This is a genomic window from Streptomyces sp. NPDC034037 (assembly GCF_055575715.1).
This window is the reverse complement of sequence record NZ_JBVISC010000010.1, coordinates 56,912-114,241: the sequence shown is the minus strand read 5'-3', so window position 1 is coordinate 114,241 and position 57,330 is coordinate 56,912. Positions and strand designations below refer to the sequence as shown.

Genomic DNA, 57,330 nt, shown 5'->3' with positions numbered 1-57,330 from the left:
AGGGCGACTACCTGCTGCACGTGCTGCCCGGACTGGTGATCAGCGGCATCGGCCAGGGCCTCAACTTCCCCTCGATGACCTCCGCGGGACTGTCCGGCGTCGAGCCGGAGCGGCACGCGGTCGCCGGAGCGGTGAACGTCGTGGCGCAGCAGATCGGCGCCAGCGTCGGAGTGGCGGTCCTGGTCCTGATCGCGGCGACCGCCGACGACCGCCTCGCCGGCTACCACCTCGCCTACCTCGCGGCGGGCGTCGTCTGCGCCCTCGGCGCGCTGGCCGTCGCCCTCGGCGGCCGACGGGAGAAGCAGGCCTGAACGGCGGGTGAGAGGACGAACGGCTGAGCGGAAATTCCGGGGTGTGCCCGTGCCGTTCGCTGTACGTTGTGGGGGCGCGCCGCAGGTGAGGGCGCCGCGTGGACGGGCGACCGTGGCGCGGCGTGCGCACGGCTTCCGGGGCCGGGTACGGCCCGGAGCCGCGAGCACCGAAGCGCGCTTTCCCCTTGCCGTGGGGACCACCGGCGCGCGGCGCCCGCGCATGTGACGTGCACTGTGACGTGACGTGCGGGGACCCGCGCCCGGTGCCGCCACGGCTCAGACCCCGTTTCGAGGCCGACCCGTGTTCCTGACGATCACTACCACCGGTACCCCCGAACGCCCGGCGACCGACCTCGGGTTCCTGCTGCACAAGCATCCCGACAGCGCCCAGACGTTCTCTACCTCCTACGGTCCCGCGCATGTCCTCTACCCCGAGGCGAGCGCGGAGCGCTGCACGGCCGCGCTGCTCCTGGAGGTCGATCCCGTCGCGCTCGTGCGGCGCGGCAAGGGCAAGGGGCGGGGCGGCGCGCCCGACGCGGCACTGGCGCAGTACGTCAACGACCGCCCCTACGCCGCCTCGTCGCTGCTCGCCGTCGCGCTCAGTGCGGTGTTCTCCAGCGCGATGCGCGGCGTGTGCAGGGCGCTGCCCGAGCGGGTGGGACAGCCGCTGCCGCTGCGGATCGAGGTGCCCGCGCTGCCCGCGCGCGGCGGCGCGGAGCTGGTGCGGGCGCTGTTCGAGCCGCTGGGCTGGACGGTGACGGCGACACCCGTCCCGCTGGACGAGCGGTTCCCCGAGTGGGGCGCTTCGCGCTACGTCGGCCTCGTGCTCGACGTGCCCGACGGGAAGCTGACCCTCGGCGAGGCGCTGCGGCACCTGTACGTGCTGCTGCCCGTCCTGGACGACGCCAAGCACTACTGGGTCTCGGCGGACGAGGTCGACAAGCTGCTGCGGGCCGGTGAGGGCTGGCTCGCCGACCACCCCGAGCAGCAGGTCATCACCAGCCGCTACCTCGCGCGCCGCCGCTCCCTGACCCGTCAGGCGCAGGAGCGGCTCGAACTGGTCCGGCTCGCCGACGCCGACGACACGGACATCGAGGAGATCGACAACGCCGTGACGGAGGAGTCCGCCGACCCCGTGGCCGACGAGGGCGCGGACGCGTCGGAGGGCAGGCCGGTGCCGCTGGCCGTGCGCCGCCGTGAGGCGATCCTCGCGGCGCTCACCGCGGCCGGTGCGGCGCGCGTGCTCGACCTCGGCTGCGGCCAGGGCCAGTTGGTGCAGGCGCTGCTCAAGGACGCCCGGTTCACGGAGATCGTCGGTGTCGACGTGTCGATGCGCGCGCTGACCCTCGCCTCGCGGCGGCTGAAGCTGGACTGCCTGGGCGAGCGGCAGGCCCAGCGCGTCCAGCTCCTCCAGGGCTCGCTCGCGTACACCGACAGCCGGCTCAAAGGGTACGACGCGGCGGTGCTCTGCGAGGTGATCGAGCACCTCGACGTGGAGCGGCTGCCCGCCCTGGAATACGCCGTGTTCGGCTCGGCCAGACCCCGCACGGTCCTGGTGACGACGCCGAACGTCGAGTACAACGTCCGCTGGGAGACCCTCGCGGCCGGCCACCGGCGCCACGGCGACCACCGCTTCGAGTGGACGCGCGAGGAGTTCCGGATCTGGGCCCGCCAGGTCGCGGAGCGGCACGCGTACACGGTGGAGTTCGTGCCGGTCGGCGACGACGACCCGGAGGTCGGGCCGCCCACCCAGATGGCGGTCTTCACACAGGCGGAGAAGAACACGAAGGAGGTGCGGGCGGCATGACCGACAGCACCAGCGACACCGACAGCCGTGACGACACCGTCGACACCGGGACCGTGACGCCCGGGACGCACCGCCGGCTTCCCGTCACCGACCTGTCCCTCGTCGTGCTCGTCGGCGCCACCGGTTCCGGCAAGTCCACCTTCGCCCACCGGCACTTCAAGGCCACCGAGGTGATCTCCAGCGACTTCTGCCGCGGCCTCGTCGCCGACGACGAGAACGACCAGAGCGCCAGCCGCGACGCCTTCGACGTGCTGCACTACATCGCGGGCAAGCGCCTGGCCGCCGGCCGGCGCACCGTCGTCGACGCCACCAACGTGCAGAGCGAGAGCCGCAAGCAGCTGATCGAACTGGCCAGGCGGTACGACGTGCTGCCCATCGCCATCGTGCTCGACGTGCCCGAGGAGGTCTGCGCCGCGCGCAACGCCGGGCGCCCCGACCGGGCCGGCGTCCACCGCCGCGTCATCCAGCGCCACCAGCGCGAACTGCGCCGCTCCCTGCGGCACTTGGAGCGTGAGGGCTTCCGCAAGGTGCACGTCCTGCGGGGCGTCGCGGAGGTCGAGGGCGCCTCGATCGTCACCGAGAAGCGCTACAACGACCTCTCCCACCTCACCGGCCCCTTCGACATCATCGGGGACGTCCACGGCTGCGCCGCCGAGCTGGAGACGCTGCTGGGCAAGCTCGGCTACGTCGACGGCGCGCACCCCGAAGGGCGTACGGCCGTGTTCGTCGGCGACCTGGTCGACCGCGGCCCGGACACCCCGGGCGTGCTGCGCCGCGTCATGGCGATGGTGGCCACGGGCACCGCGCTGTGCGTGCCCGGCAACCACGAGAACAAGCTCAACCGCCACCTCAGGGGCCGCGGCGTCCGGCTCACCCACGGGCTGGCGGAGACGGTCGACCAGCTGGGCCGGGAGAGCGAGGAGTTCCGCGTCCGGGTGCGGGAGTTCCTGGACGGTCTCGTCTCGCACTACGTCCTGGACGGCGGCGACCTCGTCGTCTGCCACGCCGGGCTCCCCGAGAAGTACCACGGGCGCACGTCCGGCAGGGTCCGCTCGCACGCCCTGTACGGCGACACCACCGGCGAGACCGACGAGTTCGGGCTGCCGGTGCGCTACCCGTGGGCGGAGGAGTACCGCGGCCGGGCCGCCGTCGTCTACGGCCACACACCCGTGCCCACCGCGACCTGGTTGAACAACACCATCTGCCTGGACACCGGCGCCGTCTTCGGGGGCAAGCTGACCGCGCTGCGCTGGCCGGAGCGGGAGCTCGTCGACGTACCCGCCGAGCGCGTCTGGTACGAGCCCGTCAAGCCGCTGCGCTCCGAGGCGCCGGGCGGCCACGACGGACGCCCGCTCGACCTGAACGACGTGCACGGCCGCCGCGTCGTGGAGACCCGGCACGCCGGCCGGGTCGCCGTCCGCGAGGAGAACGCGGCGGCGGCCCTGGAGGTCATGAGCCGCTTCGCCGTCGACCCGCGCCTGCTGCCCTACCTGCCGCCGACGATGGCGCCCACCGCCACCTCCCGGCGGGACGGCTACCTGGAGCACCCGGCGGAGGCCTTCGCCTCGTACGCGCGGGAGGGCGTCGCCCGGGTGGTGTGCGAGGAGAAGCACATGGGCTCGCGCGCGGTGGCCCTGGTCTGCCGTGACGCGGACGCGGCCCGGGACCGGTTCGGCGTCGAGGGCGGCCCGACCGGCTCCCTCTACACCCGCACCGGCCGCCCCTTCTTCAACGACGCGTCCGTCACCGAGGAGATACTCGCCCGGCTGCGCGCCGCCGCCGGGGACGCCGGCCTGTGGGAGGAGCTGGAGACGGACTGGCTGCTGCTCGACGCCGAGCTGATGCCGTGGTCCCTGAAGGCGTCCGGTCTGCTGCGCACGCAGTACGCCGCCGTCGGCGCCGCGTCGGCGGCCGTCTTCCCCGGCGCGCTGGCCGCCCTCCGGGCCGCGACGGCGCGTGGCGTGGACGCGGGCGACCTGCTGGCCCGCCAGCGGGAACGCGCCGCGGACGCCGCCGCGTTCACGGACGCCTACCGCCGCTACTGCTGGCCGACCGACGGCCTGGAGGGCGTGCGCCTCGCGCCGTTCCAGATCCTCGCCGTCCAGGGCCGCAGCCTCGCCGCGCTCCCGCACGACGCCCAACTGGCCCTGCTGGACCGCATGGTGGAGCACGACGGGAGTGGGCTGCTCCAGACGACCCGCCGCCTGTACGTCGACACCGGCGACGCGTCGTCCGTCGGGGCGGGCATCGACTGGTGGCTGGAGATGACCGGCCGCGGCGGCGAGGGCATGGTCGTCAAGCCCGTCGGGGCCCTGGTCAGGAACGCCGAGGGGCGGTTGGTGCAGCCCGGCGTCAAGTGCCGGGGCCGGGAGTACCTGCGGATCATCTACGGTCCGGAGTACACGCGCCCGGAGAACCTGGCCAAGCTGCGGGACCGCTCCCTCGGCCACAAGCGCTCGCTGGCCGTGCGGGAGTACGCGCTCGGCCTGGAGGCGCTGGACCGGCTCGCGGAGGGCGAGCCGCTGTGGCGCGTCCACGAGCCGGTGTTCGCGGTCCTCGCCCTGGAGTCGGAGCCGGTCGACCCGAGGCTCTGACCACCACCAGGTGGCGCGTTGTCCGCGCGTGAGCCGTCCGGCCGGGGAAAGATGGACCCCATGGGATTCCATGTCGACTCCGAGGCCGGGCGGCTGCGCCGCGTCATACTGCACCGCCCCGATCTGGAGCTCAAGCGGCTTACTCCGAGCAACAAGGACGCCCTCCTCTTCGACGACGTCCTGTGGGTGCGCAGGGCCCGCCAGGAGCACGACGGGTTCGCGGACGTGCTGCGCGACCGGGGGGTGACGGTCCACCTCTTCGGTGATCTGCTGACCGAGACCCTGGACGTGCCCGAGGCCCGCCTGCTCGTCCTGGACCGCGTCTTCGACGAGAAGGAGTACGGCCCGCTGGCCACCGACCACCTGCGGGCCGCGTTCGAGACGATGCCCTCGACGGAGCTGGCCGAGGCGCTGGTGGGCGGCATGACCAAGCGGGAGTTCCTGGAGGCGCACGCCGAGCCGGCCTCCGTGCGCTTCCACTGCATGGACCTGGACGACTTCCTGCTCGGCCCGCTGCCCAACCACCTCTTCACCCGCGACACCTCGGCATGGATCTACGACGGCGTGTCCATCAACGCCATGCGGTGGCCCGCCCGGCAGCGCGAGACCGTGCACTTCGAGGCGATCTACCGCCACCACCCGCTGTTCCGGTCCGAGGACTTCCACGTGTGGTCGCAGGGCCAGGCCGACTACCCCTCGACCATCGAGGGCGGCGACGTCCTGGTCATCGGCAAGGGAGCCGTGCTGATCGGCATGAGCGAGCGCACCACGCCGCAGGCTGTCGAGATGCTCGCCCACAAGCTGTTCGCGGCGGGCTCGGCGCAGACGATCGTGGCGCTCGACATGCCGAAGCGACGTGCGTTCATGCACCTCGACACGGTCATGACCATGGTCGACGGCGACACCTTCACGCAGTACGCGGGGCTCGGCATGCTCCGCTCGTACACCATCGAACCGGGCGCGGGGGACAAGGAGTTGAAGGTCACCGACCATCCGCCGGAGAACATGCACCGGGCGATCGCCGCCGCGCTCGGCCTGGACGCGATCCGGGTGCTCACGGCCACCCAGGACGTGCACGCGGCGGAGCGGGAGCAGTGGGACGACGGCTGCAACGTCCTCGCGGTCGAGCCGGGTGTGGTGATCGCCTACGAGAGGAACGCGACGACCAACACGTTCCTGCGCAAGCAGGGCATCGAGGTGATCGAGATCCGCGGGAGCGAGCTGGGGCGCGGCCGGGGCGGTCCCCGCTGCATGAGCTGTCCGATCCAGCGGGACGCGGTGCCGGGGGCCTGACGGGCGGGCGCCCGGCCCGGCGGATGCCGTTGTCCACGCCGATCTGCATACTAATGTAAAGGATCGTATATAGTTTCAGCTTTCCGGTTCCCGTCCCCGCGCCCAAGGAGCATCGTCATGGCCACAGACCTCACCGGCCGCCACTTCGTCAAGGAGTCGGACTTCACCGCCGAGGAGTTCCGCGGCCTGGTCGACCTGGCCGCGGAGCTGAAGGCGGCGAAGCGGGCGGGGACCGAGATCCGGCGGCTGACCGGCAAGAACATCGCCCTGATCTTCGAGAAGAACTCCACGAGGACGCGCTGCTCCTTCGAGGTCGCCGCCGCCGATCAAGGTGCCGCGACGACGTACATCGACCCGTCCGGCTCGCACATCGGCAAGAAGGAGTCCATCAAGGACACCGCCCGCGTGCTCGGCCGCATGTTCGACGCCATCGAGTTCCGCGGGGACGCCCAGGAGGCCGTGGAGACCCTCGCCGCGCACGCCGGTGTGCCCGTCTACAACGGCCTGACCGACGAGTGGCACCCCACCCAGATGCTCGCCGACGTCCTCACGATGACGGAGCACACGGCCAAGCCCCTCACCGACGTCGCCTTCGCCTACCTCGGCGACGCCCGTCTCAACATGGGCAACTCCTACCTCGTCACCGGCGCCCTGCTCGGCATGGACGTCCGCATCGTGGCGCCCAAGGCCTACTGGCCGGCCGAGGAGGTCATCGCCCAGGCCCGCGCGCTCGCCGCCGGGAGCGGTGCCAGGATCACGCTCACCGAGGCGGTCGAGGAGGGCGTGCGGGGCGCCGACTTCGTGGCCACCGACGTGTGGGTCTCCATGGGCGAGCCCAAGGAGGTCTGGGACGAGCGCATCACCGCCCTCGCGCCGTACGCGGTGACGATGGACGTGCTGCGCGCCACCGGCAACGCGGACGTGAAGTTCCTGCACTGCCTGCCGGCCTTCCACGACCTCGGCACCCAGGTCGCCCGCGAGATCCACGAGAGCCACGGTCTGACCTCCCTGGAAGTCACCGACGAGGTCTTCGAGTCGGCGCACTCCGTCGTCTTCGACGAGGCCGAGAACCGCCTGCACACGATCAAGGCGGTCCTGGTCGCGACCCTCGCCTGACCGGCCGGCGGCTCCCCGCTAGGGCCGCGTCGGGAGCGTGAACCAGACCGCCTTGCCGGAGGCGGTGGGGCGGTGCCCGCACGACGAGCTGAGGGTGCGGATCAGGAGCAGGCCGCGCCCGTGCTCCTGCCAGGGGTCGGGTGGGCCGGGCGGCTCGGACGCGCTGAGGTTCCCGGGCGGCAGCGGGCTGGAGTCGTGCACCTCGACCTGGCAGCCGGTGGGCAGCAGCTCGATCACCAGCTCTATGGGGCTCTGCCCCACCGTGTGCTCGACGGCGTTGGCGACCAGCTCCGCGGTGAGCAGCTCCGCGGTGTCGGTGTCGGGCGACGCCTCGATGTCGGTGAGGGCGGTGCGGACCAGGGCGCGAGCGACGGGCACGGCTGCCGCGCTGTGCGGCAGCGTGATGCGCCAGGAGGCGGGGGCTGGGGGCTGGGGCAAGAGGGGTCCGTTCAAGGCAGCAGGCGGCGGTCCTGCTTTCAACCGTACAAATCCTAAGCGCTATGTCGACAGAGGCCGCGGTCGGGCACGGCGCGGGACGTCCGGCCCTGCTCCCTCGGCGGACTCCCATGCCCTGTATCGCGCACTCGTGACGACGGTCACGGATCGGTGATAGCTTCGACAGGAGCCGCACCGCGTGCCCCCACCGGGCACCGCGCCGCGGCCGGCGAACTCCAGCCCCCAGGCCGAGGAGGCCGCACCTCATGAGTCCCTTCACCGGCTCCGCGACCCGCACCCCCGACTGGCGGCACCTGCGCCTCGCCGTCGACGACGGGGTCGCCACCGTCACCCTCGCCCGCCCCGACAAGCTCAACGCGCTCACCTTCGGCGCCTACGCCGACCTGCGCGACCTCCTCGCCGAGCTGTCCCGCGACAAGTCCGTGCGCGCCCTCGTGCTGGGCGGCGAGGGGCGCGGCTTCTGCTCGGGCGGCGACGTGGAGGAGATCATCGGCGCGACGCTCGCCATGGACACCGCCCAGCTCCTCGACTTCAACCGCATGACCGGCCAGGTCGTCCGGGCCGTCCGGGAGTGCCCCTTCCCGGTGATCGCCGCCGTGCACGGGGTCGCCGCCGGCGCCGGCGCGGTGCTCGCCCTCGCCGCGGACTTCCGCGTCGCGGACCCCAGCGCCCGCTTCTCCTTCCTCTTCACCCGCGTCGGCCTCTCCGGCGGCGACATGGGCGCCGCCTACCTGCTGCCCCGCGTCGTCGGCCTCGGCCACGCCACCCGGCTGCTGATGCTCGGCGACGCGGTGCGCGCCCCCGAGGCCGAACGGATCGGCCTGATCAGCGAGTTGACGGACGAGGGCAAGGCGGCGGAGGCCGCGGCGGCCCTGGCACGCCGCCTCGCGGACGGCCCGGCCCTCGCGTACGCCCAGACCAAGGCGCTGCTCACCAGCGAACTGGACATGCCGCTCGCCGCCTCCGTGGAGCTGGACGCGGCGACCCAGGCGCTGCTCATGAACGGCGAGGACTACGCGGAGTTCCACGCCTCGTTCACCGAGAAGCGCCCGCCGAAGTGGCGGGGCCGATGAACGCGGGCGCCCACCGCGTGGCCGTCATCGGCGGCGGCCCGGGCGGCCTGTACGCCGCGGCGCTGCTCAAGCGCCTCGACCCGGCCCGCGAGGTCACCGTCTGGGAGCGCAACGCCCCCGACGACACCTTCGGCTTCGGCGTCGTCCTCTCCGACGAGACCCTCGGCGGCATCGAACACGCCGACCCGGAGGTCTACGCCGCCCTCCAGGCGGAGTTCGTGCGCTGGGACGACATCGACATCGTGCACCGCGACCGGCGGCACACCTCCGGCGGTCACGGCTTCGCGGCGCTCGGACGGCGCCGCCTCCTCGCCGTCCTGCACGCCCGCTGCCGCGCACTCGGCGTCGAACTCCACTTCCGCGCCGAGGCGCCGCCCGCCGCCGCCCTCGCGGCCGCGTACGACCTGGTCGTCGCGGCCGACGGCGTCCACAGCCGCACGCGCGAGACGCACGCCGAGGCCTTCGGCCCGAGCATCACCACCCACCGCTGCCGCTACATCTGGCTGGCCGCCGACTTCGCCTTCGACGCCTTCCGCTTCGAGATCGCCGAGACCGAGCACGGCGTCATGCAGCTGCACGGCTACCCCTACTCCGCGGCCGGCACCGGCGCCTCCACCGTCATCGTCGAGATGCGCGAGGAGGTCTGGGCGGCGGCGGGCTTCGACCGGCTCGACGAGCGCGAGTCCACCGAGCGCTGCGCCAAGATCTTCGCGGCGGCGCTCGGCGGCCGCCCCCTGCGCGGCAACCACTCCTCCTGGACCAACTTCCGTACGGTAGGCAACTCCCGCTGGTCGCACGGGAACACGGTGCTGCTGGGCGACGCCGCGCACACCGCGCACTTCTCCATCGGCTCCGGCACCAAGCTCGCCGTCGAGGACGCCCTGGCCCTCGCCGCCTGCCTGCGGGAACAGCCCGACATCCCGCGCGCCCTCCAGGCGTACGAGAGCGAGCGCCGCCCCGTCGTCGCCTCGACGCAGCGGGCCGCCCGCGCCAGCCTGGAGTGGTTCGAGCGCCTGCCCGACCATCTCGACCAGCCCCCACGGCAGTTCGCGTTCAACCTCCTGACCCGCAGCCGCCGCGTCACCCACGACAACCTCCGGCTGCGCGACGCCGGCTTCACCCGCGCCGTGGAGCGCGAGTTCGGCTGTCCCGAGGGCACACCCCCCATGTTCACGCCCTTCACCCTGCGCGACCTCACCCTGCGCAACCGCGTCGTGGTCTCCCCGATGGACATGTACCGCGCCGTGGACGGCGTCCCCGGCGACTTCCACCTCGTCCACCTGGGCGCCCGGGCCCTGGGGGGTGCGGGCCTGGTCATGACCGAGATGGTCTGCGTCAGCGAGCGCGGCCGCATCACACCGGGCTGCGCCGGGCTCTACACCGCCGAACAGACCCGGGCCTGGCGCCGCGTCACCGACTTCGCGCACGCCCAGGCGCCCGGCACGGCGATCGGCGTCCAGCTCGGCCACTCGGGCCGCAAAGGCTCCACGAAACGCATGTGGGAAGGCATCGACGACCCGTTGCCCGACGGCAACTGGCCGCTGGACGCCGCCTCCCCGCTGCCGTACAAGCCGGGTGGTCAGGCGCCGCGCGAACTGTCCCGGCCGGGTCTGACGCGCATCCGCGAACAGTTCGTCGCGGCGGCCACGCGCGCCGAGGAAGCGGGCTTCGACCTCCTCGAACTGCACTGCGCCCACGGCTACTTGCTCTCCGGGTTCCTCTCACCCCTCACCAACCGGCGCACGGACGCCTACGGCGGCTCCCTGTCCGGACGGCTGCGCTTCCCCCTCGAAGTCTTCGACGCCGTGCGCGAGGTGTGGCCGGCCGGCAAACCGATGACGGTCCGCGTCTCGGCCACCGACTGGGCCGAGGGCGGCACCACCGCCGAGGACGCCGTGGAGATCGCCCGCGCCTTCGCGGCGCACGGCGCCGACGCGATCGACGTCTCGACGGGCCAGGTCGTCGCCGACGAACGCCCCGACTACGGCCGCTCCTACCAGACGCCCTACGCCGACCGCATCCGCAACGAGACCGGCGTCCCGGTGATCACCGTGGGCGCCATCTCCTCCTGGGACGACGTCAACTCCCTGGTCCTGGCGGGCCGCGCCGACCTCTGCGCCCTCGCCCGTCCCCACCTCTACGACCCCCACTGGACCCTGCACGCGGCGGCCGAGCAGGGGTACGAGGGAGCCGGGGTGACCTGGCCTCTGCCGTACCGCGCGGGCAGCCGCAGACCGCAGACGGGCCGCACCGACGCCCCGAAACCCCGCCTGTCGCTCGGCGGTTGACGAGGCATCAGCCGGTGTCAGCGGGCGTCGGGCGGTGACACGAACCGCGCCCCCGCCTCCCGGAGCAGCGTGTCCAGCGCCGTGAACACCTCCGCCGACCGGACGCCCGGCCAGTCGCGGGGCAGCAGCGCCGGCGGCAGGCCCGGGTCGGCGTACGGCAGTCGACGCCAGGAGTCGAGCGCGAGGAGGTAGTCGCGGTAGGCCTCCTCGGGCGGCGGGGGAGCGTCGCCGCGGGCCTGCCAGGAGCGCAGCACCGGCTCATGGCGGTCCAGGAACGCCTCGTGCTGCTTGGCCAGGGCCGCGAGGTCCCACCAGCGCGCCACCGCCTCCGCCGTCGCGGCGAAGCCCAGATGCTCGCCCCGGAACAGGTCGACGTACGGAGCGAGTTGGAGGCGCTCCAGGGTGTGCCGGGTCTCCTCGCGCAGATGCGCCGGAGCGATCCAGACACCCGGCGCCGCCGTGCCGAAGCCGAGGCCCGCGAGCCGGGAGCGCAGCACGTGCCGCTTGTGCCGCTCGGCCTCGGGCACGGAGAAGACCGCGAGGACCCAGCCGTCCTCCCGCGCCCCGGCCGCCCCGCCGTAGATGCGGCGGTCACCGTCGTCCAGGAGCTGACGGGCCTCCGGGGAGAGCGCGTAACCCGCGGCGCCCGCCTGCGTGCGCGCCGGAACCAGCAGGCCGCGCCGCTTGAGCCGCGACACCGACGAGCGCACCGACGGCGCGTCGACGCCGAGCGGCGCGAGGAGGCGCACCAGCTCGGCCACCGGGACCGGGCCGGGCGCCCCCCGGCCGTAGGCGCCGTAGAAGGTGACGATCAGGGACCGTGGAGTGTGCTGCTCGGACACGTGATCACTCTACGGGCCCCGGAGCGGCCGAGGACTCCGCCGCCCGCCGGGCCGACGGCGCCGCCCGCAGCCGGAACCGCTGCAGCTTGCCCGTCGCCGTCCTCGGCAGGGCGTCCAGGAACACGATCTCGCGCGGGCACTTGTAGGGGACCAGCTCCGTGCGCACGAACTCCCGCAGCTTCTCCGCGTCCCGTGGCGCGCCCTCGCGCGGCACCACGTACGCCACCACGACGTGCCCGCGCAGTTCGTCCGGCCGCCCCACCACCGCCGTCTCCGCGACGTCGGGGTGGCGCAGCAGCGCCTCCTCCACCTCGGGGCCCGCGATGTTGTAGCCGGCTGAGATGATCATGTCGTCGGCGCGGGCGACGTAGCGGAAGTAGCCGTCGGCGTCCCGGATGTAGGTGTCGCCGGTGACGTTCCAGCCGTGGCGCACGTACTGGAGCTGGCGTTCGTCGGCGAGGTAGCGGCAGCCGACCGGGCCGCGCACCGCGAGCAGGCCCGGCTCGCCGTCGGGCACCGGCGCCCCGGACTCGTCCACCACGCGCGCGTGCCAGCCCGGAACGGGGCGCCCCGTCGTGCCCGGTCTGATCGCGTCGTCGGCGGCGGAGATGAAGATGTGCAGCAGTTCCGTCGCGCCGATGCCGTTGATGATGCGGTGCCCGGTGCGCTCGTGCCAGGCGCGCCAGGTGGCCGCCGGGAGGTTCTCGCCGGCCGAGACGCAGCGGCGCAGCGAGGAGATGTCGTACCCGTCGAGCGTCTCCAGCATCGTGCGGTAGGCGGTCGGCGCGGTGAACACCACCGTGATGCCGTGGCGCCCGATGGCGGGCAGGAGTTGTCTGGGCGCCGCCTGTTCGAGCAGGACCGAGGAGGCGCCGAAGCGCAGCGGGAAGACGACGAGCCCGCCGAGGCCGAAGGTGAAGCCGAGCGGCGGGCTGCCCGCGAACACGTCGTCGGGGACGGGCCGGAGGATGTGCCGCGCGAACGTGTCGGCGATGGCGAGCACGTCGCGGTGGAAGTGCATGCACCCCTTGGGGCGGCCGGTCGTGCCGGACGTGAACGCGATGAGCGCGACGTCGTCGGCGGCCGTGTCCACCGCCGCGTAGGGCCCGGGGCGTCGGGCCGCGCGCGCCAGCAGGTCGTCGGGGCCCGCGCCGCCGTACGTGGTGACGCCCAGGCCCGGCACCCCGGCCTTGACCAGGTCGTCGACCGACCGTACGTCGCACAGCGCGTGCCGCACCCGGGCGATCTCGCACATGACGGCCAGCTCCGGCGCCCGCTGCTGGGCGAGCACCGTGACGGCTACCGCGCCCGCCTTCATCACCGCCAGCCAGCAGGCCGCGAGCCAGGGCGTGGTGGGCCCGCGCAGCAGCACCCGCTCCCCGGGCCGCACACCCAGCTCGGCGCTCAGCACCCGGGCGATCCGGTCGACGTGGCCGAGCAGGTCGCCGTACGTCCAGGTCCCGCCGGACGCGGAGTGGAACGCGGGCCGGGCGGGGCCGAGCCGCTCCACCGTCCGGTCCAGGAGCTCCGTACCGCAGTTGAGCCGGTCCGGGTAGCGCAGCTCGGGGAGGTCGTGGACGAGGGCGGGCCACTGGTCGCGCGGCGGGAGGTGGTCGCGGGCGAAGGTGTCGGTGTGGCCGGACGGTGTCAGCCCCGGTATGCCGGTGGGATCCATGGCGGCTCTGCCCCCTTGCCTGCGGGTCGGGCGCTGTGGTGGGCTCGCCCCACGAGCGTATCGTGATGGTGACGACAGTCAACGGTGCGCGATAAAGGAGGGGTCGGGGTGACGGCATTCTCGCTCAATCCTGAACAAACCGCCTGGTGTGCGGAGCTGTGCGCCCTCGCCGCCGAGCGCCTGCGGCCCCTCGCGGAGCAGGGGCGACCGGGTCACGTGAACCGGCCCCTGGTCGAGGAGCTCGGCGAACTGGGTCTGCTGGCGCGGCTGTTCGAGGACGGCACCGGATCGGGGGCCGGTGCCCTCGACCTCTGCCTGATGCGCGAATCGCTCGCCTACGCCTGCACGGAGGCGGAGACCGCCCTGGCGCTCCAGGGCCTCGGCGCCCACCCCGTCCACGCGCACGGCACGCCCGCGCAGCGGGAACGCTGGCTGCCGCCCGTCCGCGCGGGGCGCGCCGTCGCCGCCTTCGCGCTCTCCGAGCCGGGCGCGGGCTCGGACGCGGCGGCCCTGTCCCTAGCGGCGGCCCCGGACGGCCCCGCGGGCTGGCGCCTCACCGGCGAGAAGTGCTGGATCTCCAACGCCCCCGAGGCCGACTTCTACACCGTCTTCGCCCGGACCTCCCCGGGCGCGGGCTCCCGGGGCGTCACCGCCTTCCTGGTCCCCGCCGACCGCACGGGCCTGACCGGCGCCCCCCTCGACATGCTCTCCCCGCACCCGATCGGCACGCTCGCCTTCGACGGCGTCCAGGTGGGCCGCAAGGACGTCCTGGGCGAGGTCGACCGCGGCTTCCGCGTCGCGATGACCACCCTGAACAGGTTCCGGCCGAGCGTCGGCGCGTTCGCCGTCGGCATGGCGGCGGCGGCACTGGACGCGAGCCTCGCGCACACCGCCGCCCGGGACGCGTTCGGCGGCAAGCTGAAGGACCTCCAGTCCGTCGCCCACCAGATCGCCGAGATGGCCACGCGCACGGAGGCGGCGCGCCTGATGGTGTACGCGGCAGCGGCGGCGTACGACCGGGAAGGGCCGCACGGCCCCGGCATCGCCCGGCGCGCGGCGATGGCGAAACTGCTCGCCACGGAGAGCGCGCAGTACGTGGTCGACGCCGCCGTCCAACTGCACGGCGCCCGCGCCCTGCACCGCGGCCACCTGCTCGAACACCTCTACCGTGAGGTGCGGGCGCCGCGCGTCTACGAGGGGGCGAGCGAGGTCCAGCGCGGGATCATCGCCAAGGAGCTGTACGGATGAGCCCGCCGGCGGGCGGGCCGTGCATCCCTCGGCGCCGGGCTGTGCATCGGCCGGCGGGCGGACGGCGAACCCCTCGGTGCCGGGCTGTGCATCCGTCGGTGAGCGGAGCGCGAATCCCTCGGTGCCGGGCTGTGCATCCGCCGGTGGGCCGGACCGTGCATCCCCCGGTGTCGCACCGCGAATCCCCCGGTGCCGCACCGCGAATCCCTCGATGTCGGACGCGAATCCCTCGGCGGGTGGACCGTGAGCCCGGGGGCGGTCGGACCATGAGCCCGCGGGTGGCCGGACCGAGCCGTGGTCGGCCACGCGGGGTCCACCCCGCCCCCGCCGGGGTGCCGCCGTGCCGCACGCCCCCGTCACCGACCCGGAGAACCAGGAGGCCCGCCCCATGACCCTGCGCCGCGTCAACCCGGCCGAACTCTCCCCGCCCACCGGCTTCTCGCACGCCGTCACCGCGACCGGCTCCCGGCTCGTCTTCCTCGCCGGGCAGACCGCGCTGGACGGGGCGGGCAAGGTCGTCGGAACCACCCTGCCCGCGCAGTTCGAGGTGGCGCTCACCAACCTCCTCACCGCCCTGCGCCACGCCGGCGGCACCCCCGCCGACCTCGCCCGCGTCACCGTCTACGCCACGGACGTCGCCGACTACCGCGCCCACGCCGCCGAACTGGGCCGCCTCTGGCGGCGGTTGGCGGGGCGCGACTACCCCGCGATGGCGGTGCTCGGCGCGGTCCGGCTGTGGGACGATCAAGCGTTGGTGGAGCTTGACGGGGTGGCCGTTCTCGACTGAGCGGCCCGAAGGGGCGAGCCGCCGCACCGACGGTCTTCGGACTCCCTACGGACCGTCAAGTCCCCTGCGTCACCGATTGATTCGCGGGTAGGCGGAGTCAGCCGCGGCCGCCAGGGTCCGGTGATGAGGAGGGGTGAGCACGTGCGTGCGAGCAAGGTTACGGGTGTCATCGGGATCGTCGGGCTGTCGGCCGTTCTGCTGACGGGGTGTGGGGACAGTGATGACGGCGCCGACAAGCCGTTCGCCAAGGACAGTGCCGACCAGATCGCGGCCAAGGCGGTGGCGGCCACCAAGAAGGCCGACTCGATGCGCCTGAAGGGCGACATGCGGCAGGCCGGCGGCAAGTCGGTGAGCGTGGACCTCGCGGTGGACCAGGAGAAGAACTGCGAGGGGACCATCGACGCCGAGGGCGCCAAGGCCGAACTGCGGCACACGAACGCCGCGCTGTACGTGCGCGGCAACGAGCAGTACTGGAAGAACGCGCTGAAGAACCAGGCCGGTTCGGACAAGGTGCTGGACAAGGTCGTCGACAAGTGGGTCAAGACGCCGGCCGACGACGCCGCGACGTCCGGCCTGTGCGACAAGCAGGGCCTGATCGCCTCCATGGACGAGGACAAGTCGAGCCGCAAGGGCATGAAGAAGGGCGACACCACGTCCATCGACGGCAAGGAGGCCATCGCGCTGACGAAGAAGGCCTCCGGCGGCGAGACCCACACGATGTACGTGGCCACGGAGGGCAAGCCCTACATCCTGCGCGCCACCGTGAAGGGCGGCGACAAGCCCAACGAGGCGACCTTCACCGACTACAACAAGCCCGTGAGCCCGAAGGCGCCGGCCAAGGGCGAGACGGTCGACCTCAAGGAACTCGCCGCCTCGGGCGGCTGACCCGGGCCACCTGCCCGCCGGCCCCGTGCGGCGTTCACCCACGCGGCGCCGGCGGGCAGGTGTGACGTCCCGGTCAGATGTCCCGGAACGTCTCGATCTGGGCCCCGACGGAGTTCAGGCGCTCCGCCAAGTCCTCGTAGCCGCGGTTGATGACGTAGACGTTGCGCAGCACCGAGGTGCCCTCGGCCGCCATCATGGCGAGGAGGACGACGACCGCGGGGCGCAGGGCCGGGGGGCACATCATCTCGGCGGCGCGCCAGCGGGTGGGGCCCTCGACCAGGACGCGGTGCGGGTCGAGGAGCTGGAGGCGGCCGCCGAGGCGGTTGAGGTCCGTGAGGTAGATCGCGCGGTTGTCGTAGACCCAGTCGTGGATCAGCGTCTTGCCCTGCGCCGCCGCCGCGATGGCCGCGAAGAAGGGGACGTTGTCGATGTTCAGGCCCGGGAACGGCATCGGGTGGATCTTGTCGATCGGCGCCTCCAGCTTGGAGGGGCGGACCGTGAGGTCGATCAGACGGGTGCGGCCGTTGTCGGCGGAGTACTCCGCCGTGCGGTCGTGGTCGAGGCCCATCTCCTCGAGGACCGCCAGCTCGATCTCCAGGAACTCGATCGGCACCCGGCGCACCGTCAGCTCGGACTCCGTGACGACGGCGGCGGCGAGCAGGCTCATCGCCTCGACCGGGTCCTCGGAGGGGGAGTAGTCGACGTCCACGTCGATGGTCGGCACGCCGTGCACGGTCAGCGTCGTCGTGCCGATGCCCTCGACCTCGACGCCGAGGGCCTCCAGGAAGAAGCACAGGTCCTGGACCATGTAGTTCGACGAGGCGTTGCGGATGACGGTCGTGCCGGCGCTGCGGGCCGCGGCCAGCAGGGCGTTCTCGGTGACGGTGTCCCCGCGCTCGGTCAGCACGATGGGGCGGTCGGGGCAGACGTCGCGGGCCACCTCCGCGTGGTACAGCCCCTCGGTCGCGGCGATGTCCAGACCGAAGCGGCGCAGCGCGATCATGTGGGGCTCGATCGTGCGGGTGCCCAGGTCGCAACCGCCCGCGTACGGCAGTTTGAAGCGGTCCATGCGGTGCAGCAACGGACCGAGGAACATGATGATCGAGCGGGTGCGGCGCGCGGCCTCCGCGTCGATGGCGTCCATCTCCAGCTTGGCGGGCGGCACGATCTCCAGGTCGACGCCGTCGTTGATCCAACGGGTGCGTACGCCGATGGAGTTGAGCACCTCCAGGAGGCGGTAGACCTCCTCGATGCGGGCGACGCGGCGCAGCACCGTGCGCCCCTTGTTGAGCAGGGACGCGCAGAGCAGCGCCACGCACGCGTTCTTGCTCGTCTTGACGTCGATGGCACCGGAGAGCCGGCGGCCGCCGACCACCCGCAGGTGCATGGGCCCGGCGTAGCCGAGCGACACGATCTCGCTGTCGAGCGCCTCGCCGATGCGGGCGATCATCTCAAGGCTGATGTTCTGGTTGCCCCGCTCGATGCGGTTCACGGCGCTCTGGCTGGTGCTGAGCGCTTCGGCGAGCTGCGTCTGTGTCCAGCCCCTGTGCTGCCGGGCGTCACGGATGAGCTTGCCGATGCGTACGAGGTAGTCGTCTGCCATGTGTGGCAGGTTATCTCAGATATGAGATGAACTGCGCGCTGGGGTGGGCCATCCGGGGAGCGGCCTTCCGGGCGACCTTTCCCCGTAGGGGAGTTCACCCGACCGCGCGAGCCGACCGCCGACGACCCCACCGTGAGCGCCGACGAGCCCACCGTGGGCGCCGGGGCAGGGCCACGCGTCATGCACCACTGTGCCTCCGGTGAGCGCGGGGCGCACTTCGGCGGGACTGATCTCGGCCACCGACACCGCGTCACATCGCGGTCGAGCAGCACGAGATCGCCCGCCCCGCCCCGCTATCCGGTACCGATGACAGGGGCGGCACGGCATCGGCGTACCACCCCCGAGACGTACGTGAGCAGGGACGACGTATGCCTGAGACCTTCCGCGCGCTGGGCGGCCACCGTCGCCGCCCCGACTCGCGCGGTCGATCGCGGTACGTGTCGCACGTGCCCCGGAGAGAACCGACTGACTAGTCCAAGCCACCCGCACACCGCGCCGCCCGCCCCGACTCCTACGCCGCCTCCCGTACGACCCCCGAGAGCACCCCGGCCACGACCTTGTGCACGGCGTCGGCGTCCGGCGCGACGCCCTCCAGGCCGGCGAAGAGCAGATGGCCGGCGCCGATGAGCGTGAGCGCGAGGGTGTCCGTGTCGGCGTCGTCCGCGAGGCGGCCCAGCTCGCGCTCCGCGTCCAAGTAGGCGGCGAGCATGGCCCCGGCCTCCGTAAGCAGGGGCACGCCGGCCGGCGAGGTCGCGCGCAACCGGGCGCGCAGGACGTCCCGGGAGGCGATGAGGCCGACGACCGCGAGGGCGACCGACCCGAACAGGTCACTGAGCGCCTCGCGGACGTTCCCGGCGACACCGCCCGCCCCCGCCCCGCACCGCCACCGGCACCTGGCCGAGTCCTTCGGCTCGGACGCTGACCGCTACGACCGGGCCCGACCCCGTTACCCCGAGGCCCTGGTCTCCCGCCTGGCCGCCGCAGGACCGGACGTCCTGGACGTCGGCTGCGGCACCGGCATCGCCGCCCGCCAGTTCGCCGCGGCCGGCTGCACCGTGCTGGGGGTGGAGCCCGACGCGCGGACGGCGCAGCGGCTCGGGACCGAGGTCGACATCGCCGCCTTCGAGGCCTGGGAGCCGGCCGGCCGGGAGTTCGACGCGGTCGTCGCGGGCCAGGCCTGGCACTGGATCGACCCGGTCGCGGGCGCGGCCAAGGCGGCCCCGGTGCTGCGGCCCGGCGGGCGCTTGGCCGCCTTCACCGCCCGCTACACCACGATCACGGTCACCGCCCGCCGCACCCGGCCCGCGTGAGCGGCCCCGACGTCAACGCCCGTACCCGACCGGCGGAACCCGTCCGCGTCCCTCGGATAGCATGCTCGGACTCACCGCTGACGTCTAACAAATCGGCCAAACAATTGATATCTAGAGCACCGCGGGCGTTTTCGCGAACAAAGTCCCCAGATCAGGTCCCCGCCTGGCGTCGGCCACGGGTGATCCTTTGGGCCACGGCGGGTGTGGTGGCCCTCGGTTTCCTCATCGCGCTGGAGATCGCCGCACGCGGCTACGGTGTGTCGGGGCCGATCACCAACCAGGCCCGCGAGGTCGTCTTCGCACCCAAGTCGGGGCCGCTGCTCTACGCCGGCATGGCGTTGATGATGGTGGTGCTCACCTGGCGTCAGCGGCTCATCGCGATGGGCGCGGCGATCGGCATCGACATCGTCTTCTTCCTGGTGCGGTGGGCGGTCGACGCCAAGATGATGTTCGGCAACGGCGCCCTGTGGGTGCTCCTGGCCTACGGGGTCATCGCCCTCACGCGCCGCACCGGCAAGGAACGGCTGCTGCTGCTCAAGGGCGTCGGCCTCGGCCTGCTGCTGGTGGCCGGCCGCAAGACCGGCGACATCTGGCTGCTGATCACCTGGAAGACCCGCCCCACGGTGCTCGACCAGTACGTGGCGACCGCCGACCACGCGCTCGGCAATCCGTCGTGGGTGGTGGGCCGGATGGTCCGGGCCACCGGCACCGTCGGCGAGCACGTGCTCGACTACGTCTACATCCAGCTCGCGGTGGCCGCCGTCATCGTCGCCCTGTACCAGCTGCGCAACGTGTCGACCGAGCGCCGCTTCCCGGGCCACCACCTGGTGCGCACGTTCCTGGTCATCGGGCTGCTCGGGCCGGGCATCTACATGATCTATCCGGTGGTCGGCCCGATCTTCGCCTACGGCGCCGACGGCGGGCAGTACGCGGTGGCGCACCTGTGGCCGAACACCCCGACCCCGCTCGTCACCCCGCAGCACATGCCCTTCGACGAGGTCACCCCCCGCAACTGCATGCCCAGTCTGCACACGGCGTGGGCCACGACGATCTTCATCCACTCCCGCAGGGGACCGAGGCTGCTGCGCTACGCGGGCACCTTCTGGCTGATCGCCACCCTCGGCGCCACGCTGGGCTTCGGCTACCACTACGGCGCGGACATCATCGCCGGTGTGGTCTTCGCGTTCACCATCGACGCGGCGCTGCGCGCGTTCGACCGGGGCTGGGACCGCCGGGCCGTCCAGCTGGTCGCCTACGGCACGGTGGTCTTCACGGCGCTCCTGACGTCGTACCGCTATCTGCCGATGGAGATGGCCCGCTACCCGTGGGTATTCGGTCCGCTGCTCGTCCTGGCGATGGCCTCGGTCGTCTACGGCTATCAGCGCACCACCCGGCTGTGGGAGCCCAAGCCCGTACCGGCGAAGCCCCTGGAGCCCCAGCCCGAACCGGTCTGAGGCCCCGGGCGGCCCCCACGCCGGTACGGGGGTCACTTCGGGTCGCGGTTGAAGGTGGAGGTCGACCAGAGGTAACCGAGCGCCGTGAGGGCCAGGCACCAGCCGAGGGTGAGCCATCCGTTGTGGCCGATCCCGCTGCCGAGCAGCAGGCCCCGCAGGGTCTCGATGGCGGGGGTGAACGGCTGGTACTCGGCGATCGGCTGGAACCACCCCGGCATCGCGTCGACCGGGGTGAAGGCGCTGGACAGGAGCGGCAGCAGGATCAGCGGCATCGCGTTGTTGCCGGCCGCCTCGGCGTTCGGGCTGACCAGGCCCATGCCGACCGCGATCCAGGTGAGCGCCGTGGAGAAGAGCACGAGCAGCCCGAACGCCGCGAGCCACTCCAGCGCCGTCGCGTCCGTCGAGCGGAAGCCGATGGCCACGCCGACCGCGCCCACCAGGATCACGGCCATGACCGACTGCAGGACGCTGCCCACGACGTGCCCTATCAGCACCGAGGGGCGGTGGATCGCCATCGTCCGGAACCGGGCGATGATGCCCTCGGTCATGTCGTTGCAGACGGACACCGCGGTGCCGACGACGGTGCTGCCGACGGTCATCAGCAGCAGGCCCGGCACGACGTAGGCGATGTACGCGGAGCGGTCGGGGCCGCCGCTGCCGAGGGTCGAACTCATCGCGTCGCCGAAGATGTAGACGAAGAGCAGCAACAGCATGATCGGCGTCAGCAGCAGGTTCAGCGTGAGGGACGGATAGCGCCGGGCGTGCAGGAGGTTGCGGCGCAGCATGGTCGTCGAGTCGCGCACGGCGAGGGGCAGGGAGCTCATCGGGCCATCTCCTGGGACGTGTCGGTGGCGGTGCCGGTGCCGGTGCCGGTGCCGGTGCCGGTGGCGGTGTCGGTTTCGGTGCTGGTGAGGGCGAAGAAGACGTCGTCGAGGTCGGGGGTGTGGACGGTCAGCTCGTCGGCCTCGATGCCCGCCGCGTCCAGGCGGTCGAGGAGGGCGCGCAGCCGGCGCTGGCTGCCGTCGCCGGGGACCTGGAGGGCGAGCGCCTCGTCGTCGCGGACGCTGTCGTCCAGGGCGCGCGCGGCCGTGTGGTAGACGGCGGGGTCGGTGAAGCGCAGGCGCACGTGCCCGCCCGGGACGAGCCGCTTGAGTTCCTCGGCGGTGCCCTGCGCGGCGATCCTGCCGTCGTGCAGGACGGCGATGCGGTCGGCCAGCTCGTCGGCCTCCTCCAGGTACTGCGTGGTGAGGAAGACGGTGACGCCGCCGGTGACGAGGTCGCGGATGATCTGCCACATGGTGTGCCGGCTGCGCGGGTCGAGTCCGGTGGTGGGCTCGTCGAGGAAGATGATCCGCGGGTCGCCGACGAGGGTCATGGCGATGTCCAGGCGCCGCTTCATGCCGCCGGAGTAGGTGGAGGCGGGCTTCTTGGCGGCCTCGTGCAGATCGAAGCGGCGCAGGAGCTCGGCGGCGGTGCGCCGGCCTTCCTCGCGGGGGAGGTGGTGCAGGTCCGCCATGAGGAGCATGTTCTCCTCACCGGTGATCAGACCGTCGACGGCGGAGAACTGGCCGGTGACACCGATCGCGCCGCGGACGGCCTGGGGGTCGGTGGCGAGATCGTGGCCGCCGACGTGGAGGGTGCCGGCGTCGGCGGAGACGAGGGTGGAGAGGATCTTGACGGCGGTGGTCTTGCCCGCGCCGTTCGGTCCGAGCAGGGCGAAGACCGTTCCTTCGGGGACGGTCAGGTCGATGCCGTCGAGCACCGTCTTGTCGCCGTAGGACTTGCGCAGTCCGCTTGCCGCGATGGCCGGATTCGTCATGACGGGGGCTCCTCAGAGGCTGCGGGCGACGATGTCGCCGTAGGCGGTGGTGGCGTGGAGGTGCAGGTCGACGGCGCCGCCCGCGTTCTGGAGGGCGTTGTGGACCCGGCCGTAGGCGGTGCCGGCGTCCAGCGAGGCGCGGGCTCCGCGGGTGGCGCCGACGGAGATCTCGCCGGCCTCGGTGCGCAGCGTGACCGTGCCGCGCACGGCCTCGGCGATCCGGATGTCGCCCTTCTGGGTGCGGATCTCGGCGGAGTCGTTCAGCCGGCCGACCGTGATGTCTCCGGCGGCGAGGGTGAGGCGGGCGCCCGCGGCCTCGTCCAGCTTGACCGAGGCCTGAGCGCACTCGAAGGTGACGTCGCCGAGCCGTCCGACGCCCCGGAAGTCGGCGCTCGCCGCCTTCGCCTCGACGCGGGAGCCGGCCGGCAGCTGGACGGTCACCTCGAGGGAACCGGCGGCGCCGAGCACCCGGTTCTTCACCGGCGCGGTCTCGATCCGCAGGACCCCGTCGGCGTACACGACGGAGGTCTGCTCGGCCACCGTCACGTCGCGGCTCTTCGAGGCGTCCGCCGGCAGCACCTCGACGGTGGCGTCGGCCCGGTCGGCGGCGATGAACCGGATGAGTCCGGCGGGGATGTCGACAAGGGCGGAGACCGGGGCGGCGGTGGCGAACTTCTGCATGGTGTGCTCCTTGGGCTCGCGGTTTCTGATGTCGTGAACGCTACGTTGCATTCACGTACTTGGCAACAAGCAAGTTGCATCCCAAGCTCATTTACGCAGCTCAGATGAGCTCAATCATTGCAATGGAGGAAAACCTAACGCAATGGCAAGCTGGGTCCGCGTTGCAATGGCGACGACTGAACGCTATGCTGGCGGCGGTGGTGGCGACCGGGCACACGACATGCATGCGGCAATACGTAAGGGAGATCGCGATGCCGGGAGGCAGGCTCACGCAGCAGGAGCGTCAACAGATCGCGCTGGGGCTGGCCGACGGGCTCGCGTACGCGGAGATCGCCCGACGCCTGGACCGCCCCACCTCGACGGTCACGCGCGAGGTCATGCGCAACGGCGGCCCCACCGGCTACCGCGCGGACCTGGCCCACCGTGCCACCGAGCGCCGCGCCCACCGGCGCGCGCAGTCCGCGCCGGGGACACCGCAGGCGGCCCCGCGAGGCGAGGGGCGCGACGAAGGGGCCGTGCTCGCCTACGAGGAGGCGTTCACGACGCTCCTCATGCAGTCCGGTCTGCCCAAGATGATGGCCCGGGTGCTGACCTGCCTCTACACGACCGACGAGGGAAGCATGACCGCGTCCGAACTCGTCCGGCGCCTCCAGGTCAGCGCGGCGTCCGTCTCCAAGGCGGTCGGGTTCCTGGAGAGGCAGGGCCTCATCCGCCGGGATCGCGAGGAGGGCCGTCGCGAGCGCTATGTCGTCGACAACGACGTCTGGTACCAGGGCATGGTCGCCGCCGCCGCGTCGCACGCCCGCTTCGCCGAGACCGCGCGCGAAGGCGCCAACCTGCTCGGCCCCCAGGCGCCGGCGGCCGTCCGCCTGGAGAACATCGCGCGCTTCATGGACTTCGTGGGCGAGAGCATGACGCGCGCCGCCGAACAGGCGCGCGAGATCCTCTCCGACAGGCAGGGGTAAGGGTAGGGCGCAGGCCCGCACCCCGCTCCCTGCGGCGCGGCGTCGCCGTCCGGGTCATCGCGTGACCCGGTGTCGACGCGGCGGCCGTACCCCCGCCCGCCCGGTGCGCGCGGCACAGGCGCCCGTACGCGGGCCGTACGCACGTCGTGGCGGCCGGAGCCAACTCACCGCACCGAACCGTCCCTCACGACGCGTCCCTCACGACGCGTTCGAGCGCGGCCCGGCCCGCGGGCCCCCAGTGCGCCTTGCCGCCGGGAAGGCCCCGGTCTCCGTTCCGGCCCATCAGCATGAGGAACAGGCCTTTCAGCGCGGCGAGCCCCCGGGCACGGTGAATGGTGGCCTCGTCGGCGTGCCCGTACGCGTCGAAGAAGTGGGAGGCGGCGCCTTCGGGCAGGACCACCCACGCGGCCGCGAGGTCCCACGCCGGATCGCCGGCGAACACGGCACCGAAGTCGATCACGCCTGAGAGCGTCCCGTCCGACACGACGACGTTCGCGGGATGCAGGTCGCCGTGCACCCACAGGGGCGGCCCCGCCCACTCCGGCGCCGCGACGGCGTCGTCCCAGACGGCCCGGACGCCGTCGGCGAGGTCGTCGGGCACGACAGCGCGGAAGAAGTGGTCGAAGCCGTCCGCGCACACCTTGGGGTGCTCGCCCCGGTCCTCACTGGCCGGCGCGTCGGTGGGGGCCGCCGCATGGAGCGCCCTGAGGAAGCCCGCGAGAGTGCGGGCCGCGTGCTCGGAGCGGCTGATCGAGGTGAGGTCCAGCGGCTCACCCGGAACCCACGTCATGACGGCCCAAGGCTTCGGGAAACGCGCCGACGGTTCCCCGATCCGCACGAGATCCGAGACCGGAAGCGGCAGGCGCGGAGCCAGAACGGGCAGCCACCGGCACTCCTTGCGCAGAAGATCGGGAGCACGGTCGGTACGGGGCATCCGCACGGCCAACTCGTCCCCGAGGCGCCACACATGGTTGTCCCACCCACCCGCCACCTCGCGGAGGCCCGGCCCCACCAGATCCGGATGCTGCTCCCGCACCAGGTCGCGGACCAACTCCGCCGTGATCTCACTCGCGCCTTCGGTCATGCGAAGCCACGGTAGTGGGGGAGCGGCTCCACTCCCCGGCACGAGGTCCGAACAGCCGCTGGGCCTTCGGCGCTGATATCGCTCGGACGCCTGCCTGAGCTTCCCCTTTCGGTCACGCTTCCGGGCGTGCGCTAGGTTGCCGGGCATGACCGAGTGGGGCTCCACTGCCTGGCCACCTCCCCCGACAGGGACCGAAAGGCTCGTGCTCCGCGAGTCCGAGGCCCGGGACCGTGCGGCGTTCATCGAGTTGTTCGCATCGCCCGAGGTGGGCACCTACCTCGGCGGCCCCCGTCCGCGTGCTGAGCTCGACGGGGAGATGCCCGAGGTGCCTGGGCGGCGTCCTGGTCTTTTCGTCGTCGCTCTCGACGGATCGATGATCGGCATGATCACGCTGGATCGACGGGACCCCGAGCGGCCGGGCCACGTCCGCCCGGAGGCGGGGGAGGCCGAACTCGGTTACATGTTCCTGCCGGAGGCGTGGGGACGCGGGTATGCGGCCGAGGCATGCGCGGCGGTGCTCGGCTGGTTCGCCGACGCGCTTCCCGGAGAACCGGTGGTGCTGTGCACCCAGACGGCCAACGCCCGAGCGATCCGCCTCGCGGCGAAGTTGGGGTTCACCGAGGTACGCCGGTTCGAGGAGTGGGGCGCCGAGCAGTGGTTCGGTGTGTGGTGCCGGGGCGCGGGGCCCGGCTGAGACGGAACTGCTCGCCGGCGGTCTGCGCACTGGAAGTACAAGGTCAAACCGTGTGCAGCAGCCGGAAGCGCTGGGCCACTACCTGGGTGTCGTCACTGACGGTGAAATCGGGGTCGCCCAGTTCCTCGCGCATCTCTGCGGGTACGGATGAACACGCAGAGCAAGTGGCCGCCGATTGGTGCTCATTGCCGCGCGCGATGATGGGGCGGTGGATCTTCGTTACTTCAATCAGACCGGCTGGACCGCCATCTTCAACGGGACCGAATCCGAGACCGGCCGCATGGTGCGGGTGGAGGCATGGGACCCGGCAACGGGAACCGCGCTTGTCGTCGACCCCAAGAGAGGCGCCATGCGTCCCGTCACGGACTACGAGGACTTCTCCCACCTCGAGAAAGCCGACCAGGTCGTGGCCGCAGTTCCTGGTGGTGGGTGGCGGGCGCACTGGAAAGACGAAGGCCCGGGGAACACTCCGCTCACGGAACAGGTGCTCGCGTGGTTGATCACCTCCCAGGGCCGGGCAACGGCCATCACAGTGGACGCTCACGGGCATGTTGACGATGCCGACAGCGCCGACGCCTTCATCCCGCCGGGCCAGGAACTGGGCCCGGCTTGAGCCTCCGGATCAGGCGACTTCCGCCTCGCGTTCGATGCCCGTGAGGCGGTTCTTCAGCCGGTAACTGGGACCGTTGCTGGCGACGACTTCACAGTGGTGCAGAAGGCGTCACTTCGGCGAAGGGCGCATTGGCCAGGGCTCTGATTTCGCGCGGGTCGAACTCGGGTTGGAACGAGAAGTCGGACAAAGGTGGTGCGGGGAATGTCGGGTGATCGCGTCGGGGGCGTCGCACGATGAGGGCATGGATGACGCGACCTTGGTAGCCCGGTTTCTCCGTGACGGCTACGTGAAGTTGGAGGGTGCCGTCGCGCCGCGCGTGGCCGCGGACTGCGCGCGGCTGCTGTGGCGAGAGACGGGCTGCGACCCGGACGATCCGGCGACGTGGACGCGGCCCGTGCACTGGGTGGGCGGCATGGCTCAGGGGCCGTTCGCCGCCGCGCCCAACTCCCCTTCGCTGCACCACGCGTACGACCTGATCGTCGGCCCGGGACGCTGGGAGCCGCGCTACTCGCTGGGCACGTTCCCGCTGCGCTTCCCGCACGGGGAGGAGCCGGGCGACGCGGGCTGGCACATCGAGGGAAGCTATCTGCCGGAGGGGGAGAGCTGGTACTTCACCAATCTGCGCTCCCGGGGCCGGGCGCTGCTGATGCTGTTCCTGTTCAGCGAGGTCGGTGAGCAGGACGCCCCGACCCGGATCCGGGTCGGCTCACACCTCGACGTGCCGAAGGTGCTGGCGCGGTACGGGGAGGACGGGGCGAGCGGGCTGACCCTCGCGCCCGAGCTGGTGGCGGCGTCCGATCACCGGCCCCTCGCCCTTGCCACCGGGTCCCCGGGCGATGTCTTCCTGTGCCATCCGTTCCTGGTGCACGCGGCGCAACCGCACCATGGGTCGCGGCCGCGCTTCATGGCGCAGCCACCGCTGATGCCGGCGGCACCGTACGAACTGGAGCGGGCGGACGGCGCGTACTCACCCGTGGAGACAGCGATCCGGCGGGGCCTGGGACACGACACCCCCGGTCCGGAGGGGGACGGCACCTGCCGTGCGGGCCGTCACGCAGCCCAGCAGGCACGGCGTAGTTAATCGGTTGCGATGCCCTGAGCTTGAACGACTAGGTTCGATCGCAAACGATCGCTCTCCCGCGATATGCCCGCCTCTGTGGATCGAGGTCGACCATGCACGATGACCAAGTGGACGTGACCACCGACGTCGTGGCGACCTTGGTCCAGGAACAGTTCCCTCAGTGGAGCGGCGAGCCGATCCGGCGCCTGGCGTCGACCGGGACGGTCCACGCCATCTTCCGTATCGGCGACGACCTCTCCGCGCGTTTCCCGCTGCGTCCGACCGACCCCGCCGAGGCGCTGGCGGTGCTGGAACGGGAGGCCCGGGCGAGCGCGGAGCTGGCACAGGTGTCCCCGTTTCCCGTCCCGGAACCCGTCGCCCTGGGAAAGCCGGGAGCGGGCTACCCCATGCCGTGGTCGGTCCAGACGTGGCTGCCGGGAACGGTCGCCTCCGATGCCGACCCGAGCGGGTCGGACGCCTTCGCCGAGGATCTTGCGGCCTTCATCGCGGCCCTGCGGAAAGCCGGGACGCGCGGTCGGGTCTTCAGTGGTGACCATCGCGGCGGCGTCCTCGCCGACCACGACGCCTGGATGGAGAAGTGCTTCGAGGAGAGCCGGGAACTGCTCGACGTGTCCCGGCTGCGCCGCCTGTGGAGCCACTTCCGCGAGCTGCCGCGCGCGAGCGCCGACGTGATGAGCCACGGCGACCTCATTCCCGGCAACGTACTCGTCGCGGGAGACCGGCTCGGCGGCGTCCTCGACACCGGCGGATTCGGACCGGCCGACCCCGCGCTGGATCTGGTCGGCGCCTGGCACCTCCTGCGGCCGGGCCCACGGGACGTGCTCCGGCGCGCACTGGGCTGTGACGACCTGGAGTGGGAGCGCGGCAAGGCATGGGCGTTCGAACAGGCGATGGGCCTCGTCTGGTACTACGTCGAGAGCAATCCGACGATGAGCCGAACGGGGCGCCGGACACTCGACCGCATTCTGGAGTCGACAGCCGACGAAGTGACGTCGCCCTGATCGTCGGCCGGGCCGGAGAGGACGGCTCAGGCGCAGGCGCCGCCGACACGCACGCCTCCGTACGCCGCCCGCCCGCCGTCATCCGATCGAGGCGTTTGACAGCGAACCGAGCGTGCCTCGTCGTCACGGCAGGGCATGTACTAGAGTTATCTCGACATCGAGATATCTGCCGAGGCGCACCAGAAGCCACCAGCCGGTAAGGGTTACCTAACTAAGCCTTACCTTAGCGGATCGACGAGGAGTCGTGGCGGCAGGATGTGCTGGAACGCGCACAAAAATTGAAGGAGACTGTCGTGTCGGCGAACAGCTTCGACGCCCGCAGCACGCTGCGCGTGGGCGACGAGTCGTACGAGATCTTCAAGCTGGACAAGGTCGAGGGCTCCGCACGGCTCCCTTACAGCCTGAAGGTCCTCCTTGAGAACCTGCTCCGCACCGAGGACGGCGCGAACATCACCGCCGACCACATCCGTGCGCTCGGCAGCTGGGACTCCCAGGCGCAGCCGTCGCAGGAGATCCAGTTCACGCCGGCCCGCGTGATCATGCAGGACTTCACCGGCGTCCCGTGCGTGGTGGACCTCGCCACGATGCGTGAGGCCGTGAAGGAGCTCGGCGGCGACCCGGCGAAGATCAACCCGCTGGCCCCGGCCGAGCTGGTCATCGACCACTCCGTGATCGCCGACAAGTTCGGCACGGCGGAGGCCTTCGGCCAGAACGTGGAGCTGGAGTACGGCCGCAACAAGGAGCGCTACCAGTTCCTGCGCTGGGGCCAGACCGCCTTCGACGAGTTCAAGGTCGTCCCCCCGGGCACCGGCATCGTCCACCAGGTCAACATCGAGCACCTGGCCCGCACGGTCATGGTCCGAAACGGCCAGGCGTACCCCGACACGCTCGTCGGCACCGACTCGCACACCACGATGGTCAACGGCCTGGGCGTCCTCGGCTGGGGCGTCGGCGGCATCGAGGCCGAGGCCGCGATGCTGGGCCAGCCCGTCTCGATGCTCATCCCGCGTGTCGTCGGCTTCAAGCTGACCGGTGAGCTGAAGCCGGGCACCACCGCCACGGACCTCGTCCTCACCATCACCGAGATGCTGCGCAAGCATGGCGTCGTCGGCAAGTTCGTCGAGTTCTACGGTGAGGGCGTCGCCGCCACCTCCCTCGCGAACCGCGCCACCATCGGCAACATGTCGCCGGAGTTCGGCTCCACCGCCGCGATCTTCCCGATCGACGACGAGACGCTGAAGTACCTGAAGCTGACGGGCCGCGACGAGCAGCAGGTCGCGCTTGTCGAGGCGTACGCCAAGGAGCAGGGCCTCTGGCTGGACCCGGCCGCCGAGCCTGACTTCTCCGAGAAGCTGGAGCTGGACCTCTCCACGGTCGTCCCCTCCATCGCCGGCCCCAAGCGCCCGCAGGACCGCATCGTCCTCGCGAACGCCGCCGAGCAGTTCAAGAGCGACGTGCGCAACTACGTCGACGGCGTGGACGAGGCGGGCAAGGAGTCCTTCCCGGCCTCCGACGCCCCGGCCACCACGAACGGCGTCCCGTCGAACCCGGTCCTCGTGACCGCCCCCGACGGCTCGACGTACGAGCTGGACCACGGCGCCGTCACCGTCGCCGCGATCACCTCCTGCACCAACACCTCGAACCCGTACGTGATGGTCGCCGCCGCGCTCGTCGCGAAGAAGGCCGTCGAGAAGGGCCTGACCCGCAAGCCGTGGGTCAAGACCACCCTCGCGCCCGGTTCGAAGGTCGTCACCGACTACTTCGACAAGGCGGGGCTCACCCCCTACCTCGACAAGGTCGGCTTCAACCTCGTCGGCTACGGCTGCACCACCTGCATCGGCAACTCGGGCCCGCTGCCCGACGAGGTCTCCAAGGCGATCAACGACCACGACCTGGCCGTGACGTCCGTCCTCTCCGGCAACCGGAACTTCGAGGGCCGCATCAACCCCGACGTCAAGATGAACTACCTGGCGTCCCCGCCGCTGGTCGTCGCCTACGCCCTGGCCGGCTCGATGAAGATCGACATCACGACCGAGGCCCTGGGCGCCGACCAGGACGGCAACCCGGTCTACCTCAAGGACATCTGGCCCTCCGAGGCCGAGGTCAACGACGTCGTCGCCAACTCCATCGGCGAGGACATGTTCAACAAGTCCTACCAGGACGTCTTCGCGGGCGACGCCCAGTGGCAGGCGCTGTCGATCCCGACCGGCAACACCTTCGAGTGGGACACCGAGTCGACGTACGTCCGCAAGCCCCCGTACTTCGAGGGCATGACGATGGAGACCACCCCGGTCTCCGACATCACGGGCGCCCGCGTCCTGGCCAAGCTGGGCGACTCGGTCACCACCGACCACATCTCCCCGGCCGGTGCGATCAAGGCCGACACCCCGGCCGGCAAGTACCTCACGGAGCACGGCGTGCAGCGCCGCGACTTCAACTCCTACGGCTCGCGCCGAGGCAACCACGAGGTCATGATCCGCGGCACGTTCGCCAACATCCGCCTGCGCAACCAGATCGCGCCGGGCACCGAGGGCGGCTTCACGCGTGACTTCACGCAGGAGGACGCGCCGGTCTCGTTCATCTACGACGCCTCGCGCAACTACATCGAGCAGGGCATCCCGCTCGTCGTCCTCGCGGGCAAGGAGTACGGCTCCGGCTCGTCCCGCGACTGGGCCGCCAAGGGCACCGCGCTCCTCGGCGTCAAGGCCGTCATCGCCGAGTCCTACGAGCGCATCCACCGCTCGAACCTCATCGGCATGGGCGTCCTGCCGCTCCAGTACCCGGAGGGCCAGTCGGCCTCCTCCCTCGGCCTGACCGGCGAGGAGACCTTCTCCTTCTCCGGCGTCACCGAGCTGAACAACGGCACGACCCCCCGCACGGTCAAGGTCACCACCGACACCGGTGTCGAGTTCGACGCGGTCGTCCGCATCGACACGCCCGGCGAGGCGGACTACTACCGCAACGGCGGCATCATGCAGTACGTGCTCCGCAGCCTGATCCGCAAGTAGGTCAGCGCGAGGAGCAAACGAGGGCCGCACCCCGCCTTGTGCGCGGGGTGCGGCCCTCGGGCTTCGCGGGGCGGCTAGCCGCCGTACGGGACCGTGATCAGTTCCATGGCATGACCCGCCGGGTCGAGGAAGTAGACCCCTTTGCCGCCGTCATTGCGGTTGATCTCGCCCGGCTGCTTCTGGTGCGGGTCGGCCCAGTGCGGTACGCCGCGCGCGGCGATCTTCTCGTACGCGGCGTCGAACTCCGCATCGGAGACGAGGAACGCGTAGTGCTGCGGTGCGATGTGCTCGGCGGGGACGGCGGCGAAGTCCAGGGTGACTCCGTTGCCCAGGGCCACCGCGACGAACGGGCCCCATTCCGCGGTGATCTCAAGGCCCAGCAGGTCCGCGAGGAACTCGGCGGACTCCCGGTTGTCCCGGGCGTGGACGATCGTGTGGTTCAGCTCGACCGACAAGGAATGCCTCCAACAGGCATCTCCTGACACCTCCATGCCTCACCCGGCCGGTGACCGACACGCGATGTCGCCGTGGATCTTAGGCACGGGGGCCCCGCGCTGTCGAGAGCGGCCTCCCGCGGCCCGGCACCGGCATCGATGCGGACGCCGACGCGGACACGGACACGGTCAGGTGGCGTCCGTCAGGTCGTCGGGGAAGCCCTCGCCGAGCGGCCCCGCGAAAGCGGCCACGGCACGGGTGAACCAGCTCTCCGCCAGCTCCCGGTAGGCACGGCCGTCGGCAGGGCACCGCAGATTGATCTCGGCCCGGAGGGACGAATTCATCCGGATGTCCGGCTCCGCCGCCACGTCGTACTCCTCGAAGGCGCCGGCGGGTGTCACGGCCGGGCCTTGACGCGCGCGAGTTCCTTGAGGGCCACTCGGGCGGCCGGCGTTCCCTCCGGTGTCTCCCAGTACGGGTGGGCGGCGATCAGCCGGGACAGGCGCAGCAGCCGTCTGCGGTGCGCGGCCGATCCGTGGGCCGCCGTGGCGGCGAGCTGTCCGTACGTGGTGTACCAGGCTGTCTGGGCCTCCAGGAGGTCCGGAGGGAACGCGTCGCTGTTCATGGCTCGATTAGAGCGCATGTTCGATTTATCGGCCAAACGGCAGCCTCAGCTGTTGGTCCCCGGCCTTCTGCCGCGATCTTCCGCTCCGGATCAGGAGCGCCGCTTCATCGCGCACAACGTGTCGTCGAGGAGCTGATCGGTACGCTGGTCGCGGTCGTCGGCGAACCGGTTGGTGGAGCGCATCACGAGGGCCCCCTTGTCGCCCTTGCCGAGGAAGCCGTTGGCGTTCAGATGGCCGAGGGTCGTCCCTCCGTGGCCCCAGTAGCCGCCGCCGCAGTCGAGCTGCGTCCAGAAGATGCCGAGTCCCATCCTCCTGACCCGCGTGTCCCCCTCGGAGGGAGCCGGCACCGTCCGGAGCATCTGCTTCATCTGACGGGGCTCGAGCAGCTCGCCGCCGAGCAGGGCCCGCCAGAAACGCGTCAGGTCCGGCGCGGTGGTGATGAGGTCGCCCGCCGAGCTGCCCCAGCTCATGTTCATCTCCGTGCTGTCGACCAGCCGGCCGCCCTCCTTGAACTGGTGGTAGCCCTTGGCGTGCGGCACCGGAAGGCCCGTGCGCTCGCGCGGCGAGAAGGTGTGCTTCAGGCCGAGGGGTTCGATGATCCGGGTCCGTACCTCGTCGCTCCAGTGGTGACCGGTCGCCTTCTGGATGATCATCCCGGCCAATATGTAACCGGTGTTGGAGTAGCTCCAGCCCTTGCCGGGCTCGAACAGGGGCCGCTCCCGCAGGGCCAGGTCGACCAGCTCGCGCGGCTCGTGGTGGTCGAAGCGGTGCCGCTGGAAGGCCGCCTCGTCCAGGACGGGCAGCTCGGCCGCGTAGTCGGGCAGGCCGCTGGTGTGCTGGAGCAGCTGCCGTACCGTGATGCGGCCACCGTCGTGGCCGTTGCCCGCGACCACGCCGGGCAGCCACCGGTCCACGGTGTCGTCCAGACGCAGGCGGCCCTCGGCGGCCAGTTGCAGCACCACGGTGGAGACGAAGGTCTTGGTGTTGCTGCCCATCCGGAAGTACCCCTGGCGGGGCACCGGCCGGTCGGTGCCGAGTTCGGCGGTGCCGCTGCGCACGTACTCCCGGCGTCGTCCGTCCACGGCGGTGGCCTCGGCGCCGACGACTCCGTCCTCCCGGACCACCTCGTCCAGCCCCCGCTGGAGCTCCGTCCTGCTGTGCCCGGCGCCGTCGCGGGCGGGCGTCCCGGGGTCGGTGCCGGCCCACGCGGCGGTGGCCGGCATCGCCAGCGTCGCCGCGACGACGAGCGCCGTCACCGGGCCCAGGGCAATTCGACGGTACGTCATGGTGGTTGCCTCGCATCGCTGGAAGTGGAAGGCGGAGAGGGTGCTCGACCCAAGATCAATTGACCCATGGGAAGGGCCCGCCCGGCCATGGAGGCACCCACCGGGCCGGGGCTACGGCAATCCCCCGACCAAGCCGGGAGCACCCCCCAGGCCGGGCCTGAGGCAACCCCCTGGCAGGACCTGAGGAGAACCCCACCTTCTCGCCGCCGCAGACGGAACCGAGGGGGAATGCGAAAGGGCCGTGCCCCACCAACGGCAAGCGTCAGCGGGGCACGGCCGGCCTCGAACGGGGCGCCTCAGCCCAGCAGTTGCACCTCCGCCAGAGTCGAGGAACCCTCCGGCACCAGCCGGTAGTGGCGATAGGCCCGGGGGCGGGCGACCGTGAACACCCGGGTCTGCTGGTCCCAGGCGAACACCTCACCGGAGCGCCTGTCCAGCTCCCGCCACTTCTCGCCGTCGGCGGAGCCCTGGAGCACCCAGCCGCGCGGCGCCTTCGCCCGGTCGGTGGACGACGTCAGCGTGTACTGCACGGCCTTCGTGGCCCCGCCAACCGGTAGTTCCACCGCGCCGGACAGGGGCGACGAGGTCGCCGAGGAGTTGTCGAACAGGTCCCCCTCGCCCTTGATCGCGTCCTTGCGGGGCGAGGGCACCTCGTCGTCCTGGGTGACCGACGTCGGCCCGGCGTTCCTGCCAGCCCCCCACGAGGACGGCTTCGAGCCCATGTCGAACTCCAGGACCCCACCGCGCGCGACCAGCTCGTGCGGGAGCGCGGTCGACAGCCAGGCCTTGCCGTTGACCTTCAGCCCCTGCACGTACACGTTCTTCGCGCTGTTCCTCGGCGCCTTGACGACCAGGTCGCGGCCGTTGTCCAGGTGCAGGGTCATCTTCTTGAACTGCGGTGAGCCGATGGCGTATTCGCCGCTCCCCATCACCAGCGGGTAGAAGCCGAGCGAGGAGAAGAGGTACCAGCCGGACTGCTCGCCGTTGTCCTCGTCGCCGTGGTAACCCTGACCGATCTCGCTGCCCGTGTAGAGGCGGGCGAGGACCTCGCGGACCTTCTCCTGCGTCTTCCACGGCTGCCCGGCGGCGTCGTACATGTACGCGGCGTGGTGGGCGACCTGGTTGGAGTGCCCGTACATGCCCATCCGCACGTCACGCGCCTCCGTCATCTCGTGGATGACACCTCCGTAGGAGCCGGCGAACTCGGCGGAGCCGGTCTCGGGGGTCGCGAAGTACGTGTCGAGCTTCTTCGCGAGGCCCTTGCGGCCGCCGTACAGGTTGGCCAGGCCGCGGGAGTCCTGCGGGGCCGTGAAGGCGTACCCCCAGGCGTTCGTCTCGGTGTAGTCGTGACCCCACACGCGCGGGTCGAACTTGTCCGAGGGCACACGCCACTTGCCCTTGGCGTCCTTGCCCTGGAAGAAGCCGGGGTCCGTGCCCGCCCCCGCCGCCTCGGCGTCGAAGAGGTGCACGTAGTCACGGGCGCGGTCGAGGAAGTACGCGGACTCCTCCTTGTAGCGCTTCTCGCCCGTCTTCTTGTAAAGGGCCGCGCCCATCCGGGAGATGCCGTAGTCGTTGAGGTACCCCTCCAGCGCCCACGACAGGCCCTCGTGCGTCTCGCTGCTCGTGTAGCCGAGGAACGGCGAGGTCCCCATGCCCTTGCGGCCGACGCCCGAAGTGGGCGGCACGACCGTCGCGTTCTTCAACGCGGCCTCGTACGCGGCCTTCGCGTCGAACTTCACGCCCTTGACGTACGCGTCGGCGAACGCCACGTCCGACGACGTGCCCGTCATCAGGTCCGCGTACCCCGGGGACGACCAGCGCGAGGTCCAGCCGCCGTCCTTGTACTGCTGCACGAAGCCGTCGACCAGCTCGCCCGCCTTCTTGGGCGTGAGGAGGGAGTACGCGGGCCACGTCGTCCGGTAGGTGTCCCAGAAGCCGTTGTTCACATAGGGCTTGCCCGTCACGATCTTCGCACCGGTGTGCGTCGGGGTGTCGGGGCCGGTCTGCGACGAGAACGGCGACGCGTACTTGTACGTCGTCCCGCCGCCCCCCGAAGCGACCTTCTCGAAGCCCGAGTTGGGGTAGAGGTACAGCCGGTACAGCGACGAGTACAGCGTCGTCAGCCGGTCCTGGCTCGCGCCCTCCACCTCCACCCTGCCGAGGATCGCGTCCCACTGCCGCTGGGCGCGCTCCTTCACCCGGCCGAAGGACGTACCGGCCGGGATCTCCCGGTCGAGGTTGGCCTTGGCCTGGTCCAGGCTGATGAGGGACGTGGCCAGACGCAGGTTGACCGTGCGGTCCTCGCCCGCCGCGAAGCGCAGATAACCCGTGACGTCACCGCCACCGCCGCCTTCGAGCTTGCCGCCGGCGGTGACGGGCGCGTCGAAGGTCCCGTAGACGAACAGCCGCGTGGCGCCCGTCGACAGGCCCGACTTGACGTCCGAGAACCCGGAGACGACACCGCTCTCCTTGTCCAGGGTGAGACCGCCCTTGTCGGACACGTTGTCGAAGATGACGCTCGCGTCCTCACCCGGATAGGTGAACCGCATCATCGCGGCGTGATCCGTGGGCGCCATCTCGGCCTTCAGGCCGTTCTCGAACGTCACACCGTAGTAGTGCGGGCGCGCCGTCTCCTTCTCGTGCCGGAAGGGCAGCGCCCGCTTGGTCCGCGAGGCGCTCGGGGTGTCCTTGTCGACGGACGGCATCAGCTGGAACGTCTGCCGGTCGCCCATCCACGGGCTCGGCTCATGGCTCGCGCTGAACGCCTGCAGCGTCGGCAGATTGTCGTCGTTGTTGCCGCGCGCGTAGTCGTACAGCCAGCTCAGGGAGCCCGCGTTCGTCACCGGCGTCCAGAAGTTGAAGCCGTGCGGGACGGCCGTCGCCGGGAAGTTGTTGCCGCGCGAGAAGCCACCGCTGGAGTTCGTGCCGCGCCGGGTGTCCGCGTAGTCGGATAGGTGCGCCTTCGGCCTGGCCGGCGCCTTCTCCGTCAGCGACACGTCGTCCAGCCAGCCGCGGAACTTCGCCGGGCCCTTCGGGGCGTCGTACGCGAGCAGGATCCGGTCGACCGTCCTGCCGCGCGCGACCTGGCCTATGGAGGAGGTGACGTTGTTCCACTGGTTGACGTAGAGCACCTTGGCGGCGCCCTGGCCGCGCGGGTTCAGCGGAAAGCCGTGCTGGTCCACGGCGCGCAGGTCGCTCAGATAGGTGCCGTCGGTGAACGCCAGGTCCACGGCGACGTTCGTCGCCGCGTAGTCGCGGTCCCCCTCCGCCATCGAGGGGAAGACGCGGTAGCCCAGCTCGGTGTCCCGCCGCACCGGCACGTTGACGTCGAAGACCTTGTTGTACGAGTAGCCACGGCCGTCGGCCAGGTGGGTGCCGGCGTAGCGCAGCGCGTGCCTGCCGGTGAACCCGGCGCGCGCCTTGGCGGTGGGGGAGCCGCTGGGGCCGCGGTCCACGAGGCTCAGCATGTCCTCGGGGGCGGGGGTCTCGGTGCCACCGACCGAGAGCTGGAGGTCGGCGAGCTGGAGGATGTCGGCGGCGCCGTTGTTCGCCGTGACATCGAGACGGAAGTGGGAGTACGCGGCGGGCTCGGCCACGTCGTACTTCCTCGTCCTGTGCCGGCCGTCGAACGCCTCGCCGGCCCGCTTGTCGAGGACCTTCCAGTCCTTGCCGTCCGTGGAGCCCTGGAGGGTCCAGTCCCTGGGATCGCGCTCGGCGTGGTCGTTCGCCGAAGTCAGCGCGTACGTCACGACCTTGGCGGGCTCCTTCAGGTCGACCTCGACCCAGCCGGACTTCGCGAAGGTCAGCCACTTGCTGGTGGCCTCGCCGTCGACGAGGTTCTCGGCCACCTCGCCGGAGCCCGCGTTCTCCCCGCTGGCGCGGACCTCGGTGACCTGGTCCATCACACTGCCGGGCAGGCCGGAGCTGAACGCGCCGTTGACGCCGGAGGCCTTCTTCCTGCCGTCGGGCCCCGTCTCGACGGTGCTCACCCAGTCCGGCCGGGCGTCCCCCTCCTCGAAGGATGACGTGAACTCCCGCTCCGTGCGCGGCGGTTGCTCGGGCCCGGCGACGGCGCCCCCCTGCGACGCCGCGACGAGCGCCAGCGCCAGCGCGCCGACGGCCACGGCCGAACGGGGTCCGGGCGCACCCGGACGGTGGTCTCTGTAACGAGGTCTGCGTGCCCTGTACGGCATCCCCGAGCCCCTCCCTGCGGTTGGACAACGTTGTCACGATCGCTGCGCAAGGTCTAGTAGGGAGGCAAGTGGCGAATGGTGTCAAGGCTGTTGCGGAGGCCGGTGCCTCCCGGGGATCGTCCCCCCGGGAGGCACCGGCCGGCGAACGGGGTGTCAGCCGCAGGTCCGGTAGTTGTAGCCGGCGATGCGCTTGTCGCCGTCCCGGTCGTAGAAGGTGTAGTCACCGTCGGCGGTGCGGCTGACCAGGAACGTACGGCCCTCGGTGCCCAAGTAGTGGTCCACCGTTCCGTTGCCGTCCGAGTCGTCCAGGAACAGGCCGGCCGCGCCGAACGTGTCCTTGCCGACGATGCCGTCGGCCTGGTCCACGTTGTCCTTCTGCCAGGCGACGGTGGCGTCGTGCGTCTTGGGACCGAACACACCGTCGTGGACCCGCTCCACTTCCGGGAACTCGCCTCTCACGCACGAGCGTCACGAGACGACAGCGAGGCCCTGGAGCTGTTCGAACAGGCGCTCCTGCTGTGGCGCGGCGAGCCGTTCGGAGCCCTGCCTGTAACTGGTCGCCGCGTAGCGCCTTGTACGGACCTGAGAAGTTGTCCCTGATCAGAGGTGTGGTTGAGCGTTTCGCCTGGGAGGTTGAACGCCGAGTTAGGCGGATGAAAAGTCGTGACAGGCCGCCGCAGTGCTCGTTCCCCGGTCATGACGCGTCCCCCGGTACTGACCACCTTCACCCTCACCGCCACCGCCGTAGCGGGCGGCTTCCTCACCGCCGCCCCTGCATCCGCCGGTGGTATCGGTGATTTTCTGTCCCCGGCATTCGGGAACGGCTGCGCCAATCTCGACAATGGCGCCCACGCGGACGGTGCCACCCGGTCCGGCACCGGCACCGTCGGCGGCAACTCCGCCGGACCACCCATCGGCAATCCCACCAACCAGTGCGGCGGTGCCGCCCTGTTGTATGCGGTGCAGTACACCTAAGGGCTGTCCCGTAAAGAGTCCCGGGGGGACGGTGGTGCGCTACCCCATGACCGTGCGAGCCGCGTCCAGAAACGCCAGCCGGTTGTCCTCCAGGTAGTCCCGCACGCTTTCACCGTCGGGCAAGCCTTCCCATACCGTCCGGTTGAGGTCGAGAAAGTACGCACGGGCCGCGTTGTGCACCGGCAGAGGGAACTGGATGCGGATGAGCCGCTCCGCAACCCACAACCTGTTCATGACGTCCCGGGTCGTGAGGAACCAAGCGTCCGTGTCCTCCCACTCGGAAGGCCGGCTAAAGGCGGAACGTTCGGCCTCGGCCCCCACCTCGACGAACCGCTCCAGCAGCGCCAGCCGTTCCCCGCGCCGGACCTCTGACAAGGCGAGCTGCTGTCGTTGCTGCTCAGCGCGTTCCGCCGAGAGTTGAGTTCTGTGCTGTACGAGGTAGGACAACGAGCCGCCGAGGACAACGCCGCCCAGCGATATGAGTGACACCCAGACCTGACCTGACATGCCGGCCATCGTGCCATGCCGTCGATCTTTGACCAGACCATGCGCCAGCTCGCCTCGTTGTTCGGGGTGTCCAAGTCGGCGGCGGACCGGATCATCGAACTTCGGGCCGATGCTTGCTCTCCAGCCCCGCAAGCGGTTCGCCAAGGGCACCGGGCTCATCGTGGACGGCACCCTGGTCCCCACCCGCGACCACTCCGTGGACGAGCACTCCAAGAACTACCGGGATCCCACCAACCACCAGGTCGTCATCGACGCCGACACCCGCCTGGTCGTCGTCGTGGGCAGGCCGCTCGCCGGAAACCGCAACGACTGCAAGGCGTGGGAGGAGTCCGGCGCCAAGGCCGCCGTCGGCAGGACACTAACGATCGCCGACGGCGGCTAAGGGCTGTCCCGTAAATGGTCTCGGGTGGCCTCGGACATGGCGGCGGGCGCGTGGCCCCCTCGGTTATCCGCCAAGGGCGAGATTGTGAATCCGGGCGATGCCGAGCGTGGCATGGTGAACGCCGTCGCCCCTGAGGCGGCAGTCGCGGAGGATCTGCCATGTCTTCATGCGGGCGAAGACGTGCTCCACACGGGCACGGACCTGCTTATGGGATTTGTTGTGTTCCTGCTTGCAGTCGGGCAGGTCTTCGCCCTTGCGTCGGCGGTGGGGCATGACGAGCCCGGTGCCCGGGTGTGGGTTTCCCGTTATAGCTAAGGAGCTCGTGCGGCTGAGCGCTTCAGTTGGCGGATGAGCGCCCGAGTTGGCGAGCTGCGCTCCCGGCGACCCGCAGGAGGATCGCCTCGGCAGAGCTGAGTGTTCTCAATCAGAGTTACTGGCCGATCCCAGGACTCCGATAGGGACGCCATGCAGATTTGCCAGCCCACTCTGGTCCTCCAAGGGGACATCGGCGCCACCGCACTGGTTGAGCGGGCTGCCGAGAGGGAGGCCCAGGAGGTTGCTGTTGGCTGCGCCGGTGCCTGCTGTCGTGGCCCCGACGGCGCGGGGGCGGGTGTTGTGGTTGGCGCAGTCGGTGCCGAAGGCGGGGGAGAGGAAATCACCGATGCCGCCGGCGGAGGCGGGGGCGGCAGCGAGGAAGCCACCCGCTACGGCGGCGGTGGTCAGGGTGAGCGTGGTCAGTACCTGGGGACGCTTCATGACCGGTGAACGAGTACTGCCGCGGCCCGTCACGTCGCTCTTCCGTCAAGTGGACCGCCCAGCCCCGCCAACTCGACCGCTCATCCGCCAACTGAAGCGCTCAGTCACAGCTCGTGGCCCTGTCGTCCTGCAGGTTGGCAGCGAGGCTGTGGGAACAGTTGAATGCCCTTGTGGTGGACTGGACGCGGGTGGTCGATGCTCACGGGACGGTTGGGCGAGTGCCGCTGGTCCTGGCTCAGGTGGAGCGTGCAGAAGTTCCGGAGGTGTGGGACGAGCTGTGGGATCGTCTCTCCCTCCAGGGTGAGACGGTCTCCGCGGCGAGCTTCGCAGCTCTCCCGCGCTTGGCGGCTCTAGCTCCCACGTGTGTCCAGGCACTCGAACTGGCCGGTGCCATCTGTGCGTGGCACGTTGCGGTGCTCGGCGAGAGCCCATCAGAGACCGCTCCGCCGGAAAGTCCATGCGAAACGCCGCGAAAGTCCACGCCTCCGCCCGGCGTGGTGCGAGAGGTTTTGACCAGGCGATCCCGTAGGTCTCAACTAGGAAAACCCGTGGGGCAAACGTGTATTCGATCTTGCTCGGCCGACGGGGAGTGGACTATACCTGTCGGCACCCGTCGGCCCGCACAGCCGTTCGGCATCCACGCACGACCCCAGCTTCACACCACCGCGGTGCCGGGGAGGGTCCGGTTCACCGCCTGAGTCCTGTATGAAGGCGAGGACTTGAGCATGGGATCCACCAGCGTCAACCGTCGTGATGTCATGAAGAGGGCGGCGGCCGCCGGGCTGCTCGCGGTGCCGGCCATGGGGGCGCTCAGCTCCTGCGCCAGCGGGGGCGGCGAGGGGAACAAGGCCGAGAAGGGCGAGAAGTCCGCGAAGAACCCGCTCGGCGTGAAGGCGGACGCGGGCCTGACGGTCTACATCTTCAACGGCGGGTACGGCGACAAGTACGCCCAGTTCGTCACGGACATGTACGCGAAGAAGTACCCCGACGCCAAGCCGGACCAGAAGGCGACCGAGAAGATCGCCACCCAGGTCCAGCCGAAGATCGTCCGGGGCAAGCCCACCGCGGACGTCGTCAACAACTCCGGCGCCGAGCAGATGAACATCGGCAAGCTGGTGCACAACGAACAGGTCGCCGACCTCGGTGAAGTGCTCGACGCCCCCTCCTGGGACGACCCGGACGTCACCGTCCGCGAGACCCTCGTCCCGGTCGTCGAGCAGATGGGCCGCTTCGGCGGCCAGGAGTGCTACCAGCTCAACATCGCGCTGACGGTGTACGGCAACTGGCACTCCGCCAAGCTCCTCGAGGACGGGCTCGACAGCGCGTACCCGAAGACCTGGGACGAGATGCTCGCCGTCTGCAAGAAGGCCAAGGCCAAGGGCATCCACGGCTGGAGCTACCCCGGCGGCCACCCCCGCTACATGTTCTTCAGCATGTACGCGATGTTCGCCCAGCGCGGCGGCCGCGAGGTCATCGAGGCCATGGACTACCTGGAGCCGGACGCCTGGCGGCACGACGCGGTCAAGGACGTCTTCGAGGCCTGGGAGGAACTGGTCGCCAAGAAGTACGTGCTGACCGGCTTCGACGGCCAGCAGGCCCACACCGAGATGCAGACCGCCTGGACCAAGGAGGGCAAGTGCCTCTTCGTGCCCAACGGCTCCTGGGTGGAGAACGAGGCCAAGGACACCACCCCCGCGGACTTCCGCATGACCGTCGGCGCGACCCCCTCGCTGGACTCCGGCGACAAGATGCCCTTCGGCACGCTCTACGCCCCGGCCGGTGAGCCCTTCATCGTCCCCGCCAAGGCCAGGAACCGGCAGGGCGGCCTGGAGTGGCTGCGGATGATGTACAGCAAGGAAGCCGCCCTCAACCTCTTCAAGGAGGTCGGCTCGATGCCCGTCGTCAAGGGCGCCATCGACGGCGAGAAGCTGCCCTCGGGCACGGCGAGCGCACAGAAGGCGATCAAGGCCGCCGGCGAGAACATCGTCATCCCCCACTTCATGGACTGGTACAACGAGCTGTTCCGCGAGGACTTCAACAACATGATCCACACGTTCATGCAGGGCCAGATCGGTCCCAAGCAGGCCATGGACACCATGCAGAAGGCCAGTGAACGGATCCTGAAGGACCCCGACATCACCAAGGTCAAGAAGGCCTGAGCGGGCGAGGTGGACGAGCGGGCGGGACCGAGCAGCGTGCAGCGTGACACCTCCCGGGTGGGCGATCCGCCACCCCCGAAGACGACCATGAACGACACCGCGAAGAAGCCCTCGGCGGGCGGGCGGACCGGGCACAAGCCGCCCCCCGGCCCGCCCCCGGGGCAGCCCCCCGCCCCGCTGCCCGGCCTGCTGCTGTGGCCGGCGCTGCTGCTGCCGCCCGGCCTCACCCCCCGGCGCGTCCGCTACGACCGGCGCTACCGCACGCTCGACAAGTACCGCTTCATCGTGGGCTTCCTGGCCGTGCCCCTCGCCTTCTACGCGCTGTTCGTCGTCTCGCCCTTCCTCCAGGCGATCTACTACTCGTTCACCGACTGGTCCGGCGGCCCCGTCGCGAACTTCGTCGGGTTCGACAACTACCGGAAGATGTGGGACGACGACCGGTTCTGGGAATCGCTGCGGATCAGCACCCTGCTGCTCGTCATCGCCCCCGTCCTCACCCTGGTCCTCGGCATGTTCTTCGCCTACATGATCACCGCGGGCGGCCGGCACCGCAGGGGCAAGGCCATCGCGGGCGTCGCCGGGTCCTCGTTCTACAAGGTCGTCTACTTCTTCCCGCAGGTCCTGTCCGTCGCCATCATCGCCGTGGTGTGGGGCCGCGTCCTGAACACCAACAGCGGCCTGATCAACGGCGGCCTGGAGAAGATGGGCGTCGACGGGCCCGCCTGGCTCGGCGGCGACCGGACCCTCGGCCTCGTGTCCCTGCTGATGGTGATCAGCTGGAGCTTCATCGGCTTCTACGTCGTGCTGTTCTCCGCCGCCATGGGGTCGATCCCCAAGGACGTGTACGAGGCCGCGCTGCTGGACGGCGCGGGCCGCACCCGCACCTTCTTCAGCGTCACCCTCCCGCTGATCCGCGACTCCGTGCGCACCGGCTGGATCTACATGGGCATCCAGGCGCTCGACACCTTCGCGATCTGCCTGGTGATGGTGCCCCCGCACGTCCTGAAGGTCACCCCGGTCTTCCTCTACGAACGCTTCCGTGACGGCCAGTACGGCTACGCCACGGCCATCGGCGTCGTCCTCCTCGTCCTGAGCATGGCGTTCTCGCTGATCGTCATGCGGGTCGGGAACCGTGACCGGATCGAATACTGAAGAGCGCGGGAGCCACTGCCTCATGACCACGACCAGCGCCGCCGCCCCCCGCCCCGACGCCACCGCCGCCCCCCGGAAGCAGAGCGAGGCGGGCACCACCCTCAACGTCTTCTCGCACGCCTTCCTCGTCCTGTGGGTCGTGCTGGCCGCCGGGCCCCTGATCTGGGTCGCGCTGACCGCGCTGCGCCCCTCGGCCGAGATCCTCAGCGACCCGATGGGCTGGCCGGCCTCCTTCCACTGGGAGAACTTCACCCACGCGTGGAACAAGGCCAACATCGGCCGCTACACCGTCAACTCGCTGATCATCCTGGCCGGTTCGCTGACCGGCACCATGCTGCTCGGCTCGATGGCGGCCTACGTCATCGCCCGCTTCACCTTCCCCGGCAACCGGTTCGTCTTCATGCTCTTCGCGGGCGGCATGATGTTCCCGGTCATCCTCGCGCTCGTACCGCTCTTCGCCGTCATGGAGAACTTCGGGCTCCTGGAGACCCGGCCGGGCCTGATGATCGCCTACATCGCGTACTCCCTGCCCTTCACCACCTTCTTCCTGACCTCCTTCTTCCGCACGCTGCCGACCGGCGTGCAGGAGGCGGCGATGGTCGACGGCGCCTCGCACACCCGCACCTTCTTCCAGATCATGCTGCCGATGGCCAAACCGGGCCTGGTCAGCATCGGCATCTTCAACTTCCTCGGCCAGTGGAACCAGTACCTGCTCCCGCTGCTGCTCAACAACGAGGACGAGCAGAACTACGTACTGCCACAGGGCCTCGCCTCGCTGGCGGTCTCCCAGGGCTACCGCGGCGACTGGGGGGCGCTCTTCGCGGGCCTGACGATCGCCATGCTGCCGGTCCTCGTCGTCTACGCGGTCTTCCAGCGACAGGTACAGGCCGGTCTGACCGCCGGGGCGCTCAAGTGACCTGGTGAGGCAGGTGATTTCAGCTTGGCCACGAAAGTGGTCTAGGCCTGTCGAGGCAAAACCGGACGTGAGTAGTGTCGGCCCGACGGCGCAGCGGGGGGCGACTGTACGCGTCAAGTCGACACTGGAGTCGAAGGGTTGAACAGCATGAGGAACCGAATGGTCGCCACCGGCGCGGCAACGCTCTGCATGGCGCTGGGACTCACCGCCTGCGGCGGGGACGGCGACAGCGGCGACAGCAAGACGATCAAACTCGTCGCCGCCGACTACGGCGACAAGGCCTCCAACGCCTCCAAGGTGTACTGGAACCAGGTCAAGAAGGAATTCGAGAAGGCCAACAAGGGCTACACGGTCGACGTCCAGGTCATCAACTGGAACGAGATCGACAAGTCCGTCAAGAACATGATCCAGGCGGGCGACGAGCCCGACCTGCTCCAGACCGGCGGTTACGCCGACAAGGTCGCCGACGACCTCCTCTACAAGGCGGACGAGGTGATGTCCGCCAAGACCCGCGAGAATCTCATCCCCACCTTCGCCGAGGCAGGCGAGGTCGACGGCACCCAGTACGGCATCCCCTGGGTCTCCTCCAGCCGCGTGATGTTCTACAACAAGGACGTCTTGAAGAAGGCCGGTGTGAAGAGCCCGCCGAAGACCTGGGACGAACTCGCCGCCGCGGCACAGAAGATCAAGGCCAAGAAGGCCGCCGAGACCCCCTACGCCCTGCCGCTCGGCCCCGAGGAGGCCCAGGGCGAGACGATGATGTGGGAGCTGGGCAACGGCGGCGGCTACACCGACGCGGGCGGCAAGTACACCGTCGACAGCGCGAAGAACGTCGAGACCTTCGAGTGGCTCAAGACCCACCTGGTCAAGCCCGGCCTCACCTACGCCAACCCCGCCTCCACCGACCGCAAGACGGCCTTCGCCGACTTCGCGGGCGGCAAGGTCGGCATGCTCAACGGCCACCCGAGCCTCGTCCAGATGGCCAAGGACGGCAAGGTCGACTACGGCGTCGCGCCCATCCCGGGCAAGGACGGGCCGCTCAAGAGCACGCTCGGCGTGGCCGACTGGATGATGGCGTTCAAGGACGGCGGCGCCGAGAAGGAGGGCGTCAAGAAGTTCCTGGACTTCACGTACTCCAAGAAGATGCTGGCGTTCGACGAGATGTACAACCTCATGCCGGTCACCCAGGACGCGCTGAAGAGCATGCAGTCCAACGGCAGGCACAAGGACCTGGAGCCGTTCTTCGAGGTGCTGCCGAACGCCAGGTTCTACCCGCTGGGCGACACCTCGTGGGACCTCGTCTCCGCCGAGATCAAGAAGACCGGCGGCAAGGCCGTCGTCGACGACCCGAAGCAGGTGCTCGGCGACCTCCAGAAGAAGGCGGAGTCGGCGGCCGCCGACGCCAAGTAGCCCCCCAGCCCCTCTGGTTCGCAAGGAGTCCTTGTGTCACTGAAGGCCCCTCCGTCCCCGGCCGGCCCGGGCCGGGGACGGGGCGGGCGCGCGGCCGCGCCGGTGAGCCGCCGCGGCGGCATCGCCCGGCTCGGCCCGCTGCCCTGGATAGCGCCCGTCGTCCTGCTCATCCTCGCCGTGGTCGTCTGGCCCGTCATCGAGCTGGTCCGCACCTCCTTCCTGAACATCTCCATCGCCGGCAAGGTGCGCGGCGGCGCCGGGACCGCCAAGTTCGCAAAGCTTTTCGAGGAGAGCGACTTCGGGGCGGTCCTGACCTGGACCGTGGTGTGGACGGTCGTCGTCGTCACCGTCACGATGCTGCTCTCGCTCGCACTCGCCCAGCTGTTCGATCAGAAGTTCCCCGGCCGCCGCGTCACCCGCTGGGCGCTCATCGCCCCCTGGGCCGCGTCCGTCCTGATGACCGCCATCGGCTTCAAGTGGATGCTCAACCAGACCGCGGGCGTCCTGAACACCGCGATGCTGGACCTCGGGCTCATCGACAGCCCCCGGGACTGGCTCGGCAGGCCGGAGACCGCCTGGCCCTGGATGATGGCCGTCGCCGTCTTCGTCTCCCTGCCCTTCACCACGTACACGCTCCTGGCCGGCCTCCAGACCATCCCCCGGGACGTCTACGAGGCCTCGCGGATCGACGGGGCGGGGCCCTGGCAGACGTACCGCCACATCACGCTCCCGATGCTGCGGCCCGCCTTCCTCGTCGGCGTGGTCATCAACCTGATCAACGTCTTCAACTCCTTCCCGATCATCTGGGCCATGACCCAGGGCGGTCCGGGTTACGACACCTCCACGTCGATGGTGTTCATGTACAAGCTGAAGGAGACCGACATCGGCGAGTCCGCGGCCATGTCGGTCGTCAACTTCCTGATGGTCGTGGTGCTCGTACTGATCTTCCTGAAGGTCAGCCGGTGGAACGAGGAGGACTGATGGCCACCACGACGGCGATACGCCCCGCACCCGGCAAGGGCCGCGCGCGCAAGCGGGCCTTCCGGCCCCGCACCCTGGTCGTCACGGCCTGTGCCTGGCTCCTCGCGGCGATCTTCCTCGCGCCCTACCTGGAGATGATCGTCACCGCGCTGCGCCCCAAGGACGAGCTGCGGGACCGCACCTACCTGCCCCAGGACCTGGAGTGGGCCAACTTCGTCGACGTCTGGAAAGAGTCGGAGCTGGGCCAGAACCTCCAGGTCACCCTGCTCGTCGCCGGCGGGGCGACCCTGCTGGTCCTGCTGGTCTCGCTGCCGGCCGCGTACTACACGGCGCGCATGCGCTACCGGGGCCGCAAGGCGTTCCTGCTGCTCGTCCTCGTCACCCAGATGTTCCAGCCCACCGCCCTGCTGGTCGGCCTCTATCGCGAGTTCCACCAGCTGGACATGCTCAACTCGGTCTGGACGCTGATCCTCACCAACGCGGCGTTCAACCTCGCCTTCGCGGTGTGGATCCTGACCGCCTACATCAGCTCGATCCCGCCGGAGCTGGAGGAGGCCGCCATGGTGGACGGCACCAGCCGCTTCGGCGCGATGACCAGGGTGACGCTGCCGCTCGCGCTGCCGGGCGTGGTCACGGCGGTGATCTTCACCTTCATCACCTCCTGGAACGAGTTCGTGATGGGCCTGACCCTCACCACCGAGCCGGACAAGCAGCCGCTGACGGTGGGCATCAACAATTTCATCGGCAACTACACCGTCCAGTGGAACTACCTCTTCGCCGCGTCCGTGGTCGCGATCGTGCCGGTCATCGTGCTGTTCGCGTTCATCGAGCGGCATGTGGTGAGCGGGCTGACGGCCGGATCGGTGAAGTAACGGCCGACGCGGCAGGGGCCGGGGCCCGGACGGGGGAGCGGAATGTCCCCCGCCGGGCCCCGGCCCCTGTCGCGTCCGATCCACTGTTTTTCCGTCAAGGACTTGACTGCGCCAACCCCTTCATCGGAGCTTGGAGTTCACAACTTGTACGGGCGGCCCTGGTGTCGTACGTCATACAGGCAAAGGTGGAAGAGTCAATGGAGACTCCGGGGTCGCAGTCCTCTCTGCACCGGGCCAATCTGGAGCGGGTCGTACGCGCCGTACGCCTCGCCGGTTCGCTCACGCAGGCGGAGATCGCGCGGACGACGGGCCTGTCGGCGGCGACGGTCTCCAACATCGTGCGGGAGCTGAAGGACGGCGGGACGGTCGAGGTCACGCCCACCTCGGCGGGCGGCAGGCGGGCCCGCAGCGTCTCGCTCAGCGGGGACGCGGGCATCGTCATCGGCGTCGACTTCGGGCACACGCACCTGCGCGTGGCCGTCGGCAACCTCGCCCACCAGGTGCTCGCCGAGGAGGCCGAGCCGCTGGACGTGGACGCGTCCGCCGCCCAGGGCTTCGACCGGGCCGAGCAGCTGGTCAGCAGGCTGATCGCGGCCACGGGGGTGGACCGTACGAAGATCGCCGGGGTGGGCCTCGGCGTGCCCGGGCCCATCGACGTGGAGTCCGGCACGCTCGGCTCGACCTCGATCCTGCCGGGCTGGACCGGCACCAAGCCCGCCGAGGAGCTGGGCGGCCGTCTCGGCGTGCCGGTGCACGTGGACAACGACGCCAACCTCGGCGCGCTCGGCGAGCTGGTGTGGGGGAGCGGGCGCGGGGTCAGGGACCTCGCGTACATCAAGGTGGCGAGCGGCGTCGGCGCGGGGCTCGTGATCAGCGGGCGCATCTACCGGGGGCCCGGCGGCACCGCGGGCGAGATCGGGCACATCACCCTCGACGAGTCGGGCCCGGTCTGCCGCTGCGGCAACCGCGGCTGCCTGGAGACCTTCGCCGCCGCCCGCTACGTCCTGCCGCTGCTCCAGTCCAGCCACGGCACGGATCTGACCATGGAGCGCGTGGTGGGGCTCGCGCGAGGCGGCGACCCGGGGTGCCGGCGGGTGATCGCCGACGTCGGGCGGCACATCGGCAGCGGCGTGGCCAATCTGTGCAACCTCCTGAACCCCTCCCGGGTGGTCCTCGGCGGGGACCTCGCCGAGGCCGGTGAGCTGGTCCTCGGGCCCATCAGGGAGTCGGTGGGGCGCTACGCGATCCCCAGCGCCGCGCGGCAGCTGACCGTGCTCCCCGGGGCCCTCGGCGGCCGGGCCGAGGTGCTCGGCGCGCTGGCGCTCGCGCTCAGCGAGATGGGTGATTCGACCCTTTTGGACGGGTCGCTCGCCGTCGCCGCGCCTGCCTTCACTTAGATAACGCATGGCACCGTTGTCATCTCGTTAAGGATTTACTCCTTGACGCTGGTGTGGCGGCCGAGTTGACTTCGAGCCACCTCGGCCGCAACGACGCGGCCTCGTCAGGGAGGCACCCACCATGAACGCAGTGACGCGTCGCGTCGTCATAGGCACCGCCGCGGTTTCGATGGCACTGGCCATGACCGCGTGCGGCAAGGCCGGCGACGGCGACGACAAGGGCAACGGCGGCGACAGCAAGACCATCGGTCTGCTGCTCCCCGAGAACAAGACGACCCGCTACGAGACCTTCGACCGCCCCATCATGGAGGCGAAGATCGAGGCGCTCTGCTCGGACTGCAAGGTCAAGTACAACAACGCCGCGCAGGACATCGAGACCCAGAAGAAGCAGTTCGACGCCCTCGTCACCCAGGGCATCAAGGTGATCATTCTGGACGCGGTCGACTACAAGTCGACCAAGTCCTGGGTCAAGCAGGCCGAGAAGCAGGGCGTCAAGGTCGTCGCGTACGACCGTCTCGCCGAGGGCCCGCTCGCCGCCTACGTGAGCTACGACAACGAGAAGATCGGCCGCCTCCAGGGCGGGGCCATGGTCAAGGCGCTCGGCTCCGACGCCAAGGACGCCAACGTCGTCATGATCAACGGCTCGCCGACCGACCCGAACGCCCCCTTCTTCAAGAAGGGCGCCCACTCGGTGCTCGACAAGAAGGTCAAGAAGATCGCGTACGAGCAGGACATCCCGGACTGGTCGCCCGACGAGGCGAACCGCAAGATGTCCTCCGCGATCGACAAGCTCGGCAAGGACGGCATCCAGGGCGTCTACGCCGCCAACGACGGCATGGCGGGCGGCGCGATCACCGCCCTCAAGCAGCGCGGCATCAAGGTCCCCGTCGGTGGCCAGGACGCCGAACTCGCGGGCGTGCAGCGCCTGTTGAGCGGCGACCAGGACTACACGATCTACAAGGAGATCAAGCCGGAGGCCGAGACCACCGCCGAGATCGCGGTGCGCCTGCTCCAGGGCAAGGCCATCGACACGATCACCGACCGCAAGGTCGACTCGCTCAGCGGCGACTTCAAGGGCATCCCGGCCAAGCTCTACGACGCGCAGGCGATCACCAAGAACGAGGTCGCCGAGACGATCGTCAAGGACAAGGTCTACAAGGTCAGCGAGATCTGCACCGCCCAGTACAAGAAGGCGTGCGACGCGGCGGGCATCAAGTAACTCCCGCACGCGGCAAAGCCGTTCGCATCGTTCAGATCGTTCGCATCGTTCAGAAGTGAGTTCCGGGGGGCGCTCCAGAGAGCGCTCCCTGGAACCCGTGCCCACTCGCGGCACTGCTCTCGCTGCACCACCATCCCCGCCGGTCAGGCGGCGAAGGAGATGATTCACGTGTCCGCTACGCCCGTGCTGGCGTTGCGCGGGGTCTCCAAGCGGTTCGGCGCCGTCCAGGCGCTCACGGACGTAGACCTCGAAATCCATGCCGGTGAGGTGGTCGCCCTCGTCGGCGACAACGGAGCCGGCAAGTCCACCCTCGTCAAGACGATCTCGGGCGTCCACCCGATCGACGACGGCACCATCGAATGGGAGGGCCGCCCGGTCCGCATCGGCCGGCCGCACGACGCCCAGAACCTCGGCGTGGCCACCGTCTACCAGGACCTCGCCCTGTGCGACAACCTCGACGTCGTCGCCAACCTCTTCCTCGGCAGCGAGCTGAAGAGCGCCTCCGTCCTCGACGAGATCAAGATGGAGAAGCGGGCCAGGGAGCTCCTGGACACCCTCTCCATCCGCATCCCCAGCGTCCGCATCCCGGTCGCGGCGCTCTCCGGCGGTCAGCGCCAGGTCGTCGCCATCGCCCGCGCCCTGGTCGGCGACCCCAAGGTCGTCATCCTCGACGAGCCCACCGCGGCCCTCGGCGTGGAGCAGACCGCGCAGGTCCTCGACCTGGTGGAGCGGCTGCGCGAGCGCGGCCACGGCGTGATCCTCATCAGCCACAACATGGCCGACGTGAAGGCCGTCGCGGACACGGTCGCGGTGCTGCGGCTCGGCCGCAACAACGGCATCTTCCCCGTCGCCGACACCACCCACGAAGAGATCATCGCCGCGATCACCGGCGCCACGGACAACGCCGTCACCCGCCGCAAGGCGCGTACGGCCACGGCACCGAAGGAGGGAGCGAAGTGAGCGACCTCGCCAAGACCCCGACGAGCAAGACCACCGACGCCCCGGCCTCCGCGGCGCCCGTCCCCGCGGTCGACCCGCGCCTGCTGGTGCGCGAGGAGGGCCTGGCCGGCTACTGGAGCGAGTTCAAGCGCAAGATGCGCGGCGGCGAGCTGGGCTCGCTGCCCGTCGTCATCGGCCTGATCGTCATCGCGGTCATCTTCCAGCTGAAGAACGACCACTTCCTGGACGCGAGCAGCCTCGCGAACATCGCGGTCTTCACCTCCGGCCTCGGCATCATGGCCGTCGGCATCGTCTTCGTCCTGCTGCTCGGCGAGATCGACCTCTCGGTCGGCTCGGTGGCCGGCATGGGCGCGGCGGTCTGGGCCGTGCTGAGCGTCACCCACGGCCTGAACGACTGGCTCGCGGTGCTCCTCGCCATCCTCACCGGACTGGTCATCGGCGCCGTCCACGGCGCCTTCTTCGCCAAGGTCGGCGTGCCCGCCTTCGTGGTCACCCTGGCTGGCTTTCTCGGCTGGAGCGGCCTGCAGATCTGGCTGATGGGCGGCGAGGGGAGCATCAACACTCCCGAGGGCAGCGTCGTCGAGGACCTCACCGGCCACTTCTTCGCGGAGAAGGGCGCGGCCTACGGCCTCGCCGCCGTCGCGATCCTCGCGTACGCGGCCTCCCTGCTGCTCGACAGCAAGCGCCGCAGGAGCGCCGGGCTGCCCTCGCGCCCGGTCAGCGAGATCGTGCTGCGCACGGTCGTCGTCGCGGTCCTCGCGGGCGGTGCGGCGTACGTCCTGAACGAGCCCGCCGGCGCCCGCGGCCTGCCGCTGGCCCTGGTGCTCTTCCTGGCCGTCCTCGTGATCGCGGACTTCGTGGCGCGCCGCACCACCTTCGGCCGCCAGGTCTTCGCGGTCGGCGGCAACGCGGAGGCCGCGCGCCGGGCCGGCATCAACGTCGACCGGGTCCGGATCACCGTCTTCGCGATCTCCGGCATGCTGGCGGCCTTCGGCGGCCTGTTCATCGCGAGCCTGTCCGGCGGCGCCACCAAGAGCCTCGGCGGCGGCAACACGCTGATGATGGTGATCGCGGCGGCCGTCATCGGCGGCACCAGCCTGTTCGGCGGCCGCGGCAAGGTGTGGTCCGCGCTCCTCGGCATGCTGGTGATCCAGTCCATCCAGCAGGGGCTGAACCTGCTCGGCATGGCCAGTGAGATCCAGTTCATGATCACGGGAGCGGTGCTGCTCGCGGCGGTGGTCATCGACTCCGTCTCGCGGCGCACGCAGAAGTCGGCGGGGCGCGCGTAGCGTTCCTCCGGGCGGATTTCCCGCCGCCGGGTCTGTTGTCGCTGGTCGCGCGCCTCCCCGCGCCGCTTGCGGAGCTTCCCCCGCGTCCCCCAAGGGGCGCGGGGGTTCTCCGTGTGAGCCGGGAGCGGCTCCCCGGGCGCGGTTCGCGGCGGCGGAACATTAGACTCGACAGACCCGGCAACGCTCGAACAGCACATCTCAGCTCTATTGCAAGGAGGCACGGGTGCCGCTGCTGACCCGCATCACGGGACCGCGCGATCTGGACCGGCTCAGCCCCGAGGAGCTGAACGAGCTGGCCGGAGAGATCCGCGGCTTCCTCGTCGAGGCAGTCTCCAAGACCGGCGGCCACCTCGGCCCCAATCTCGGCGTGGTCGAGCTGACCATCGCCCTGCACCGCGTCTTCGAGTCCCCCAAGGACAAGGTCCTCTTCGACACCGGCCACCAGAGCTATGTGCACAAGCTGCTCACCGGCCGCCAGGACTTCAAGGGACTGCGCGGCAAGGGCGGCCTGTCCGGCTACCCCTCGCGCGCCGAGTCCGAGCACGACGTGATCGAGAACAGCCACGCCTCCACGGTCCTCGGCTGGGCCGACGGCCTCGCCAAGGCGAACGAGGTGCGCGGCAAGGACGACCACGTCGTCGCCGTCATCGGCGACGGCGCGCTCACCGGCGGCATGGCCTGGGAGGCGCTGAACAACATCGCGGCCGCCAAGGACCGCCCGCTCGTGATCGTCGTCAACGACAACGAGCGGTCGTACGCGCCCACGATCGGCGGGCTCGCCAACCACCTCGCGACGCTGCGCACGACCGACGGCTACGAGCGGTTCCTGGCCCGCGGCAAGGACATCCTGGAGCGCACCCCGGTCGTCGGCAGGCCGCTGTACGAGACGCTGCACGGCGCCAAGAAGGGCCTGAAGGACTTCATCGCCCCGCAGGGCATGTTCGAGGACCTCGGCCTGAAGTACGTCGGCCCGATCGACGGCCACGACATCGAGGCCCTGGAATCGGCGCTCCAGCGCGCCAAGCGCTTCGGCGGTCCGGTGATCGTGCACTGCCTCACCGAGAAGGGCCGCGGCTACAAGCCGGCCGAGGAGGACGAGGCCGACCACTTCCACGGCATCGGCCCGATCCACCCCGACACCGGCCTGCCCATCGCCGCGGGCGGCATGGACTGGACGTCCGTCTTCGGCGAGGAGATGGTCAAGCTCGGCCACGAGCGCGAGGACATCGTCGCCATCACGGCGGCCATGCTCCAGCCGGTCGGCCTGGCCAAGTTCGCCAAGGCGTTCCCCGAGCGGGTGTACGACGTCGGCATCGCCGAGCAGCACGCGGCCGTCTCCGCGGCGGGCCTGGCCACCGGCGGCCTGCACCCCGTCTTCGCCGTGTACGCCACCTTCCTCAACCGCGCCTTCGACCAGCTCCTGATGGACGTGGCCCTGCACAAGTGCGGCGTCACCTTCGTCCTGGACCGGGCGGGCGTCACCGGTACGGACGGCGCCTCGCACAACGGCATGTGGGACATGTCGATCCTCCAGTGCGTGCCGACGGTGCGGATCGCCGCCCCGCGCGACGCCGACCAGGTCCGCCTCCAGCTCCGCGAGGCCGTCGAGGTCGACGACGCGCCGACCGTCGTGCGCTACTCCAAGGGCGCGGTCGGCCCGGCCGTCAAGGCCGTCGGCACGGTCGGCGGCATGGACGTGCTGCGCGAGGCGGGCAGCGAGCACCCCGACGTGCTGCTGGTGTCCGTCGGCGCGCTCGCGCCGATGTGCCTGGAGATCGCGGGCCTGCTCGACAAGCAGGGCATCACCACGACCGTCGTGGACCCGCGCTGGGTCAAGCCGGTGGACGAGGCCATGGCGCCGCTCGCCGAGCAGCACCGCGTCGTCGTCACCGTCGAGGACAACTCCCGCGCGGGCGGCGTCGGTTCCGCCATCGCCCAGGCCCTGCGCGACGCGGGCGTCGACGTGCCGCTGCGCGACTTCGGCATTCCGCCGCGCTTCCTCGACCACGCCTCCCGCAAGGAGATCATGGCCGAGATCGGGCTGACCGCCCCGGACATCGCCCGCCAGGTGACGGGTCTGGTCGCCAAGCTCGACGGCCGGTACGAGCGCGCGGGCGACGAGGTGGACGCCGTGGAGCCCGCCCGCGACTGACCCCGCCCGACACCGCCGAAGGGCCGGTCCCACCACCCTGTACGGGTGGTGGGACCGGCCCATTCGCGTGAATGGGCCCGCGCCGGGGCGTGCCGGGTACGCGGCCTCTCGATCATGTCGGGGACGACAAGCGTGGGAGGTACGCCCGTGAGCAGCACCCTCTTCAGGACGAAGAGCGTCGAGCAGTCCATCAGGGACACCGAGGAGCCGGAGCACGCGCTCAAGAAGTCGCTGTCCGCCCTCGACCTCACGGTCTTCGGCGTCGGCGTGATCATCGGCACCGGCATCTTCGTCCTGACCGGAAAGATCGCCAAGGAGACGGCGGGGCCCTCGGTGGCCCTCGCCTTCGTCGTCGCGGGCCTCGTCTGCGGGCTCGCGGCGCTCTGCTACGCCGAGTTCGCCTCGACGGTGCCGGTGGCCGGGTCCGCGTACACCTTCTCGTACGCCTCCCTCGGGGAGTTCCCGGCCTGGATCATCGGCTGGGACCTCATCCTGGAGCTGGCGCTCGGCTGCGCGGTGGTCGCGGTCGGCTGGTCCGGCTATCTGCGCTCCCTCCTGGACACCGCGGGCCTGCATCTGCCGCGCTCGCTCAGCGGGACGCACGAGGGAAGCTTCGGCTTCGACCTGCTGGCCTTCCTGCTGGTGCTCGCCCTGACCGGCATCCTGGTCCTCGGCATGAAGCTGTCCTCGCGGGTGACCAACGTCATCGTCGCCGTCAAGGTCACCGTGGTGCTGCTGGTCATCGTCGTCGGCGCGTTCTTCATCACCGGCGCCAACTACGACCCGTTCGTCCCGCCGAGTGAGCACCCCGCGGGTGCCGGGGGCGTCGCCGCGCCGCTGGTCCAGCTGATGTTCGGCTTCACGCCCTCGAACTTCGGCGTGATGGGCATCTTCACCGCGGCCGCCGTCGTCTTCTTCGCCTTCATCGGCTTCGACATCGTGGCGACCGCCGCCGAGGAGACCCACAACCCGCAGCGCGACGTGCCCCGCGGCATCCTCGGTTCGCTGCTGATCTGCACCCTCCTGTACGTCGCCGTGTCGGTGGTCGTCACCGGTATGCAGAAGTACAGCGAACTGTCGACGGACGCCCCGCTCGCCGACGCCTTCAAGTCCGTGGGGCACCCCTTCTGGGCGGGTCTGATCAGCTTCGGCGCGGCCGTCGGCCTCACCTCGGTCTGCATGATCCTGCTGCTCGGCCAGACCCGGGTCTTCTTCGCGATGAGCCGCGACGGACTGCTGCCGCTGACGTTCTCCAAGGTCCACCCGAAGTTCGGCACGCCCTACCGCTCGACGATCCTGCTCGGCGTGATCGTGGCGATCGTCGCCGGCTTCACGTCCATCGACGAACTGGCCGAACTGGTCAACATCGGCACGCTGTTCGCCTTCGTCGTCGTCGCGCTCGGCGTCATCCTGCTGCGTAAGCAGCGCCCCGACCTGCCGCGCGCGTTCCGCACCCCGCTGGTGCCGTTCGTGCCCATCCTGTCGGTGCTCGCCTCGCTGTGGCTGATGCTCAACCTGCCGGCGGAGACCTGGCTGCGGTTCGCGATCTGGATGGTGATCGGCGTCGTCATCTACTTCGTGTACGGGCGCTCGCACAGCCGCCTCCACGTGCGCGACCCCCACGCTGGTAACGCACTGTAGCCAGCAGTCTTTCGGCAAGTCTCTCGACAGGCCCCGTATGTCCCGATACGCCCAGGGGTGCGGGGCCCGATAGCGTGCACACATGCCCGCCGCGCCCTCCGCCCCACCACGTTCCGTACGCGACGTCCGGGCGCCGGGCCGGCGCGAGTCGCGCACCGCGTGCGACCGGGCGGCCCCCTGGCTGCGGCTGCTCCCCCTGTTCGCCGCCCTGGCGTGCCTGACCCGCCTGCCCTCCTTCCGGTGCCCGCTGTGGAACCCCGACGAGGGCTATCTCGCCGTCCAGGCACGGATGCTGGCCGACGGCGGCGAGCTGTACGAGACGGTGGTCGACCGC

49 protein-coding genes and 4 pseudogenes (2 of these 53 only partly in view) are annotated in these 57,330 nt (G+C 70.6%); 34 read left to right on the top strand and 19 right to left on the bottom strand.

What is annotated here, in order from left to right:
• The 5 genes from ACZ516_RS29505 to argF form a co-directional block, all read left to right on the top strand.
• Nucleotides 1-311, top strand: partial view of an MFS transporter gene (locus tag ACZ516_RS29505; RefSeq protein ID WP_358580874.1) — the 3' portion only. It extends 1,048 nt beyond the left edge of the window; the window shows 311 of its 1,359 coding nt (coding positions 1,049-1,359); its start codon lies off the left edge, out of view; it ends in the stop codon at nt 309-311.
• Nucleotides 312-612: 301 nt separating this feature from the next.
• Entirely contained in the window at nt 613-2,118 is a 1,506-nt protein-coding gene (locus ACZ516_RS29500; protein WP_469012532.1) for a 3' terminal RNA ribose 2'-O-methyltransferase Hen1, read from the top strand.
• Nucleotides 2,115-4,712, top strand: coding sequence for a polynucleotide kinase-phosphatase (locus ACZ516_RS29495; protein ID WP_469012530.1), 2,598 nt, complete (start codon nt 2,115-2,117; stop codon nt 4,710-4,712). Before ACZ516_RS29500 ends, ACZ516_RS29495 begins: the two co-directional genes overlap by 4 nt.
• Nucleotides 4,713-4,772: 60 nt before the next feature.
• Nucleotides 4,773-6,005 (top strand): arginine deiminase, encoded by a 1,233-nt coding sequence (locus ACZ516_RS29490; protein WP_361076924.1) that lies wholly within the window; start codon nt 4,773-4,775, stop codon nt 6,003-6,005.
• A gap of 117 nt (nt 6,006-6,122) precedes the next feature.
• On the top strand, nt 6,123-7,121 hold the full coding sequence (argF, locus tag ACZ516_RS29485) for an ornithine carbamoyltransferase (RefSeq protein ID WP_358580865.1): 999 nt from the start codon (nt 6,123-6,125) through the stop codon (nt 7,119-7,121).
• Between the two features lie 18 nt (nt 7,122-7,139).
• On the opposite strand, the gene ACZ516_RS29480 is transcribed toward argF, so the two are convergent.
• Nucleotides 7,140-7,559 (bottom strand): ATP-binding protein, encoded by a 420-nt coding sequence (locus tag ACZ516_RS29480; RefSeq protein ID WP_358910964.1) that lies wholly within the window; start codon nt 7,557-7,559, stop codon nt 7,140-7,142.
• Nucleotides 7,560-7,822: 263 nt separating this feature from the next.
• Here ACZ516_RS29480 and ACZ516_RS29475 point away from each other — a divergent pair, with 263 nt between their 5' ends.
• Nucleotides 7,823-8,650, top strand: a complete 828-nt coding sequence (locus ACZ516_RS29475) for an enoyl-CoA hydratase family protein (protein WP_358580859.1) — start codon at nt 7,823-7,825, stop codon at nt 8,648-8,650.
• A complete protein-coding gene (locus ACZ516_RS29470; protein WP_469012634.1) occupies nt 8,647-10,938 on the top strand; it encodes a bifunctional salicylyl-CoA 5-hydroxylase/oxidoreductase in 2,292 nt (763 codons plus the stop codon). Before ACZ516_RS29475 ends, ACZ516_RS29470 begins: the two co-directional genes overlap by 4 nt.
• Nucleotides 10,939-10,955: 17 nt before the next feature.
• Here ACZ516_RS29470 and ACZ516_RS29465 read toward each other — a convergent pair whose 3' ends face one another.
• On the bottom strand, nt 10,956-11,780 hold the full coding sequence (locus tag ACZ516_RS29465; RefSeq protein ID WP_469012528.1) for a PaaX family transcriptional regulator: 825 nt from the start codon (nt 11,778-11,780) through the stop codon (nt 10,956-10,958).
• 4 nt (nt 11,781-11,784) lie between these two features.
• Nucleotides 11,785-13,455, bottom strand: a complete 1,671-nt coding sequence (locus ACZ516_RS29460; RefSeq protein ID WP_469012525.1) for an AMP-binding protein — start codon at nt 13,453-13,455, stop codon at nt 11,785-11,787.
• Nucleotides 13,456-13,563: 108 nt separating this feature from the next.
• On the opposite strand from ACZ516_RS29460, the gene ACZ516_RS29455 reads away from it, so the two are divergent.
• From ACZ516_RS29455 to ACZ516_RS29445, 3 genes are all read left to right on the top strand, one after another.
• A complete protein-coding gene (locus ACZ516_RS29455; RefSeq protein ID WP_469012524.1) occupies nt 13,564-14,703 on the top strand; it encodes an acyl-CoA dehydrogenase family protein in 1,140 nt (379 codons plus the stop codon).
• A gap of 388 nt (nt 14,704-15,091) precedes the next feature.
• On the top strand, nt 15,092-15,490 hold the full coding sequence (locus ACZ516_RS29450) for a RidA family protein (RefSeq protein WP_361077331.1): 399 nt from the start codon (nt 15,092-15,094) through the stop codon (nt 15,488-15,490).
• A gap of 141 nt (nt 15,491-15,631) precedes the next feature.
• Nucleotides 15,632-16,375, top strand: a complete 744-nt coding sequence (locus ACZ516_RS29445; RefSeq protein ID WP_358580851.1) for a hypothetical protein — start codon at nt 15,632-15,634, stop codon at nt 16,373-16,375.
• Between the two features lie 73 nt (nt 16,376-16,448).
• Here the strand turns inward: ACZ516_RS29445 and ACZ516_RS29440 are convergent, their stop codons facing one another.
• Both ACZ516_RS29440 and ACZ516_RS29435 read right to left on the bottom strand, forming a co-directional pair.
• Nucleotides 16,449-17,978: a helix-turn-helix domain-containing protein gene (locus tag ACZ516_RS29440; protein WP_358580849.1), complete on the bottom strand. Its 1,530-nt coding sequence runs from the start codon at nt 17,976-17,978 to the stop codon at nt 16,449-16,451.
• Nucleotides 17,979-18,489: 511 nt separating this feature from the next.
• Nucleotides 18,490-18,714, bottom strand: a complete 225-nt coding sequence (locus ACZ516_RS29435; RefSeq protein WP_469012521.1) for a hypothetical protein — start codon at nt 18,712-18,714, stop codon at nt 18,490-18,492.
• A gap of 94 nt (nt 18,715-18,808) precedes the next feature.
• On the opposite strand from ACZ516_RS29435, the pseudogene ACZ516_RS29430 reads away from it, so the two are divergent.
• Nucleotides 18,809-19,234: pseudogene (locus tag ACZ516_RS29430) on the top strand (class I SAM-dependent methyltransferase); the annotation flags it as partial.
• A gap of 236 nt (nt 19,235-19,470) precedes the next feature.
• On the top strand, nt 19,471-20,742 hold the full coding sequence (locus ACZ516_RS29425; RefSeq protein ID WP_358699199.1) for a phosphatase PAP2 family protein: 1,272 nt from the start codon (nt 19,471-19,473) through the stop codon (nt 20,740-20,742).
• A gap of 32 nt (nt 20,743-20,774) precedes the next feature.
• Here the strand turns inward: ACZ516_RS29425 and ACZ516_RS29420 are convergent, their stop codons facing one another.
• Genes ACZ516_RS29420 through ACZ516_RS29410 form a run of 3 tightly spaced genes read right to left on the bottom strand, consistent with a single transcriptional unit; the run spans nt 20,775 to nt 23,242 of the window.
• Nucleotides 20,775-21,566: an ABC transporter permease gene (locus ACZ516_RS29420; protein ID WP_361076944.1), complete on the bottom strand. Its 792-nt coding sequence runs from the start codon at nt 21,564-21,566 to the stop codon at nt 20,775-20,777.
• Nucleotides 21,563-22,561 carry an ABC transporter ATP-binding protein gene (locus ACZ516_RS29415; RefSeq protein ID WP_469012517.1) on the bottom strand — a complete coding sequence of 333 codons (999 nt, stop codon included), beginning with the start codon at nt 22,559-22,561 and terminating at the stop codon, nt 21,563-21,565. The genes ACZ516_RS29420 and ACZ516_RS29415 overlap by 4 nt, the downstream gene beginning before the upstream one ends.
• Nucleotides 22,562-22,573: 12 nt before the next feature.
• Entirely contained in the window at nt 22,574-23,242 is a 669-nt protein-coding gene (locus ACZ516_RS29410; protein WP_469012515.1) for a DUF4097 family beta strand repeat-containing protein, read from the bottom strand.
• Nucleotides 23,243-23,493: 251 nt separating this feature from the next.
• Between ACZ516_RS29410 and ACZ516_RS29405 the strand changes: the two genes are divergently transcribed.
• A complete protein-coding gene (locus ACZ516_RS29405) occupies nt 23,494-24,207 on the top strand; it encodes a helix-turn-helix domain-containing protein (protein WP_469012514.1) in 714 nt (237 codons plus the stop codon).
• Nucleotides 24,208-24,391: 184 nt separating this feature from the next.
• Here ACZ516_RS29405 and ACZ516_RS29400 read toward each other — a convergent pair whose 3' ends face one another.
• Nucleotides 24,392-25,291 (bottom strand): aminoglycoside phosphotransferase family protein, encoded by a 900-nt coding sequence (locus ACZ516_RS29400; protein ID WP_469012511.1) that lies wholly within the window; start codon nt 25,289-25,291, stop codon nt 24,392-24,394.
• Nucleotides 25,292-25,436: 145 nt separating this feature from the next.
• Here ACZ516_RS29400 and ACZ516_RS29395 point away from each other — a divergent pair, with 145 nt between their 5' ends.
• Nucleotides 25,437-25,985, top strand: coding sequence for a GNAT family N-acetyltransferase (locus ACZ516_RS29395; protein WP_361076956.1), 549 nt, complete (start codon nt 25,437-25,439; stop codon nt 25,983-25,985).
• Between the two features lie 208 nt (nt 25,986-26,193).
• Complete coding sequence (locus tag ACZ516_RS29390; RefSeq protein ID WP_469012508.1) at nt 26,194-26,598, top strand: hypothetical protein; 405 nt, start codon at nt 26,194-26,196, stop codon at nt 26,596-26,598.
• Nucleotides 26,599-26,607: 9 nt separating this feature from the next.
• Here ACZ516_RS29390 and ACZ516_RS29385 read toward each other — a convergent pair.
• Nucleotides 26,608-26,706, bottom strand: a pseudogene (locus ACZ516_RS29385) (AAA family ATPase); the annotation flags it as partial.
• A gap of 133 nt (nt 26,707-26,839) precedes the next feature.
• On the opposite strand from ACZ516_RS29385, the gene ACZ516_RS29380 reads away from it, so the two are divergent.
• From ACZ516_RS29380 to acnA, 3 genes are all read left to right on the top strand, one after another.
• Nucleotides 26,840-27,679 carry a phytanoyl-CoA dioxygenase family protein gene (locus tag ACZ516_RS29380; protein ID WP_469012506.1) on the top strand — a complete coding sequence of 280 codons (840 nt, stop codon included), beginning with the start codon at nt 26,840-26,842 and terminating at the stop codon, nt 27,677-27,679.
• 92 nt (nt 27,680-27,771) lie between these two features.
• The gene (locus tag ACZ516_RS29375) at nt 27,772-28,680 is read left to right on the top strand and encodes an aminoglycoside phosphotransferase family protein (RefSeq protein WP_469012504.1); all 909 of its coding nucleotides are present in this window, start codon (nt 27,772-27,774) and stop codon (nt 28,678-28,680) included.
• A 293-nt stretch (nt 28,681-28,973) separates the two neighbouring features.
• A complete protein-coding gene (acnA, locus tag ACZ516_RS29370; RefSeq protein ID WP_358580835.1) occupies nt 28,974-31,688 on the top strand; it encodes an aconitate hydratase AcnA in 2,715 nt (904 codons plus the stop codon).
• A gap of 74 nt (nt 31,689-31,762) precedes the next feature.
• Here the strand turns inward: acnA and ACZ516_RS29365 are convergent, their stop codons facing one another.
• The 6 genes from ACZ516_RS29365 to ACZ516_RS29340 form a co-directional block, all read right to left on the bottom strand.
• Nucleotides 31,763-32,143, bottom strand: a complete 381-nt coding sequence (locus ACZ516_RS29365; RefSeq protein WP_469012501.1) for a VOC family protein — start codon at nt 32,141-32,143, stop codon at nt 31,763-31,765.
• Between the two features lie 168 nt (nt 32,144-32,311).
• Entirely contained in the window at nt 32,312-32,524 is a 213-nt protein-coding gene (locus tag ACZ516_RS29360; RefSeq protein WP_469012500.1) for a hypothetical protein, read from the bottom strand.
• A complete protein-coding gene (locus tag ACZ516_RS29355; protein WP_358697669.1) occupies nt 32,521-32,748 on the bottom strand; it encodes a hypothetical protein in 228 nt (75 codons plus the stop codon). The genes ACZ516_RS29360 and ACZ516_RS29355 overlap by 4 nt, the downstream gene beginning before the upstream one ends.
• A gap of 90 nt (nt 32,749-32,838) precedes the next feature.
• A complete protein-coding gene (locus ACZ516_RS29350; RefSeq protein WP_469012498.1) occupies nt 32,839-34,035 on the bottom strand; it encodes a serine hydrolase domain-containing protein in 1,197 nt (398 codons plus the stop codon).
• A 296-nt stretch (nt 34,036-34,331) separates the two neighbouring features.
• Nucleotides 34,332-38,228, bottom strand: a complete 3,897-nt coding sequence (locus ACZ516_RS29345; RefSeq protein WP_469012495.1) for a GH92 family glycosyl hydrolase — start codon at nt 38,226-38,228, stop codon at nt 34,332-34,334.
• Between the two features lie 153 nt (nt 38,229-38,381).
• Nucleotides 38,382-38,687, bottom strand: a complete 306-nt coding sequence (locus ACZ516_RS29340) for a peptidoglycan-binding domain-containing protein (protein WP_361076982.1) — start codon at nt 38,685-38,687, stop codon at nt 38,382-38,384.
• Between ACZ516_RS29340 and ACZ516_RS29335 the strand changes: the two genes are divergently transcribed.
• Together ACZ516_RS29335 and ACZ516_RS29330 are read left to right on the top strand one after the other, a co-directional pair.
• On the top strand, nt 38,625-38,828 hold the full coding sequence (locus ACZ516_RS29335; RefSeq protein WP_469012493.1) for a BTAD domain-containing putative transcriptional regulator: 204 nt from the start codon (nt 38,625-38,627) through the stop codon (nt 38,826-38,828). The genes ACZ516_RS29340 and ACZ516_RS29335 overlap by 63 nt on opposite strands.
• A gap of 96 nt (nt 38,829-38,924) precedes the next feature.
• Nucleotides 38,925-39,203 (top strand): hypothetical protein, encoded by a 279-nt coding sequence (locus ACZ516_RS29330; RefSeq protein ID WP_469012490.1) that lies wholly within the window; start codon nt 38,925-38,927, stop codon nt 39,201-39,203.
• A gap of 39 nt (nt 39,204-39,242) precedes the next feature.
• On the opposite strand, the gene ACZ516_RS29325 is transcribed toward ACZ516_RS29330, so the two are convergent.
• Nucleotides 39,243-39,719: a hypothetical protein gene (locus ACZ516_RS29325; RefSeq protein WP_361076990.1), complete on the bottom strand. Its 477-nt coding sequence runs from the start codon at nt 39,717-39,719 to the stop codon at nt 39,243-39,245.
• Between the two features lie 27 nt (nt 39,720-39,746).
• Here ACZ516_RS29325 and ACZ516_RS29320 point away from each other — a divergent pair.
• A pseudogene (locus ACZ516_RS29320) lies at nt 39,747-40,089 on the top strand (transposase); the annotation flags it as partial.
• Between the two features lie 66 nt (nt 40,090-40,155).
• Here the strand turns inward: ACZ516_RS29320 and ACZ516_RS29315 are convergent.
• Both ACZ516_RS29315 and ACZ516_RS29310 read right to left on the bottom strand, forming a co-directional pair.
• A pseudogene (locus ACZ516_RS29315) lies at nt 40,156-40,386 on the bottom strand (transposase family protein); the annotation flags it as partial.
• Between the two features lie 126 nt (nt 40,387-40,512).
• Nucleotides 40,513-40,848 (bottom strand): hypothetical protein, encoded by a 336-nt coding sequence (locus tag ACZ516_RS29310; RefSeq protein ID WP_361076993.1) that lies wholly within the window; start codon nt 40,846-40,848, stop codon nt 40,513-40,515.
• Between the two features lie 725 nt (nt 40,849-41,573).
• On the opposite strand from ACZ516_RS29310, the gene ngcE reads away from it, so the two are divergent.
• The 13 genes from ngcE to ACZ516_RS29245 form a co-directional block, all read left to right on the top strand.
• Nucleotides 41,574-43,007, top strand: coding sequence for an N-acetylglucosamine/diacetylchitobiose ABC transporter substrate-binding protein (gene ngcE, locus ACZ516_RS29305; RefSeq protein WP_469012487.1), 1,434 nt, complete (start codon nt 41,574-41,576; stop codon nt 43,005-43,007).
• Nucleotides 43,008-43,094: 87 nt separating this feature from the next.
• Entirely contained in the window at nt 43,095-44,159 is a 1,065-nt protein-coding gene (locus ACZ516_RS29300; protein WP_358910983.1) for a carbohydrate ABC transporter permease, read from the top strand.
• Between the two features lie 22 nt (nt 44,160-44,181).
• On the top strand, nt 44,182-45,075 hold the full coding sequence (locus ACZ516_RS29295; RefSeq protein WP_358580810.1) for a carbohydrate ABC transporter permease: 894 nt from the start codon (nt 44,182-44,184) through the stop codon (nt 45,073-45,075).
• Nucleotides 45,076-45,222: 147 nt separating this feature from the next.
• Complete coding sequence (locus ACZ516_RS29290; protein ID WP_361077002.1) at nt 45,223-46,485, top strand: extracellular solute-binding protein; 1,263 nt, start codon at nt 45,223-45,225, stop codon at nt 46,483-46,485.
• Nucleotides 46,486-46,518: 33 nt separating this feature from the next.
• Complete coding sequence (locus ACZ516_RS29285) at nt 46,519-47,466, top strand: carbohydrate ABC transporter permease (RefSeq protein ID WP_361077005.1); 948 nt, start codon at nt 46,519-46,521, stop codon at nt 47,464-47,466.
• The gene (locus ACZ516_RS29280; RefSeq protein ID WP_358583655.1) at nt 47,466-48,338 is read left to right on the top strand and encodes a carbohydrate ABC transporter permease; all 873 of its coding nucleotides are present in this window, start codon (nt 47,466-47,468) and stop codon (nt 48,336-48,338) included. Before ACZ516_RS29285 ends, ACZ516_RS29280 begins: the two co-directional genes overlap by 1 nt.
• A 197-nt stretch (nt 48,339-48,535) precedes the next feature.
• Nucleotides 48,536-49,735: an ROK family transcriptional regulator gene (locus ACZ516_RS29275; protein ID WP_358583657.1), complete on the top strand. Its 1,200-nt coding sequence runs from the start codon at nt 48,536-48,538 to the stop codon at nt 49,733-49,735.
• A gap of 121 nt (nt 49,736-49,856) precedes the next feature.
• Nucleotides 49,857-50,954: a substrate-binding domain-containing protein gene (locus ACZ516_RS29270; protein WP_358583659.1), complete on the top strand. Its 1,098-nt coding sequence runs from the start codon at nt 49,857-49,859 to the stop codon at nt 50,952-50,954.
• Between the two features lie 159 nt (nt 50,955-51,113).
• Nucleotides 51,114-51,914: an ATP-binding cassette domain-containing protein gene (locus ACZ516_RS29265; RefSeq protein ID WP_358583660.1), complete on the top strand. Its 801-nt coding sequence runs from the start codon at nt 51,114-51,116 to the stop codon at nt 51,912-51,914.
• Nucleotides 51,911-53,203: a sugar ABC transporter permease gene (locus ACZ516_RS29260; RefSeq protein ID WP_358583661.1), complete on the top strand. Its 1,293-nt coding sequence runs from the start codon at nt 51,911-51,913 to the stop codon at nt 53,201-53,203. The genes ACZ516_RS29265 and ACZ516_RS29260 overlap by 4 nt, the downstream gene beginning before the upstream one ends.
• Before the next feature lie 223 nt (nt 53,204-53,426).
• Nucleotides 53,427-55,355, top strand: coding sequence for a 1-deoxy-D-xylulose-5-phosphate synthase (gene dxs / locus ACZ516_RS29255; protein WP_358583662.1), 1,929 nt, complete (start codon nt 53,427-53,429; stop codon nt 55,353-55,355).
• A 114-nt stretch (nt 55,356-55,469) separates the two neighbouring features.
• A complete protein-coding gene (locus ACZ516_RS29250; protein ID WP_361077013.1) occupies nt 55,470-56,996 on the top strand; it encodes an amino acid permease in 1,527 nt (508 codons plus the stop codon).
• 82 nt (nt 56,997-57,078) lie between these two features.
• Nucleotides 57,079-57,330 carry the 5' portion of an ArnT family glycosyltransferase gene (locus ACZ516_RS29245; protein WP_469012481.1) on the top strand. It continues 1,233 nt past the right edge of the window, so only the first 252 of its 1,485 coding nucleotides appear in the window; it begins with the start codon at nt 57,079-57,081; its stop codon lies off the right edge, out of view.

Excerpts from the sequence above, each read along its gene's own strand:
- ACZ516_RS29495 (WP_469012530.1), top strand. The coding sequence starts at position 2,115 with ATGACCGACAGCACCAGCGACACCGACAGCCGTGACGACACCGTCGAC.
- ACZ516_RS29490 (WP_361076924.1), top strand. The coding sequence starts at position 4,773 with ATGGGATTCCATGTCGACTCCGAGGCCGGGCGGCTGCGCCGCGTCATA.
- argF (WP_358580865.1), top strand. The coding sequence starts at position 6,123 with ATGGCCACAGACCTCACCGGCCGCCACTTCGTCAAGGAGTCGGACTTC.
- ACZ516_RS29475 (WP_358580859.1), top strand. The coding sequence starts at position 7,823 with ATGAGTCCCTTCACCGGCTCCGCGACCCGCACCCCCGACTGGCGGCAC.
- ACZ516_RS29470 (WP_469012634.1), top strand. The coding sequence starts at position 8,647 with ATGAACGCGGGCGCCCACCGCGTGGCCGTCATCGGCGGCGGCCCGGGC.
- ACZ516_RS29460 (WP_469012525.1), bottom strand. The coding sequence starts at position 13,455 with ATGGATCCCACCGGCATACCGGGGCTGACACCGTCCGGCCACACCGAC.
- ACZ516_RS29450 (WP_361077331.1), top strand. The coding sequence starts at position 15,092 with ATGACCCTGCGCCGCGTCAACCCGGCCGAACTCTCCCCGCCCACCGGC.
- ACZ516_RS29440 (WP_358580849.1), bottom strand. The coding sequence starts at position 17,978 with ATGGCAGACGACTACCTCGTACGCATCGGCAAGCTCATCCGTGACGCC.
- ACZ516_RS29420 (WP_361076944.1), bottom strand. The coding sequence starts at position 21,566 with ATGAGCTCCCTGCCCCTCGCCGTGCGCGACTCGACGACCATGCTGCGC.
- ACZ516_RS29415 (WP_469012517.1), bottom strand. The coding sequence starts at position 22,561 with ATGACGAATCCGGCCATCGCGGCAAGCGGACTGCGCAAGTCCTACGGC.
- ACZ516_RS29410 (WP_469012515.1), bottom strand. The coding sequence starts at position 23,242 with ATGCAGAAGTTCGCCACCGCCGCCCCGGTCTCCGCCCTTGTCGACATC.
- ACZ516_RS29405 (WP_469012514.1), top strand. The coding sequence starts at position 23,494 with ATGCCGGGAGGCAGGCTCACGCAGCAGGAGCGTCAACAGATCGCGCTG.
- ACZ516_RS29400 (WP_469012511.1), bottom strand. The coding sequence starts at position 25,291 with ATGACCGAAGGCGCGAGTGAGATCACGGCGGAGTTGGTCCGCGACCTG.
- ACZ516_RS29395 (WP_361076956.1), top strand. The coding sequence starts at position 25,437 with ATGACCGAGTGGGGCTCCACTGCCTGGCCACCTCCCCCGACAGGGACC.
- ACZ516_RS29380 (WP_469012506.1), top strand. The coding sequence starts at position 26,840 with ATGGATGACGCGACCTTGGTAGCCCGGTTTCTCCGTGACGGCTACGTG.
- ACZ516_RS29375 (WP_469012504.1), top strand. The coding sequence starts at position 27,772 with ATGCACGATGACCAAGTGGACGTGACCACCGACGTCGTGGCGACCTTG.
- ACZ516_RS29355 (WP_358697669.1), bottom strand. The coding sequence starts at position 32,748 with ATGAACAGCGACGCGTTCCCTCCGGACCTCCTGGAGGCCCAGACAGCC.
- ACZ516_RS29350 (WP_469012498.1), bottom strand. The coding sequence starts at position 34,035 with ATGACGTACCGTCGAATTGCCCTGGGCCCGGTGACGGCGCTCGTCGTC.
- ACZ516_RS29345 (WP_469012495.1), bottom strand. The coding sequence starts at position 38,228 with ATGCCGTACAGGGCACGCAGACCTCGTTACAGAGACCACCGTCCGGGT.
- ACZ516_RS29330 (WP_469012490.1), top strand. The coding sequence starts at position 38,925 with ATGACGCGTCCCCCGGTACTGACCACCTTCACCCTCACCGCCACCGCC.
- ACZ516_RS29325 (WP_361076990.1), bottom strand. The coding sequence starts at position 39,719 with ATGGCCGGCATGTCAGGTCAGGTCTGGGTGTCACTCATATCGCTGGGC.
- ACZ516_RS29310 (WP_361076993.1), bottom strand. The coding sequence starts at position 40,848 with ATGAAGCGTCCCCAGGTACTGACCACGCTCACCCTGACCACCGCCGCC.
- ngcE (WP_469012487.1), top strand. The coding sequence starts at position 41,574 with ATGGGATCCACCAGCGTCAACCGTCGTGATGTCATGAAGAGGGCGGCG.
- ACZ516_RS29300 (WP_358910983.1), top strand. The coding sequence starts at position 43,095 with ATGAACGACACCGCGAAGAAGCCCTCGGCGGGCGGGCGGACCGGGCAC.
- ACZ516_RS29295 (WP_358580810.1), top strand. The coding sequence starts at position 44,182 with ATGACCACGACCAGCGCCGCCGCCCCCCGCCCCGACGCCACCGCCGCC.
- ACZ516_RS29290 (WP_361077002.1), top strand. The coding sequence starts at position 45,223 with ATGAGGAACCGAATGGTCGCCACCGGCGCGGCAACGCTCTGCATGGCG.
- ACZ516_RS29280 (WP_358583655.1), top strand. The coding sequence starts at position 47,466 with ATGGCCACCACGACGGCGATACGCCCCGCACCCGGCAAGGGCCGCGCG.
- ACZ516_RS29275 (WP_358583657.1), top strand. The coding sequence starts at position 48,536 with ATGGAGACTCCGGGGTCGCAGTCCTCTCTGCACCGGGCCAATCTGGAG.
- ACZ516_RS29270 (WP_358583659.1), top strand. The coding sequence starts at position 49,857 with ATGAACGCAGTGACGCGTCGCGTCGTCATAGGCACCGCCGCGGTTTCG.
- ACZ516_RS29265 (WP_358583660.1), top strand. The coding sequence starts at position 51,114 with ATGATTCACGTGTCCGCTACGCCCGTGCTGGCGTTGCGCGGGGTCTCC.
- ACZ516_RS29250 (WP_361077013.1), top strand. The coding sequence starts at position 55,470 with ATGTCGGGGACGACAAGCGTGGGAGGTACGCCCGTGAGCAGCACCCTC.